Annotated in this window: 45 protein-coding genes and 1 tRNA gene (2 of these 46 cut by a window edge); 35 read left to right on the forward strand and 11 right to left on the reverse strand. The window is 44.1% G+C overall.

Translation table 11 applies throughout. From position 1 onward, the window contains the following. From C9I89_RS15965 to purF, 7 genes are all read left to right on the forward strand, one after another. Nucleotides 1-2899, forward strand: partial view of a FimV/HubP family polar landmark protein gene (locus tag C9I89_RS15965; protein ID WP_245905504.1) — the 3' portion only. Its footprint begins 1259 nt before the window's first position; the window shows 2899 of its 4158 coding nt (coding positions 1260-4158); the start codon falls outside the window, past its left edge; it ends in the stop codon at nucleotides 2897-2899. A 122-nt stretch (nucleotides 2900-3021) separates the two neighbouring features. Further along, complete coding sequence (gene truA / locus C9I89_RS15970; protein WP_107284316.1) at nucleotides 3022-3807, forward strand: tRNA pseudouridine(38-40) synthase TruA; 786 nt, start codon at nucleotides 3022-3024, stop codon at nucleotides 3805-3807. A 141-nt stretch (nucleotides 3808-3948) separates the two neighbouring features. Then, the gene (gene accD, locus C9I89_RS15975; RefSeq protein ID WP_107284317.1) at nucleotides 3949-4875 is read left to right on the forward strand and encodes an acetyl-CoA carboxylase, carboxyltransferase subunit beta; all 927 of its coding nucleotides are present in this window, start codon (nucleotides 3949-3951) and stop codon (nucleotides 4873-4875) included. Nucleotides 4876-5039: 164 nt separating this feature from the next. After that, nucleotides 5040-6311 carry a bifunctional tetrahydrofolate synthase/dihydrofolate synthase gene (folC, locus tag C9I89_RS15980; protein WP_107284318.1) on the forward strand — a complete coding sequence of 424 codons (1272 nt, stop codon included), beginning with the start codon at nucleotides 5040-5042 and terminating at the stop codon, nucleotides 6309-6311. A gap of 2 nt (nucleotides 6312-6313) precedes the next feature. Further along, nucleotides 6314-6892, forward strand: a complete 579-nt coding sequence (locus C9I89_RS15985) for an SPOR domain-containing protein (RefSeq protein WP_107284319.1) — start codon at nucleotides 6314-6316, stop codon at nucleotides 6890-6892. Between the two features lie 63 nt (nucleotides 6893-6955). Then, nucleotides 6956-7447: a colicin V production protein gene (gene cvpA, locus C9I89_RS15990; RefSeq protein WP_107284381.1), complete on the forward strand. Its 492-nt coding sequence runs from the start codon at nucleotides 6956-6958 to the stop codon at nucleotides 7445-7447. A gap of 86 nt (nucleotides 7448-7533) precedes the next feature. Continuing rightward, nucleotides 7534-9048 carry an amidophosphoribosyltransferase gene (gene purF / locus C9I89_RS15995; RefSeq protein ID WP_107284320.1) on the forward strand — a complete coding sequence of 505 codons (1515 nt, stop codon included), beginning with the start codon at nucleotides 7534-7536 and terminating at the stop codon, nucleotides 9046-9048. A gap of 60 nt (nucleotides 9049-9108) precedes the next feature. On the opposite strand, the gene C9I89_RS16000 is transcribed toward purF, so the two are convergent. After that, nucleotides 9109-9708, reverse strand: a complete 600-nt coding sequence (locus tag C9I89_RS16000; protein WP_107284321.1) for a Yip1 family protein — start codon at nucleotides 9706-9708, stop codon at nucleotides 9109-9111. A 542-nt stretch (nucleotides 9709-10250) separates the two neighbouring features. Next, on the reverse strand, nucleotides 10251-11129 hold the full coding sequence (locus C9I89_RS16005) for a LysR family transcriptional regulator (RefSeq protein ID WP_107284322.1): 879 nt from the start codon (nucleotides 11127-11129) through the stop codon (nucleotides 10251-10253). Between the two features lie 348 nt (nucleotides 11130-11477). Between C9I89_RS16005 and C9I89_RS16010 the strand changes: the two genes are divergently transcribed. Beyond that, nucleotides 11478-12530 carry a response regulator gene (locus tag C9I89_RS16010; RefSeq protein WP_107284323.1) on the forward strand — a complete coding sequence of 351 codons (1053 nt, stop codon included), beginning with the start codon at nucleotides 11478-11480 and terminating at the stop codon, nucleotides 12528-12530. 123 nt (nucleotides 12531-12653) lie between these two features. Here the strand turns inward: C9I89_RS16010 and C9I89_RS16015 are convergent, their stop codons facing one another. Beyond that, on the reverse strand, nucleotides 12654-14045 hold the full coding sequence (locus C9I89_RS16015; RefSeq protein WP_107284324.1) for a peptide MFS transporter: 1392 nt from the start codon (nucleotides 14043-14045) through the stop codon (nucleotides 12654-12656). Between the two features lie 423 nt (nucleotides 14046-14468). On the opposite strand from C9I89_RS16015, the gene rfaH reads away from it, so the two are divergent. After that, complete coding sequence (gene rfaH / locus C9I89_RS16020; RefSeq protein ID WP_107284325.1) at nucleotides 14469-14966, forward strand: transcription/translation regulatory transformer protein RfaH; 498 nt, start codon at nucleotides 14469-14471, stop codon at nucleotides 14964-14966. Between the two features lie 94 nt (nucleotides 14967-15060). Here rfaH and C9I89_RS16025 read toward each other — a convergent pair whose 3' ends face one another. Beyond that, entirely contained in the window at nucleotides 15061-16068 is a 1008-nt protein-coding gene (locus tag C9I89_RS16025; RefSeq protein ID WP_107284326.1) for an MraY family glycosyltransferase, read from the reverse strand. Nucleotides 16069-16073: 5 nt separating this feature from the next. Further along, complete coding sequence (locus tag C9I89_RS16030) at nucleotides 16074-17033, reverse strand: NAD-dependent epimerase/dehydratase family protein (RefSeq protein ID WP_211315269.1); 960 nt, start codon at nucleotides 17031-17033, stop codon at nucleotides 16074-16076. A gap of 260 nt (nucleotides 17034-17293) precedes the next feature. On the opposite strand from C9I89_RS16030, the gene rfbB reads away from it, so the two are divergent. From rfbB to C9I89_RS16090, 12 genes are all read left to right on the forward strand, one after another. Further along, nucleotides 17294-18358, forward strand: coding sequence for a dTDP-glucose 4,6-dehydratase (rfbB, locus tag C9I89_RS16035; RefSeq protein WP_107284327.1), 1065 nt, complete (start codon nucleotides 17294-17296; stop codon nucleotides 18356-18358). A gap of 31 nt (nucleotides 18359-18389) precedes the next feature. Beyond that, nucleotides 18390-19286 carry a glucose-1-phosphate thymidylyltransferase RfbA gene (gene rfbA, locus C9I89_RS16040; protein WP_107284328.1) on the forward strand — a complete coding sequence of 299 codons (897 nt, stop codon included), beginning with the start codon at nucleotides 18390-18392 and terminating at the stop codon, nucleotides 19284-19286. A gap of 1 nt (nucleotide 19287) precedes the next feature. Next, nucleotides 19288-20160, forward strand: coding sequence for a dTDP-4-dehydrorhamnose reductase (gene rfbD, locus C9I89_RS16045; protein WP_107284329.1), 873 nt, complete (start codon nucleotides 19288-19290; stop codon nucleotides 20158-20160). Between the two features lie 11 nt (nucleotides 20161-20171). Continuing rightward, nucleotides 20172-20723 (forward strand): dTDP-4-dehydrorhamnose 3,5-epimerase, encoded by a 552-nt coding sequence (gene rfbC / locus C9I89_RS16050; RefSeq protein WP_107284330.1) that lies wholly within the window; start codon nucleotides 20172-20174, stop codon nucleotides 20721-20723. 9 nt (nucleotides 20724-20732) lie between these two features. Then, nucleotides 20733-21554 carry an ABC transporter permease gene (locus C9I89_RS16055; protein WP_245905505.1) on the forward strand — a complete coding sequence of 274 codons (822 nt, stop codon included), beginning with the start codon at nucleotides 20733-20735 and terminating at the stop codon, nucleotides 21552-21554. Next, complete coding sequence (locus C9I89_RS16060; RefSeq protein WP_107284331.1) at nucleotides 21544-22881, forward strand: ABC transporter ATP-binding protein; 1338 nt, start codon at nucleotides 21544-21546, stop codon at nucleotides 22879-22881. Before C9I89_RS16055 ends, C9I89_RS16060 begins: the two co-directional genes overlap by 11 nt. Beyond that, nucleotides 22874-25144 (forward strand): class I SAM-dependent methyltransferase, encoded by a 2271-nt coding sequence (locus C9I89_RS16065; protein ID WP_107284332.1) that lies wholly within the window; start codon nucleotides 22874-22876, stop codon nucleotides 25142-25144. Before C9I89_RS16060 ends, C9I89_RS16065 begins: the two co-directional genes overlap by 8 nt. 204 nt (nucleotides 25145-25348) lie before the next feature. After that, nucleotides 25349-29029: a glycosyltransferase gene (locus C9I89_RS16070; RefSeq protein WP_107284333.1), complete on the forward strand. Its 3681-nt coding sequence runs from the start codon at nucleotides 25349-25351 to the stop codon at nucleotides 29027-29029. Nucleotides 29030-29072: 43 nt separating this feature from the next. After that, a complete protein-coding gene (locus tag C9I89_RS16075) occupies nucleotides 29073-30335 on the forward strand; it encodes a glycosyltransferase family protein (protein ID WP_146155076.1) in 1263 nt (420 codons plus the stop codon). 14 nt (nucleotides 30336-30349) lie between these two features. Further along, the gene (locus tag C9I89_RS16080; protein WP_107284335.1) at nucleotides 30350-31420 is read left to right on the forward strand and encodes a glycosyltransferase family protein; all 1071 of its coding nucleotides are present in this window, start codon (nucleotides 30350-30352) and stop codon (nucleotides 31418-31420) included. A gap of 70 nt (nucleotides 31421-31490) precedes the next feature. Next, entirely contained in the window at nucleotides 31491-32627 is a 1137-nt protein-coding gene (wecB, locus tag C9I89_RS16085) for a non-hydrolyzing UDP-N-acetylglucosamine 2-epimerase (protein ID WP_107284336.1), read from the forward strand. Nucleotides 32628-32779: 152 nt separating this feature from the next. Then, a complete protein-coding gene (locus C9I89_RS16090; protein ID WP_146155077.1) occupies nucleotides 32780-33592 on the forward strand; it encodes a glycosyltransferase in 813 nt (270 codons plus the stop codon). Nucleotides 33593-33647: 55 nt separating this feature from the next. Here C9I89_RS16090 and C9I89_RS16095 read toward each other — a convergent pair whose 3' ends face one another. Then, nucleotides 33648-35573, reverse strand: a complete 1926-nt coding sequence (locus tag C9I89_RS16095) for a polysaccharide biosynthesis protein (protein WP_107284338.1) — start codon at nucleotides 35571-35573, stop codon at nucleotides 33648-33650. Nucleotides 35574-35789: 216 nt separating this feature from the next. Between C9I89_RS16095 and galU the strand changes: the two genes are divergently transcribed. After that, on the forward strand, nucleotides 35790-36698 hold the full coding sequence (gene galU, locus C9I89_RS16100) for a UTP--glucose-1-phosphate uridylyltransferase GalU (RefSeq protein WP_107284339.1): 909 nt from the start codon (nucleotides 35790-35792) through the stop codon (nucleotides 36696-36698). Nucleotides 36699-36907: 209 nt separating this feature from the next. On the opposite strand, the gene folD is transcribed toward galU, so the two are convergent. Beyond that, a complete protein-coding gene (gene folD / locus C9I89_RS16105) occupies nucleotides 36908-37765 on the reverse strand; it encodes a bifunctional methylenetetrahydrofolate dehydrogenase/methenyltetrahydrofolate cyclohydrolase FolD (protein WP_107284340.1) in 858 nt (285 codons plus the stop codon). A 389-nt stretch (nucleotides 37766-38154) separates the two neighbouring features. Between folD and C9I89_RS16110 the strand changes: the two genes are divergently transcribed. From C9I89_RS16110 to C9I89_RS16145, 8 genes are all read left to right on the forward strand, one after another. Then, nucleotides 38155-38231 (forward strand) — tRNA-Arg (locus C9I89_RS16110). A 583-nt stretch (nucleotides 38232-38814) separates the two neighbouring features. Then, the gene (gene tig, locus C9I89_RS16115; RefSeq protein ID WP_107284341.1) at nucleotides 38815-40116 is read left to right on the forward strand and encodes a trigger factor; all 1302 of its coding nucleotides are present in this window, start codon (nucleotides 38815-38817) and stop codon (nucleotides 40114-40116) included. Nucleotides 40117-40221: 105 nt separating this feature from the next. Next, entirely contained in the window at nucleotides 40222-40845 is a 624-nt protein-coding gene (gene clpP / locus C9I89_RS16120) for an ATP-dependent Clp endopeptidase proteolytic subunit ClpP (protein ID WP_107284342.1), read from the forward strand. A 115-nt stretch (nucleotides 40846-40960) separates the two neighbouring features. Beyond that, on the forward strand, nucleotides 40961-42241 hold the full coding sequence (clpX, locus tag C9I89_RS16125; RefSeq protein WP_107284343.1) for an ATP-dependent protease ATP-binding subunit ClpX: 1281 nt from the start codon (nucleotides 40961-40963) through the stop codon (nucleotides 42239-42241). A 137-nt stretch (nucleotides 42242-42378) separates the two neighbouring features. Beyond that, nucleotides 42379-44751 carry an endopeptidase La gene (gene lon, locus C9I89_RS16130; RefSeq protein ID WP_107284344.1) on the forward strand — a complete coding sequence of 791 codons (2373 nt, stop codon included), beginning with the start codon at nucleotides 42379-42381 and terminating at the stop codon, nucleotides 44749-44751. 240 nt (nucleotides 44752-44991) lie between these two features. After that, nucleotides 44992-45264, forward strand: a complete 273-nt coding sequence (gene hupB / locus C9I89_RS16135; protein ID WP_107284345.1) for a nucleoid-associated protein HU-beta — start codon at nucleotides 44992-44994, stop codon at nucleotides 45262-45264. A gap of 269 nt (nucleotides 45265-45533) precedes the next feature. Then, a complete protein-coding gene (gene ppiD, locus C9I89_RS16140; protein WP_107284346.1) occupies nucleotides 45534-47426 on the forward strand; it encodes a peptidylprolyl isomerase in 1893 nt (630 codons plus the stop codon). A 135-nt stretch (nucleotides 47427-47561) separates the two neighbouring features. Further along, the gene (locus C9I89_RS16145) at nucleotides 47562-47852 is read left to right on the forward strand and encodes a ComEA family DNA-binding protein (protein WP_425440420.1); all 291 of its coding nucleotides are present in this window, start codon (nucleotides 47562-47564) and stop codon (nucleotides 47850-47852) included. A gap of 74 nt (nucleotides 47853-47926) precedes the next feature. Here C9I89_RS16145 and rrtA read toward each other — a convergent pair whose 3' ends face one another. Then, nucleotides 47927-48466, reverse strand: a complete 540-nt coding sequence (gene rrtA / locus C9I89_RS16150; RefSeq protein ID WP_245905506.1) for a rhombosortase — start codon at nucleotides 48464-48466, stop codon at nucleotides 47927-47929. A 10-nt stretch (nucleotides 48467-48476) separates the two neighbouring features. Here rrtA and C9I89_RS16155 point away from each other — a divergent pair, with 10 nt between their 5' ends. Continuing rightward, nucleotides 48477-49109 carry a tRNA-uridine aminocarboxypropyltransferase gene (locus C9I89_RS16155; RefSeq protein WP_107284349.1) on the forward strand — a complete coding sequence of 211 codons (633 nt, stop codon included), beginning with the start codon at nucleotides 48477-48479 and terminating at the stop codon, nucleotides 49107-49109. Between the two features lie 284 nt (nucleotides 49110-49393). On the opposite strand, the gene C9I89_RS16160 is transcribed toward C9I89_RS16155, so the two are convergent. The 3 genes from C9I89_RS16160 to C9I89_RS16170 all read right to left on the reverse strand — a co-directional run bounded on the left by C9I89_RS16160 (nucleotide 49394) and on the right by C9I89_RS16170 (nucleotide 52673). Then, nucleotides 49394-50761 (reverse strand): anti-phage deoxyguanosine triphosphatase, encoded by a 1368-nt coding sequence (locus tag C9I89_RS16160; protein ID WP_107284350.1) that lies wholly within the window; start codon nucleotides 50759-50761, stop codon nucleotides 49394-49396. Next, nucleotides 50761-51345 carry a 5'-deoxynucleotidase gene (gene yfbR / locus C9I89_RS16165; protein ID WP_107284351.1) on the reverse strand — a complete coding sequence of 195 codons (585 nt, stop codon included), beginning with the start codon at nucleotides 51343-51345 and terminating at the stop codon, nucleotides 50761-50763. Before yfbR ends, C9I89_RS16160 begins: the two co-directional genes overlap by 1 nt. A 113-nt stretch (nucleotides 51346-51458) precedes the next feature. After that, nucleotides 51459-52673: a pyridoxal phosphate-dependent aminotransferase gene (locus C9I89_RS16170; RefSeq protein ID WP_107284352.1), complete on the reverse strand. Its 1215-nt coding sequence runs from the start codon at nucleotides 52671-52673 to the stop codon at nucleotides 51459-51461. 265 nt (nucleotides 52674-52938) lie between these two features. Between C9I89_RS16170 and C9I89_RS16175 the strand changes: the two genes are divergently transcribed. The 4 genes in view from C9I89_RS16175 to menC are tightly spaced (at most 22 nt apart) and all read left to right on the forward strand, a layout consistent with a single transcriptional unit that may run on beyond the window. Then, nucleotides 52939-54291 carry an isochorismate synthase gene (locus C9I89_RS16175; protein WP_107284353.1) on the forward strand — a complete coding sequence of 451 codons (1353 nt, stop codon included), beginning with the start codon at nucleotides 52939-52941 and terminating at the stop codon, nucleotides 54289-54291. Further along, on the forward strand, nucleotides 54288-56036 hold the full coding sequence (gene menD / locus C9I89_RS16180) for a 2-succinyl-5-enolpyruvyl-6-hydroxy-3-cyclohexene-1-carboxylic-acid synthase (RefSeq protein WP_107284354.1): 1749 nt from the start codon (nucleotides 54288-54290) through the stop codon (nucleotides 56034-56036). Before C9I89_RS16175 ends, menD begins: the two co-directional genes overlap by 4 nt. Next, entirely contained in the window at nucleotides 56020-56820 is an 801-nt protein-coding gene (menH, locus tag C9I89_RS16185) for a 2-succinyl-6-hydroxy-2,4-cyclohexadiene-1-carboxylate synthase (RefSeq protein WP_107284355.1), read from the forward strand. Before menD ends, menH begins: the two co-directional genes overlap by 17 nt. Before the next feature lie 22 nt (nucleotides 56821-56842). Then, on the forward strand, nucleotides 56843-57671 hold the 5' portion of the coding sequence (gene menC, locus C9I89_RS16190; protein WP_107284356.1) for an o-succinylbenzoate synthase. The gene runs 146 nt beyond the window's last position; 829 of the gene's 975 nt are visible here — the first part of the coding sequence; its start codon is at nucleotides 56843-56845; its stop codon lies off the right edge, out of view.

Consider the following 57671-nt stretch of genomic DNA (forward strand, 5'->3'; position numbering starts at 1 on the left):
ATCGAGCAGTATCTCTGTCAAAGGTAATGAGGAAGCGATTGGCCTGCAAGATATGGAGCGGGCGTTAGATTTGATGGAGCAATCATCGGAGCAAAGCTCAGATGAAGCCTTGGCTGCCATGTGGGAGCAGTCGTTGCAAGAACAAGATGACAATGAGCAAAATTTTGATCTCTCTTCAGATGAAGCGAACAGTGCTTTTGATGATGAGCTCATGACCAGTGATGGTCTTGACGAGGGTCTGCTTGATCAGTCGATTCTTGATGATCTGTTGTCAGAAGTTGAAAATGAAGTCGCTGACCAAGATGAGCTTGATTCTTTGTTCGACTCGGTTAGCACAGAGTCGCCGGAGTTGATGGGGGCTGACTCTTTTGTCAAAGCGCCTGACAGCAGCGCACTTGATAGCGGTGTTCTTGATACCGCTGCTCTTGAAAACAGTACTCTTGAAGATACGAGTGCTGCTGACAATATCGCCGAACAGGCTGCGGTAGATCAAGCTCTTGCAGAAGCGGCCGAACTGGCAAATCCAACCGTAGTCGATGAAGCCGTTTATTTCGCTGAGCATTCAGATGCAGAGCCCCCGGAACAAGACGCTGTTTTTAAAGAAGGCAGTGTCGAATTACTTGATGAAATCATCGACGATGATGATGATGAGCTATCGAGTGACATAGATCTCGAAGAAAACAGTACGGCTTTGCTTGATGAGTTACTCGAAGGTGAAGATGATAGCATTCTAAACCCTGCTATATCGATAGATGAGAATAGCACGGCATTACTTGATGAGCTGCTTGATGAGGCGGACGATGACTTTGAAAATGAAGCGTCGGAGCTAAATGTTGCGACAGAGCTAGATGATGAGCTAAACAGTCTGGTTGATAATAGCTTAGACATTGATGATCTGGTTATTGAAGAAAACAGTACTGATTTGCTGGATGATATTCTTGAAGAGCACCTGATTTCGGATGTGCTCAGTTCTGCAGAATCAGACGGTGCTGAGTCTCGTGACATTGCTCCTGGCCTTGCGGAACAGATAGATCCTGAATTTGATCCTGTTGATAGCGGCAGTTCAGTCAATGGAATTGAAACTGTCGTTGATGAGAGAGGAAACGGTACCGATGAAATGGATGCTGATTTTCCTTCGCAAGAGGTTCCGGCGGCAGCTTTCGACGCTATTCTCAATGAAGCGCTAGAGACTCAACTTCATGATGAGTTGACACCGAAGCCACAAAACATAGAACCAACGGATGTCGATGAACCTGCTTTGCAATCGGCAAATCTTGCTGAAGAGGAAGCCGTTTTAGAGCCTGAATCGGATTCAATACCGGCCCCTGAGTCTGGCTTAATGTCAGAAGAACAAGACAGTATCGATTCTCTGGTTGCTGATGTTGAAAGCTTGTTTGATGAGCCTGAGAGCGATGATATTCAGGATTTAGAGCGCAGTGTTGATGAGCTGCTTGAAACCGTGAATAACCCGGCCTTCGATAAGCCCGTTGTCGATCCTGCCATCGAGCAGCCAGTTATTGATTCAGATGAGTTCCCGGTCTTCGATGAAGAAGCGGCTCTGGCAGAAGTAGAATCTGATGCAAATCAGTTCCAGGGTTTACCGCCTATAGGCTCTGAGGTTGGGGAGTCTCTGTCTTTAGATGACCTTCCAGAGTTTGATGAAGAAGCGGCGTTCAATGATCCTGAGGCTGATGCCGTAGAAGAAGCATTATCTCCGCTTTCTGAAGATGAAGAGCAAGCGGCTCTAGACAATATGATTAAGCAGCTGCAGCAAGCGGTTGAGGCTGCCGATAAGCCTCAGCAAGCGAATGAGCTTACTGAAGATGCACTGCTGGCTCCATCGGTACAACCTGAAGAGTTCAGTGCTGCGGAATTTGAGTTTGCAGCAATCGATCCTGCAACCTTGCCTGAGTTCAGTGAAGATGAAGCGCTGCAAGCATCCTTTGAAGAGCAACATGAACTGGAACAATATGAGCTTGAACAAGGGCTGAAAGAGCGGTACTCCGCCCAACCGCTGCCCGCTCAACCACAGCCCGTGTCCGCTGACGTGTTCGATGAAAACCTGATTGAGTCCGCGGGACTGGACATGGCGGCGTTGCTTACTGAACCTGATTCAATGTTTGAATTTGAAGCAGAGCCTGAAACCCCAGCAGAGCCAGAGCCAGCGCAGAATAAGACGTCGGTATCAGAGCTGCCAAGTTCAGCTGCGCAACCTGATTTAGACGAACAATTTGACTTAGACGAGCAAGTTGAGGCAACAGAAGCGCAAGTATCGAAGCCCGGCGTGAAAGCGGACTTACGTCTGCCCGATGAGCAAGGTTTAGACGTTGACGAACGTGAGCGTTTATTGTTTGAAGAGCCTACTGATTATAATGACGATACCGATATTGTTATGTCAGAAGAAGATGCGGCAATTTGGGCAACGTCAATACCTGAACCGGAACTTGAAAGTGAAAATTGGTCTGAACAGCCGTATATGCAGGTTGAAGATGTCGATGCGTTTGATCCTGAAGCACTGCTTGCAGAAGCAGAAGAATCGTCTTTACTGCTCGATGAAGGTGCCAGTGAATTACTGGAAGAAGAGGAGTCAGCTAGCTCTCCCTATATCAGTATTGAAGAGCTGATGAAGGACGACGAGCTGAATAATCCGCTCGATTTGGATAGCGAACCATTGAACTTAGAGGTCGGCTTAGACGAGTTTCCGGATGTACTGGCTGATATTGAATCTTTTGATGTTGATGACCAAGGTGAATTCGCCAGCAAGTTAGATTTAGCCAAGGCTTATTTAGAGATGAATGATGCTGATGGTGCGATTGCTCTGCTGGAAGATGTCGCTGCCAGTGGCGATGCAGGCAGCCAACGTGAAGCGAAGAGCTTACTGACGCAATACCACAGATAAGCCCATGAATATCCCCTTAGACGGCGTATCAAGCGTCTAGGGGGGTTCTTTTCCCACACTCTATTCCTTATAATCCCCCCTTTTGATATTGGCCATGTGCCGCTCTGAGAACGAATTAAATTATGCGAATAGCTTTAGGTATTGAGTACGACGGTGCAAAGTACTGTGGTTGGCAACGTCAACGTGATGTAGATAGTGTTCAGGAACGCTTGGAAAAGGCGTTGTCACATGTGGCTAATCAGCCTATTGCCGTGTTTTGTGCTGGCCGTACAGATACTGGGGTTCACGGAACAGGTCAAGTTGTGCATTTTGACGTTGATGTTGAACGTAAAATGGTTGCGTGGACAATTGGTGTCAACGCGCACCTGCCAAAAGATATCGCAGTACGTTGGGCAACAGAAGTGAGTGATGATTTTCATGCCCGTTTTAGTGCCACAGCACGTCGCTATCGCTACATCATTTATAATAATCCATTACGTCCGGCTATATTTGGTATTGGTGTTAGCCATTATCATGGCCACCTAGACGAGAAAAAAATGCATGAAGCAGCGCAATATTTAGTTGGAGAGCATGACTTTTCGTCAGTGCGTGCGACTCAATGTCAATCACGAAGCCCATGGCGTGATATGAAGCATGTAAATGTGAGCCGTCAGGGGGATTTTGTGATCATCGATATCAAAGCTAATGCGTTTGTACACCACATGGTACGCAATATTGCGGGTAGTCTGATCCGGGTAGGTCGCGGCCAGGAAACCCCGGAGTGGATGAAGTGGGTACTTGAGCAAAAAGATCGTCGCGTTGCAGGTGAAACCGCAAAAGCCGCGGGACTATACTTAGTCGCGGTCGATTACCCTGAAGAATTTGGTTTACCAACAGCACCGCTGGGACCTCTTTTCCTTGCGGATTGAGGTAACTGGCGTATAAACCATAAGGTACAACCAGTTTTTTATCTACAGATTGACAACTTTGTGCTTTAATTCACCTCCGATAGTTAACGAATTTGCATCCTCGGCTTAAATGAGCGGGGGAATATAGACTAAAGGTCATTCATGAGCTGGCTTGAAAAGATCCTAACCAAAAGCAATATTGTCTCTTCTCGAAAAGTGTCGATCCCTGAAGGGGTCTGGACAAAATGTACGTCATGTGAACAAGTGCTTTATCACGCCGATCTGGAACGTAACCTCGAAGTGTGTCCAAAGTGTGACCATCACATGCGTATGAAGGCGCGCCGTCGTCTTGAGACTTTTCTTGATACAGAAAGCCCGGTTGAACTGGCTGCTGATATGGAACCGAAAGATAAACTGAAGTTCCGTGATTCAAAGAAATATAAAGACCGTCTTTCAGCTGCCCAAAAAAACAGTGGCGAAAAAGACGCGCTAGTCGTGATGAAGGGTACTCTGCTGGAGCAAACAATTGTTGCCTGTGCGTTTGAGTTTTCTTTCATGGGCGGTTCAATGGGCTCTGTTGTCGGCGCTAAATTTGTTCGTGCTGTTGACGAAGCCATTGCCAGCAATTGTGCACTGGTTTGTTTCTCTGCCAGTGGCGGAGCGCGCATGCAGGAGGCACTGATGTCTCTGATGCAGATGGCAAAAACCAGTGCGGCATTAGAACGTCTGTCGGCTAAAGGGCTGCCATTTATTTCCGTACTGACTGATCCAACGATGGGCGGTGTTTCGGCAAGTCTGGCTATGCTGGGTGATATTAACATTGGTGAGCCAAAAGCACTGATCGGTTTTGCGGGTCAGCGTGTTATTGAGCAGACAGTACGTGAAAAACTCCCTGAAGGTTTCCAGCGTAGTGAATTCCTGCTTGAGCACGGTGCGATTGATATGATCGTTGATCGTCGCGAAATGCGTCAGCGTATTGGCGGCCTGGTGGCTAAAATGACGAACCATACATCACCTTTAGTCGTGCCGGTTGATCAACCTCAGCAAGCGCAGACAGAAGCTGAAACAGAAAATAACGAAGAGGCATAAGCCTTTTTGATGTAGCCACTGAATCGGGTATTGAGTCATAGAGACAAGAAAAAAACCACATAGCGGGTGCTAAGTAGAATTTCTTTCTTGTTTGCATGAACTCAGGCTCGGTTCAGTGTTAAATTAGTACCTTCGATGGGTATTAATAAGTGAATACATCACCAATGTCTGGATTGACCGCTCCACAAGCCACAGCCTCCCTTTCCTCCTGGCTGACCTATTTAGAAAAACTTCATACCAGCGCCATTGATCTTGGTTTAGATCGCGTGCTTGCCGTCGCACAACATGCTCAGCTAACCAAACCCGCAGAGCGGGTGATCACCGTCGCGGGAACCAATGGTAAAGGCTCTACCTGTGCCATTCTTGAAGCTATTTTGCTAGATGCAGGATATAGCGTGGGTGTCTATAGCTCTCCTCATCTGGTTCGTTATAACGAACGTGTTCGCATTAACGGCCAGGAGCTGGCTGATCATGAACATAGCCAGGCTTTTGCTTATATAGATCAGTGCCGGGGAGAAACTAGTTTAAGCCTATTTGAATTTGGCACATTGGCAGCGCTGCACCTGTTTAAGCAGCATCAGGTGGATGTGGCGATTCTGGAAGTCGGGCTGGGCGGGCGTCTGGATGCGACGAACATTGTCGAACATGATGTCGCGGTGATCACCAGCCTTGCCGTCGATCACGTTGATTGGTTAGGTGATGATATTGAAGTCATTGGGTACGAGAAGGCCGGTATCTTCCGTTCCGATAAGCCGGCAATTTGTGGCCAGCCTAATCCGCCTTCCACCGTACCGGCGCATGCCGACGATATCGGTGCGCACTTATACCAGGTTGGTTATCAGTTCAGTTATGAACACCACGGCGATAGCTGGAGCTGGCACTGCGGCGCGTTTGACTTACAGCAGCTCCCGCTGCCGTCGTTGCCTTTGCCTAATGCCGCTACCGCCTTGATGGCGTTAGGCACGGCAGAGCTGAATATCAGCGACGAAAACATTGCTGCGGGCTTGGCTAAGGCTTCACTGCCCGGCAGAATGGAGCGGGTGGCTGAAACACCGTTAGTGATTATGGACGTTGCGCATAACCCTCATTCTGCCAATTATTTTGCCACTCAGATGGAGCTGCTGAAAAAGCGGGAAAACAAAGCCCGTATTCACGCGGTTGTCGCTATGTTGCATGATAAAGATATCGCATCGACGATTGCAGAGATGAAAGGAATTGTTGATGTATGGTATCCAGCGTCCTTAAAAGGCCCGCGAGCGGCCAAAGCAGAAGAGATCATTGAACATTTACCTCATGCTACGGCCGGGTTTTCAACACCGGAGCAAGCTTTTGACGCAGCGCTAACACAGGCAGAAGAGGACGATGTGGTAATCGTCTTTGGCTCGTTTTACACTGTCGGTCAGATTTCCAGCCATCTTGTAACAACACAGGAGTAAATGTGGCGAGTAAATTCCAAAGCCGTCTGGTCGGTACTATTATTCTGGTCGCAATCGGAGTGATCTTTCTGCCTGATTTATTTGATGGTAAGAAACAACATTACCAGGAGCAGTTTGCCAGCATTCCGTTACAACCGGAAGTGAGTGTTCAGGAAGGGTTTACGACGATTCCTGAACCTGAATTTGCAGAGATCGAGCTGCCACAAGAGCCGGTTACCGCTGTTATCGATGAGAATGGATATGAGATATCCGGCGATTCAGACATTGCCAAAGAAGAGGAACCATTAGCCATCGCTCCCCAAACCGTTAAACCGCCGAAAGCCGGTTATCAAGAGAGTGGCTGGGTAGTGCAACTGGGTGTTTTCCGGAATTTTGACAATGCACATCAGCTAGTGGCGAAGATCCGTAAGGCTGGTTTTCAGGCTCATGTTTTTCCGAAACAACCTAAACCGGGCGATTTGGCTCGAGTGGTGGTTGGACCGGATGTCGCGAAAGATAAACTTGCCAGCCAGATTAAAGACTTGGAAAAATTAACGGGGTTAAAAGGTCAATTGCTCAGATTTAACCCACTAAACCCTTAGGTAAACGTTTGCGTTCTCATTTTTTCTGTTAGAATACGCATCAACAAGACGAAACTATAAATGATGATCTGGATAGATTACGTAATTTTAGGCGTGATTGGCTTCTCTGCATTGGTCAGTTTAATCCGCGGATTTGTTAAAGAAGCTCTGTCACTCGTGATTTGGTTTGCTGCTTTTTTTATCGCAAGTCAGTTTTACCCTCAGCTGGCAGCTTACTTTACCAATATTCAAGATGAGACGTTACGTAATGGTGGCGCCATCGCTGTCTTGTTCATTTCAACGCTGATAGTCGGCGCGGTGGTGAACTATGTTATTGGACAATTAGTTCAGAAAACCGGTTTGTCTGGGACAGATCGGGTACTCGGAGTTGTTTTTGGTGGTGTGAGGGGCGTGCTAATCGTCTCTGCGGTATTGTTCTTTATTGATGCCTTTACTGGATTTTCGAGTGCGGACTGGTGGAAACAGTCGCAGTTGATCCCTCAGTTCGGGGTGGTTATCGAATGGTTCTTCTCATACCTGAAAAATACTTCAAGCTTTTTACCCGGCGCGCTCTAGCGTCGGCCTTATAGCAACGATGGTGAGTAACAGAGTGTGCTGTTACTCCATCCATTGGTATTTTTTGCGTGACGAGGATTTAGGATATGTGTGGTATCGTCGGAATCGTGGGCTCAACCCCGGTAAACCAGTCTATCTATGATGCACTGACCGTGCTACAGCATCGCGGCCAGGATGCTGCCGGTATTGTTACCCTGGAAAGCAATCGTTTCCGTCTGCGTAAAGCAAATGGGCTTGTTCGAGATGTGTTTGAAGCTAAGCACATGCAACGTCTTCAAGGAAATGTGGGAATTGGCCATGTTCGTTACCCAACAGCAGGCAGTTCAAGTGCTTCTGAAGCTCAACCATTTTATGTGAATTCTCCTTATGGTATTTCTCTGGCACACAATGGTAACCTAACCAATGCCTCAGAGATCAGGGAGTCATTGTTTAAGCAAGCCCGGCGCCATGTTAATACAACCTCTGATTCTGAAATCCTGTTGAATGTATTAGCTAACCAGCTTGAAGTTTCCCAATCTTACCCGCTGACTCCTTCCGATTTTTTTACTGCCGTTCGCGAAGTACATCGCACTGTTAAAGGTGCTTATGCCGTGGTTGCCATGGTGATTGGCCACGGTTTGATTGCTTTTCGTGACCCGCACGGTATTCGTCCGCTATGCCTGGGCAGGCGTGAAGTTGAAGGCCAAATCGAATATATGGTGGCGTCAGAGTCGGTTGCACTTGATGCCGTCGGCTTTGACTTTGTGCGTGATGTAGCGCCCGGTGAAGCGATTTATATTACGTTCGAGGGGCAGCTGTTCACTGAGCAGTGTGCTGATAATCCTCAACTGAACCCATGTATCTTTGAGTTTGTTTACTTCGCTCGTCCTGATTCCTTCATTGATAAAATCTCGGTGTATGCGGCGCGCGTTTGCATGGGGCAGAAGCTGGGTGAAAAAATCAAACGTGAATGGGACGATCTGGATATTGATGTTGTTATCCCTATACCGGAAACCTCTTGTGACAGTGCGTTAGAAATAGCCCGCACGCTTGATAAGCCATACCGCCAGGGCTTTGTGAAAAACCGTTATGTTGGCCGTACTTTTATTATGCCCGGGCAACAAATGCGTCGTAAGTCTGTTCGTCGTAAGCTCAATGCAATTCGCTCTGAATTTAAAGATAAGAACGTACTGTTAATCGATGATTCGATTGTACGCGGTACCACATCAGAGCAGATCATTGAGATGGCTCGTGAGGCCGGAGCGCGTAAAGTGTACCTGGCCTCCGCAGCTCCTGAAGTTCGCTTCCCGAATGTGTATGGCATCGATATGCCAAGCGCTAATGAGTTAATCGCTCATGGTCGTGAAGTCGATCAAATTTGTAAGATGATTGGTGCTGATGGCTTGATTTTCCAGGATCTGGAAGACTTGGTTTCAGCGGTTGCTGAAGGTAACCCGAATATCCAGCTGTTTGAAACGTCAGTGTTTAACGGTAGTTATGTGACAGGGGATATCAACCAGCAATATCTGGATTTTCTCGACTTGTTACGTAATGAAGACTCTAAGACCAAACGCGAAATCCAGCAGGATATTGCCAATCTGGAAATTCATAACGAAGGGTAAAAGGGCGAACCGAAAATAACAAAGAGCGAGGTCATTCTCGCTCTTTTTGATCTGCTTCAATTAACTCATAAACTCTGGCCCTAATCCAAGATTCCACAAAATAACCGATCCCGCCAAAATCAATACCAGCAGCACTAAGCCGGAGGTGACGATTGAGCTGGCATAGATGAATCCGCGTTCTTCCGGTATATGCATCAGGATCGGGACCCCGGTATACAGCAGGTAAACGGAGTAGGCTACCCCGATCAATCCGGCAATCATCAGAAACCAAATATGCGGATAGAGGGCGGCAATACTGCTCATAAAGAGTGGTGTCGCGGTATAAGCTGCCAGTTCAAGGGCTTGTGTGTAGGTCGGGGTTGAGCCAAAGGTCTGACTCATCCAGTAGGAGACATAAGCAAGGGCAAAGACGCCACCAACCAGAGCAAAATACATAGCAATTGACATCCCGAGGGCACTGGATTGAGTGAGGTAGATAGGATCCCCCGCTCCAATTTTCCAGCCCAGAAATACACTGGAAATAAATGCGAAAATAGGTGGCAGCATAGCAATTAACAGGATGTGACTGAGACTGCTGTTCACTCCATCATGTTCCTTATCAATGGTGCGCCACTCTTGTTTAGGGTGAGTGTATATTCCAAATAAATGTCCCAGAATCATAACGTTTCCTCGTCTAGAAATGCCAAGTAGCAGCACGTGACTGATGTTAGATTTCAAAATTTTAAAATCGTGAAGTGCGTTTACATACTAATAACATGTAGTCGGGGTTCGGGACGTTGGCAAGAAATGGCTTTGGCTAGAGCGCAGGGTGATGGGAGGGGGAGGGTAGTAAACAAAGCGACTACTGAGCACAATGAAGATGATTGATTGAAACGGTCAAAGTCCGTCATCCCTGGCTGACCCAATACTGACATCTAGATATAGAACTAACATGAGATGATCAATTTATTGGCCCACAGAAGGTAATAGACCAGGGATCCATTCTGCACGGAATTATCCAGCCATGATGAATCTGAGTGGTATGTAAGCCCTTTAAACTTCACCGTAAATGGATCCCTGATAACCGCCAGATAAGTATTGAGTAAGTTGGTAAGTCTACTGTCTGGCGGTTTCTGGGATGACGACTGTTTGGCTTCATCGATAAGGAACTAATCTGCTCAATCATTATTAATGAGTCAAGCTCTTAGCTTAATTCAAAGCTATTAGTTTAACTCAAAGTATTGGCTGGCGAACTCAATGAATAACCGTAACTTTTCTGGCTGGTAGTCTCTGTGGTTATACAGTAAATAGACTTCGCGCGGGTTTGCTGACCAGTTTTCAAGAATACGGACTAACTCACCCGAAGTGATGTACTTTTCCAGCATAACATCAGGCATCAGGGTGATCCCCAGCCCGGCAGTGCATGCTTTTCTCACCACATTTAACTGATTGGCTTCAAACCGGCCTCGTTCATTGAGCGTAACGGTTTCTCCGTTGCTGTCAGTTAAGCGCCAGCGAAGTAGCGGGTTGCCCTTTAGTAACGTGTGATTGTGCAGCTCCTGAGCGTGTTTTGGCTCTGGATGGTTTTTTAAGTAATCAGGGCTGGCGACAAGAATATCTTTAACCGCACTGATACGGCGAGCGATGAGTGTCGAATCTCGCTGGGGACCTACTCGAAACATGACATCCCAATCGGTTGGATCGAGTTGCTCCGGCTCACTGCTCATATGTAGTGCGATATCGATGGCTGGATGCTGCAGCATAAATGCACTCAGCATCGGTTGAAGCATGACTTTAGTCAGGTTAGAAGGGGCGGCAATTTTTAGCTTACCGGCAGCTCCCTTACATTCTTCACTGATATGCACCGTCTTATCGACTAATTGCTGTAGTAGGGGGGCGCAATCATCGTAAAATTTCTGTCCGGCTTCCGTAAGCGATAATTTACGGGCATGACGATTTAACAGGCGAATATTTAGGCATTCTTCCAAAGCTTGAATTCTGCGAGTCAGTGTTGCTACTGGCACTTGGGTTTTGCGGGAGGCTCCGGTATAGCTGCCACTTTCAACAACCATTCGGAACAAGTTTAGATCGTCAAGTTTCATAAAAAGTCATTACTGAAAACTCATAATGGGGAATTGTATAATAAAATGGCTCAAAGTATGTCTTTAACATAACAACTATTGCTATAAATCAATAATTGCCCTTTTTAAGCATGCGTTATCATATCCATTAAAGCGATAAAAAGTTCATTTATTTGAAGTGGATAGCATTAAACACTTAATTTCCTCCGCTAATAGTTTGTCAGCCCTGACGAATGACGATTTTACACCTATGCTTTTGATAGGTTGATTAACTATTAGGTTTTCATGCGTAGTAATAGAGAAAATAATATCAACTCCCCCGTCAAAAATCAGGGTGTCGCAAACCATAACTCATGGAGAACACAATCGTTGCTAGAGGGTAAAGATATTCTCGTGGTCGAGGACGATCCTGTTTTTCGTCGGATGATATGTGGCTTTTTGCAAAGCCAGGGGTGTGTTGTGCGAGAAGCTGATAATGGACTGCAAGGATTGCAAGCATTGAGAAATGCTATCCCTGATGTATTACTGTGTGATTTGGCAATGCCGGTGCTATCGGGGATGGAATTTGTCGAAGAGATATCCGTTCAGTACCCGATGGTTCCTGTCATCGTGATTTCGGGTACCGGTGATATGGCTGACGTAGCAACAGCGTTGCGTCACGGGGTTAAAGATTTTCTTATCAAGCCGCTGGATAATATAATGGTGCTGCAGTCTGCGATTTTATCGGTATTAAAGTCTCAGGACTCTTCCACCGAAGGGCGTGACTTTTCCAGCCAGTGGTTTGGTGTAGGCGAAGACAACAGCGTTGTTGATGAAGAGCTGGAATGGCATATTCAGGAATTACAGTCTAATCCAAAAGCTGCTCGGGAATTGCTGGTCGGCTTAATGCCGGATACAGAATCGAAGCAGGGGGACTGGCAACTGAATTACTGCGTCTTGCAATCTGCCGATGTACCGCCTGTTCTACTGGATTATACCTGGTTGATGGATGGTCGACTGGCATTTTATCTGGTTGATTCTGCCGCTGGTGGGAACAATGGCGCAACAACGACATTGCTGCTTCGTGCCTTTTTTAATGATTACCTGCGTACCCGCATGGCGGAAGAAAATGACCTGATGCATTTAATCAGCTTAATTGAAAAGGGGATGCAACATTCAGGGTATGCATCACCCATTAAAGGATTGTTTGGTATTTTTGACGCGTGTGACCGAAGCCTGACTGTCCTTTCCGCCGGGCTGGGGGCTGTTTTACAAACCAGTGAAGGGATGCATTCTGTCATGGCGCAATCGTGGCTTGGAGATCGCGCCCAGCGCAATGACATTATTCAATTGCAGTTATCAGAGTCGGGGGGACGTTTGTCATTAAGTGAAATTGGTTCGGCCAGTTTTAGTGTGACGTTAAAGAGACTTGAGTCGGAGTGATAAGATGCGAGAACGTGATAAAAAAAGATCCGGTGGAAAGAAAAAAGAGCCTGCTGATATAAAAAAATAGCCAGCAGCGAATGATCTCGCTGCTGGCTACCCTATCTTTGAATCTTAGTTAGATTAAGCTTCTACTGCGTTACCTTCGATCACTTCGTCTTCAATAACTTGACCTTCTGCACCGTGCATCCAGCGAATTAACTGGTTTGAGCAAAGTAGCAGTAGCACACCGGCAACCGTCGCAGCGATAGCAATACCACTGAAAATAGCCATCGGACCTGCTTCACCTACGTGTGCCCCGATAATGCCGGCAACATAGTTAGCAACCGCATTGAAACCGAACCATGCACCCATCATCAGTGAAGCTAAGCGAAGCGGTGCCAGTTTGGTGACCATAGACAGGCCGATAGGAGACAGACACAGCTCGCCCAAAGTGTGGAAGAAGTATGCACCAACCAGCCAGAACATTGAGGTTTTCACCGTGATATCACCACCTTGCTGCGTTACCGCACCGATCATGCAAAGGAAGCCGATGGCAAGGAAGAACAGACCCATGGCAAATTTAGCCGGAGAGCTTGGCTCTTTAGGGCCCATTTTTACCCACAATGCAGCAATTACAGGTGCAAGCGTGATGACAAAGAACGGGTTAAGCGACTGGAACCAGGCTGCAGGTACTTCAAAACTGCCAATCATACGATCAGTGTAGTGCTGAGAGAAGATATTCATCAGACCGCCGGCTTGCTCGAAGCCTGCCCAGAAGATAACCACGAACAGACCCATGATCATGATAACTTTCAGACGATCGCGTTCTTGTGCGGTCAGTGGCTCTTTTTTACCTGATTTATTCATTGCCGCAGCACGTTTCGCTGCAGGTTCTTTACCGATATCGCCCAGTAGGCGTTCGGCAAAAATAAATTGCATCACCAGGCTGAGCAACATACCGATACCGGCAGTCAGGAAGCCTGCTTTCCAGCCGTATGCGGTAGATGCTGAGCCAGCAATGATCCCCGCCATTAGGGCACCAAGGTTAATACCCATATAGAAAATGGTAAAGGCACCGTCACGGCGGTTATCACCATCTTTATAAAGGTCACCGACCATGGTTGAAATATTAGGCTTGAACAGACCATTACCGATGATAAGCAGGCCAAGACCCGCATAAAATGCGGTGACGGCATGCGGATCAATAAAACTGTTAGGTAGGGCAAGTGTAAATTGACCTAAGGCCATGAACACACCGCCGATAATAATTGAGCGGCGCTGGCCTAAGAAGTTGTCGGCAATCCATCCACCAATTAAAGGGGTAATATAAACAAGGCCGGTGTAGATGCCGTAAAGACCCAGTGCGTCTTGAGTGGACCAGCCGAGGCCGCCATTGATTGTCTTATCTGTCAGATAAAGAACCAGAATCGCACGCATAGCGTAATAGGAGAAGCGTTCCCACAGTTCGGTACCAAACAGTAAGAACAAACCTTTCGGGTGGCCCAATAAGGTACCACTACTTTGATTGCTCATGATTATTCTCTATGTAATATTATTTGTGTGTTTGCAAATGCTGGGCATTTTATAATCCACAAAATATTACTCTGCAAGTTTTTACAGGCGCAGAACAAATCGCTAACATCATAAGTTATTGAATTATAAGCACGTGTGCATATTGTAAGCAAAAATGGAAAATTACTTTTCGTTGTGAGTTTTGGTTAGATATGCCTTATTTTTCGATTTTATTGGTTGTAAATTCTGTTTATTTCTTTCGGCCCGGTATCAACTGTCGATATTTTTCATTTTTAATGGTTATTACAAATGTAACATGATGAAAAGGGCATCGGCGAGGAAGAGAGCAAAATTTGAAAGGCAATGAATTTTATAAGTTGTTCTTTATTTACGAGTACTTATAATTTAATCCAATTGATGTATTGCTTGTTGTTCGGGAATGTTATGAAAGATTGGTACCTTCTTTATTGTAAACGTAGTGAACAAGAGCGTGCGGTGCTTAATCTTGATCGTCAAGGGGTTGAATGCTACTACCCGCAAGTTACTGTGCAAAAAATGGTGCGTGGTAAACGGGTGGAAGCACCGGAACCTCTGTTCCCTAGTTATATTTTTGTCTTTTTTGATCCAGAAACCCTGAGCTTTACCACAGTGCGTTCGACCCGAGGTGTCGCGGACTTTATTCGCCAAGGGGCAAAACCGCAGCGAGTGCAACAAGAAATTGTTTATGGGTTGATGATGAATGAGGACAGTGATGCACATCAGAAGCAGCTTTCGAGTTTCCCTAAACCGGGAGAAACGCTTAAGTTGGAGCAAGGACAGTTCAAAGGGATTGAAGCTATTTACCAGGAAGCGGATGGTGAAAAGCGCTCATTTATGCTGATCAATTTGCTGGGTAAGCCTGTTAAAGTGAGCGTCGAAAATAAAGATATCGTGAAAAAATAGACGTGAATGGGCGATTGAATTGTTGTTCTTTCAGAATAGAGGAAAAGACCAAGGTCGTGGGAAATGAAATTGGTCTTTTTTTGTGAGCTAATGGTTAATCGTTGTTTAATCCAGCTTTTAACCGCTTCGCAATTAATGTCAGTGGCAGGTATGCAATAGCGGTAATTAGCACTCCCCACTGAGGTTGCAGATAACTCATATAGCTTAATGGTAGTAACCAGAGAGAGTTTACGGTGATTAGGCTAAGGGTCACTCTAAGATGGCTGTTCCAGCGACGGGATAAAATTTGATAACTATGACTGCGGTGCGGCTGAGAAAAGCGTTGCCCAGTTAGCATTCGAGTCAACAATGTGTAAGTTGCATCGGTGATAAATGCAGCCATCAAAATAAGCCAGCACCATAAGTTAATGTCTGTTGTTGCTGCAAGATAGAGCCCGACACCACAGATGAAAATCCCTAGAAACCCACTGCAGGCATCACCCATGAAAATTTTTGCTTTAGGCCAGTTCCAGATCAAAAAACCGATGATTGGGGCAGAAAGTAAAATAAGCTGAATTGCGGTGTCAGTATTACCTGAAACGTTGAGCAGTAAAGCAAGGCTAACTAAGACAGAAATGGCTTGAGAACTAGCAAAGCCATCTATGCCATCCATGAAGTTATAAAGATTAATTAGCCATGCAATGCTGATGATAAAAATAGGGATGAGCACCCATGAAGCATTAAGTGTGAAGAGGCCAAAGTCAATCGCTGGAAGCGGAAGAGCGATGACTGTAAAAAGGGCTGCAATCAAGTGGACAGAAAACCGTATCGATGCCGGAAGAGGACGATGGTCATCGATGAAACCCACGATGGCAACCATGGTTAAACCGACGATAAACAAGAACAGTTCCTGTTGACGGATCGTAGCCCAAGACAGCATCGCAATAATCATTATGACGACAGCTATCCCCCCACCCCGGGGCGTTGGTACTGAGTGAGATGAACGATGATTAGGGTGATCAAGGATATCTCTATGAATAGCATATTGACGCACTAGCGCGGTAAGACACCAAGTAATAAATGCTATTGGAAGTAATAAAAAAATTGGATTGTCAGTCATCATTTCAATTATAAAAAGGCCTTGGGAAGCAATTTCTCTGTTGTGTCTATGGGCTGCCAGTCTAGCAGTTCTTTATTCTTCGTTATATCAACTTCAAGATCGCCGATTAATCGGCTTACTGCTGCTGTTTTACCGGTCAGTTTACTTGCAAATTTTAACAGAGCAACAGGTATTGGTAGTCCAATAAGCCTTGTGTTTTTCCCTTGTGCAATGAGCTCGCAAAGCTGGCTTGTTGAAATGGTTTGGTCATCACTTACCAAGAAAATTTCCCCCGCGGCATTTGGGTGCACGAGACAGGCTTCGATCAGATCACACAGGTTATCAAGTGCAACCAGGTTCCTTTTGTTATCTTTGATACCTGTGAGTGGTAAGGGGATTCTTTTTTCTATAGCTTTAGATAGTGTTGCAAGGTTACCTTTTACATCTGGACCATAGATAAGAGGGGGCCGAATAATGACCACTTCAATCTTTCCTTGCTCATGAAGCTCAAGTAGCGCTTGTTCGGCGAGTAACTTCGTTTTACCGTAGTCGTCTTGCGGGTTGGGTCTGTCATCTGCGGTGAAAGGGGTACCAAAGGTCCCCTCACCGTTCACCTTGATTGAGCTGATGTAGATAAAACGTTTTACGCCAGCACTTACGGCGGCTTCTGCAAGCAGCTTAGTATAAGTAACATTCGCCTCTAAGTATGCTTGGTAAGGGTTATCCCCGGAGTCTTTCATTATGTGGGCGCGGCCGGCAAGATGGATACATGCTTCAGTCTCATGTAATAGAGCGTGTAAGAGTTGCTCAGGAGTACCGCTTGCATTATTCATAATCTGTTTATGTTTAAGCTGTACGATAGAATGTTGTGCTAATTTTTGCAGAAGGTGAGTTCCCACAAATCCGGATGTACCTGTTATTGCTAACCGCATATGAATAACAATGCCATAGATGAAGTGATGGCGCATTTTATCATGAAATGTTTGCATCTGCAGCGTGGGGGCTTGTGGGTAAATTGTTCAAATTATATGGGCAATCCCCACTCTAATTTACTGGGAATGACAATATTCAGGGGATCTGACTGAGATTGAAGGGATTATGTACGATGCGCGTGGCGGAATAATTGTTTACCTTGATGCCCCCCCCCATACCGCATTATAATTCCGAACTCTTTTACGATACTAACATGGTTCACTTGGCTTTTGGGGCTGTTACCCAAGGGCGGTAGCGTGTCCGGATAAGGGGTTTCATGAAAATTTTAGTTACCGGTGGAGCTGGTTTCATTGGTTCCGCTGTAATTCGTCATATCGTTAATAATACAAAGGACAGTGTTGTTATCCTTGATAAACTGACTTATGCGGGAAATCTAGAGTCATTGCAAGAAGTCGCTGACAGTGACCGTTATGCCTTTGAGCAGGTAGATATTTGCGACCGCCAGGCTTTGGATAACGTTTATGTTGAACATCAGCCTGATCTCGTGATGCACTTGGCTGCTGAAAGTCACGTTGACCGCTCTATCGATGGGCCTGCTGCATTCATTGAAACCAACATTGTTGGCACTTATACCATTTTAGAAGCGACGCGCGCTTACTGGAACTCTCTTGACGGTGATAAAAAATCGGGCTTCCGTTTTCATCATATCTCTACCGATGAAGTATATGGTGATCTAGAAGGAACTGATGACCTGTTCACCGAAACCACATCATATGAGCCAAGTAGCCCATACTCTGCATCTAAGGCATCAAGCGACCATTTAGTTCGAGCGTGGTACCGTACCTATGGCCTTCCTGTTATCGTAACAAATTGCTCTAACAATTATGGACCTTACCATTTCCCGGAAAAATTGATCCCGTTAATGATCCTGAATGCTTTAGAAGGCAAAGCTTTGCCTGTTTATGGCAATGGAATGCAGATCCGAGATTGGTTGTATGTTGAGGATCATGCTTCGGCACTTTATACCGTTGTAACGAAAGGTGCTGTTGGTGAAACTTACAATATCGGCGGTCATAATGAAAAAGCAAATATAGACGTTGTAAAAACAATCTGTTCACTGTTAGAAGAGCTTGTGCCGAACAAACCTGATGGTGTGGCGGTTTATGAAGATCTTATTACATATGTCACAGATCGCCCTGGCCATGATGTTCGTTACGCGATTGATGCATCAAAAATTGACCGCGAGTTAGGCTGGAAGCCTGCTGAAACCTTCGAGTCCGGTCTGCGTAAAACCGTTGAATGGTACCTAAACAACAAGGATTGGTGGAGTCGCGTGCTAGATGGTTCATACAGCCGAGAACGCTTGGGTACTGAAGGTTAATTGCTAGGTTAAAACAGGAAAAACATAATAAATGAAAGGTATAATTTTAGCGGGCGGCTCAGGTACGCGTCTATATCCCATCACTCGTGGTGTATCGAAACAACTATTACCTGTTTATGATAAACCAATGGTTTTCTATCCGATGTCAACCCTGATGCTGGCGGGTATTCAAGACATCCTTATCATTACCACTCCAGAAGATAACGAGAGTTTTAAACGTCTGCTTGGTGACGGTAGTGATTTCGGTATTAACTTAGAATATGCAATCCAAGAAAGCCCGGACGGGCTGGCACAAGCGTTTATTATTGGTGAAGAATTTATTGGTAATGATTCTTGCTGTTTAGTTCTGGGTGATAATATTTTCTATGGTCAGTCTTTCTCAAATACGCTGAAAAATGCGGCTAGCCGTGATTCTGGTGCAACGGTATTTGGTTATCATGTAAAAGATCCGGAACGCTTCGGTGTTGTTGATTTTGATGGCGATATGAAAGCATTGTCGATAGAAGAAAAACCGGCTCAGCCAAAATCAAATTGGGCAGTAACCGGTTTATATTTCTACGATAACCGTGTGATTGATTTCGCCAAGCAAGTGAAACCATCAGAGCGAGGGGAGTTGGAAATAACCAGTATTAATCAGATGTATCTGGAAGATGGTTCGTTGAATGTCGAACTGCTAGGTCGTGGTTTTGCATGGCTAGATACGGGTACGCATGAAAGCCTGCATGAAGCCTCAGCATTTGTTCAAACCATTGAAAATGTTCAAGGCTTGAAAGTTGCTTGCCTTGAAGAGATAGCATGGCGAAATGGCTGGCTTACCGATGAAAAACTACAAGCTGTCGCACAACCGATGCAAAAAAATGGTTATGGTCGTTACTTAAGTTCTTTGCTTGATGAAAACAATAAAAAACAACTTTATAAGGCTGTATGAGATGAAAGTACTGATTACAGGCAGCCATGGGCAAGTCGGTCATTGTCTTGCCGAGCAGTTGAAAAATAAAGCTGAAATCTTTGCTGTAGATCGAGATGAGCTGGATATCACAAATGAATCCGCGGTGAATGATGTTGTTTCTCAATTTCAGCCGGATATCATCATTAATGCAGCCGCACACACAGCCGTAGATAAAGCCGAGCAAGAAGAAGCACTGTCATACCAAATCAATTGTGATGGCCCATTGAACTTAGCAAAAGCTGCACAGAATATAGGTGCTGCGATTCTTCATATCTCTACTGACTATGTTTTCTCTGGTGACAAAGACGATATTTATAATGAAGAAGATGAGACAAATCCTCAGGGTGTTTATGGTGCAAGTAAACTTGCCGGCGAAAAAGCAGTAGCAGACGCATGTCCAAAGCACATTATACTGCGTACCGCTTGGGTATTTGGTGAGCATGGTAATAACTTTGTCAAAACAATGATTCGCTTAGGACGAGATCGTGATCAGTTAGGAATTGTTGGGGATCAGTTCGGTGGTCCGACTTTTGCGGGTGATATTGCCGCTGCTTTAATCACCATCGCAGAGCAAATTCATGCAAAAAATGAGATTTGTTGGGGTCTTTACCATTTCTCCGGTACTCCTCATGTAAGTTGGCACCAGTTTGCACAAGCAATTTTTGAACAAGCGAAAAGCCAGAGTGTATTAAATGAAAGACCTCAATTAGTCAGCCTTGCGACGGAAGAATATCCAACACCAGCAAAGCGTCCTGCTAATTCAAAACTCAATTGCAATAAGATCGAGCAGCAATTTGGTATTAAACCAAGTGACTGGCAAAACGCATTAAAACGAATTCAGCACTACGCATAATAGGCGCTTAAATGAAAGTTATAGATACAAAAATCCCTGATGTGAAGATCATCGAGCCAGAGGTGTTTGGTGATGAGCGTGGCTTCTTCATGGAAACATGGAATCAGGCCAAATTTGAAGAATTAGTGACGGGAAAACCAACACCATTTGTACAAGATAATCATTCAAAATCCAAACAAGGTATTCTGCGTGGCTTACATTACCAAACTGAAAACACGCAAGGTAAGTTAGTTCGTGTTGTTTCGGGTGAAGTTTTTGATGTTGCAGTAGATATTCGCCAAGACTCAGCAACATTTGGTCAATGGATCGGTGTGTATTTATCAGCTGAAAATAAACGTCAGTTATGGGTGCCAGAAGGTTTTGCTCACGGATTTTATGTAACGAGTGAAGAAGCCGAGTTTGTTTACAAGTGTACAGATTACTATAACCCTCAATCTGAACATTCTATCTTGTGGAATGATCCAGAAATTGGGATTGAATGGCCGATAAAAAACGGAAATGTTATTCTTTCGCAGAAAGATACGAATGGATTGTCATTTAGTAAAACTGAAAAATTCAAATAAAGGTTAACTGTGAAAGCAATAAATATCTTCATAAAACCATTTGTTATTTTGGTTGAAAATTGGGAATTAACGAAACAGCTTACTCTTCGATCAATCTCTGAAAAGTATAAAGGTTCACTGTTAGGCAGTATCTGGTCAATTATTACGCCTTTATTGATGCTATCAGTTTATACGTTTTTCTTTAGTGTTGTATTTAAAGCTAGATGGGGAGGTGAAGGTGTTAGTGACTCAAAAGCAGAATTTGCCATTATTCTATTTTGTGGATTGATGATCTTTAATTTTTTTGCTGAATGTATAAATAAAGCCCCTTTTTTAGTTATTGGTAATACTAATTATGTTAAAAAGATTGTTTTCCCCTTAGAAATTTTAGCGTGGGTAAATGTATTAAGTGCTTTTTTTAATTTTGTAATTGGCTTTATCGTGTGGTTCCTGTTTTATCTTCTGGTGTTCGGGGTGCCTCATATGACATTTTTGATGTTTCCGATAGTAATGCTTCCATTATTTTTGTTGTTGATTGGCCTTTCTTGGCTACTTTCATCTATAAGTGTTTATATTCGTGATGTTAGTCAATTGATACCACCACTTACATCGGTTCTCTTATTTATGTCCCCTATCTTTTATGCTCTTAAAGCAATCCCAGAAAGTTATCGTTTCATTTTTATGGCTAACCCGATTACTCCTGTAGTTGAGGAAGCAAGGAATGTCTTAATTTATGGAAAAAACCTTGATTTGAGCACATGGGGTTTATCTATGGGGTTCAGTCTTTTTGTTTTTGCCGTTGGATTTTCTTGCTTCAACAAAATTAAGAATGGATTTGCTGATGTACTCTAAAGAAATAGCGATAAAAGTTGACAACCTTGGAAAATGTTTTCAAACATACGACAATCCAAAAGACAGGTTGAAGCAATTTCTTGTTCCGCCGGTTAAGAAGTTTCTTAATAAAAAGCCGCATCAATATTATTCAGAGTTCTGGGCATTGAAAGACCTATCTTTCGAAATTAAGAAAGGGGAATCTTTTGGTGTCGTAGGGCGAAATGGATCAGGAAAAAGTACGCTACTGCAAATCATTACTGGTACCTTATTTCAAACTGAAGGTGAGCTCAGTGTAAATGGTCGCATTGCTGCTTTATTAGAGCTTGGTTCAGGTTTCAATCCCGAATTTACAGGTAGAGAAAATGTCTACTTGAATGGGATGTTAGTCGGACTTTCCAAAAGCGAGATTGATGATAGATTTGATGATATTGCATCATTTGCAGATATAGGTGATCACCTAGAACAACCAGTAAAAACTTATTCAAGCGGGATGTTAGTCAGGCTTGCGTTTGCTGTTCAAGTTCAATTGACTCCGGATATTCTTATTGTCGATGAAGCACTAGCGGTTGGTGATGCTTTGTTTCAAAAGCGTTGTTATCAGCGAATGGAGCAATTAAAAAATGACGGCGTTACACTTTTATTTGTATCACATGACCAAGAGTCAGTAAGAACATTAACAGAAAAAAGTATTCTGCTTAATAATGGCAAGATTGTAGATCATGGGTCATCATCTGATGTATTGATTTCATACCGTAAGTTACTGCATGAGCAAGAGCAAGAATATTACAAAAATGCAGTGAATAACATTGCCTTAAAGAAAAACGATAAATTTGATTTTGATAATAAATCTTTTGGAAGTGGCCAAGCAGAAATAATAAAAGTATCAACTTTTAATGATCAAGGTATTGCAAGCAATGTATTTTCTGTTGGTGATAAAATTAGAATAAAAGCAGAATGTAAGAGTCATACTGATAGTGATAAATTGAATGTTGGACTGAGAATCAGAAATAAGCAGGGAATTAAAATCAATTCATGGGGCACATTGAACCAGGATATTGACTTGATGGGGACTGCTGAACCTGATGATATATTTTGGAATCGTAAGCTAAATAAAGATGAAGCATTCGATGTTTGGTTTGAGTTTGATTGTATATTAGGTGCAAATTTATATGAGATTCAAGCATCAATAACGCATGAAGAAAAACCTGATTACACCATGCAAACACAATTGCATTGGATTGATGAGGCAGCATTTTTTCAAATAGTCAATCATGAAAGTAAAGCTTTTTTCGGTGGCTTAGTCGATCTTAATATAAAGGCGAAGTGGGAAGATATAAATGATTAACACAAATCAAGATGATTATAATAATGCACACAATGAATATTGGTCATCACCCGATCGAATTGGTGAAGCTAGCGGCGACTTGAAAAAGATTTCAAATCAAATTATTGAAACATGTGGGTATGGTAAAGTTCTTGATATCGGTTGTGGTGAAGGGAAATTAGTTGCTGAGTTAGTTAATTCAGGGGTTGATGCTTTCGGACTGGATATATCCGAAGTGGTAATTGAACGTGCAAATAATCTTTTAAATGGAAGATTTGAGCAAGGCTCAATTTTAGAACTACCATATAAAGATAACCATTTTGATACTGTCGTTTCAACTGATTGTATGGATCATCTAACTCCTGAGGATGTTCCTGCGGCATTAAAAGAAATTTGTCGAGTTACAGCTAAATATGTATTTATTCAAATTTCCACGACAAAAGATAGAGATGATCATAGGCATTTAACCGTTGAAGGTCGTGACTGGTGGGAAACAAAGTGTTTAGACGCAGGGTTTCGTAAACACCCAGGCTATTATAGATTGAATGCTTATGAAGCGTTAAATCAAGAACCATTGAAAATATATGTGCTGTTAGAGAAAATCCCTCAGCTAGCTATAAGTAAATATTCTATGGAAGAGTTGAATAAACAACGAATATTGCATATGGATATGTTGCGTGAAGTAGGCCGTAGAGGTGATGCGCATTGTATTCGATATCACAAAGCCTCTGAGTATGTTCGACCAGGCGATACTGTATTAGATTTAGCATGTGGTCTCGGCTATGGAAGTCATATTATTTACCATAATAGTCATGCGAAGCGTGTGATAGGCATGGATTTAAGCGAATCAGGTATTGAATATGCGCAACAAAATTATCAGTTAGAGGGACGAGTTGAATTTTCTCTAGCAGATGCGCAGAACATCGAGAATCTACCTGATAATTCAATCGATTTTATTACAACGTTTGAAACGATTGAGCATCTACCTGAGCCTAAAAAATATTTAGCTGAGTTAGAACGAGTGCTTAAACCATCCGGAAGAATGCTCATTTGTGCACCAAATAACTGGGCTGATGAAACTGGTGAAGATCCAAACCCTCATCATTTTCATGTATATACCTGGGATCGATTAAAAGAAGAGTGCGGTACTCATTTTATTTTAGAGAAAGGCTTTGTCCAAACGGCCGGTGGGGCGATGAAATGCCATCATTCGCCTCGCGCTTGGTATGAAGTCTCTGTTGAGGGGTTTGATCGTGAAGCTGAATGGATTATTTTGCTTTGTATGAAAGATCCGATGAAAGGTCAATCTTTACCATATACTGAGACTCAATGGGAATTGCCTGAATCAGAGGATTTCAATGTAGTTTCATTTTCCAGAGATTACCAGAACCCATGGATAGTCCGCGGTACGGTGACAAGAGGCCAGCGCTTATTAAATCAGAGATTACTTGTTTCCAAGCAACTTGAAATATTATCAACCAGCGCGCCTGGTTCAGTTGATTATGCCGCTTCATTATGCGGCTATATATATTCTGTCATCGAAAATGAAGAATATGTTAAGAATAGTGTCGTTGATAGTATTTCGAAACAAATTGATGAATACTTAGATTTGCAGCAAAAGACTCCGCATCATATCCGCTGGAGTGTTTCAATCACGTTTGCAGCAGGCGTTTTGTATAAGCACCTAGGTGATATTAATAAATCACTCGAGTTCTTCAAAAAAGCGACACAATTTGATGTAACAAAGTTTAGCCCTTTACTTGGAAACAAAACTTTAGATGCCTACTTCGAGATGGCAAAGCTTCATCTTAGCTTGAATGAAAAAGATAAGGCTAAGTCATATTTAGAAGCAACTGTTCAAGAGGCAATCCGTCTTTCCAAATCTGATTGGTTGAATATTATTGGAAACACTGTTAACCCATGTCCGTTTGGCTTTCCTGAAATGGCACAGTTGCTTGATAAGGGGGCTAGAGCTGCTTATATGCTCAATAATTTTGATAGTATTGATGCCCGTCCTGAGCTTATTGCAACAGAAGCCAAAGGCTACTTTGAACGTATCATAGCGAATAACGAAACAATAATTTCGGAACAAACGGCTGGTTTAAAAAACTTATATGCTGAAGTTGAAAGGTTGAATAAAGATAACAAAGTGTATATTGCAGAAATGCATCGTTTAAATGAAGAAATTAATAATATGGAAAAAATTGATAATGGAGTACGTCAGTCGTTTTTTTACCGAGGACTTCGATATGTTTATCGAAGAGCTAAAGTTATCTTAAAATAACCACGAAGGCATTTAAAATGACTAAAATGCGTTAGTATCAGTCAAATTAGATGCCTCTTTAGCTACATAGCATACAAAATTAATAGTGATTAGATGATTCTAAATAACTAGATTGGGCTTATAACTCATATGCTTAATATTATTTTTTTATAACTAATATTGATAGCTATGTCTTTGGGTAAATAAATAATTGAAGCAAAGTATATGATTAATAATAAAGTTGGAATAGTCATTGTTTCCTATAATGCGCACAAAGCCGTTGAGCTTACATTGAGCAGCTTGAGCCGTGCATATAATGAAACAGAATATAAAGTAATATTAATTGATAATGCATCTAAACTAGAGCAACGAGAGCTTATAAAGCAATCATTTAATAGATATTGCGATGGCGCAAATTCTAATTGGCTTTATATCCAAGAAGAAAAAAATTCAGGTTTTTCTGGCGGCAACAATGTTGGCATAAAAAAGTTATTAGATGATCATGAAGTTGATCAGATCTGCCTATTGAACAGCGATGTTATTGTTACGGATCATTGGCTGGATAGGTTGATTGAAAAAAATGAGGCTGTTGTTAGCGCGGTTACTAATAAAGCAGATAGCGAGCAATGCGTGCCTTGTGATTATGATTTCTCGTTACAAGAGGCTTTGAATTCAGATGAGCAAGGCGTAAAAGAAAGCGTTTATCAAACAATCAATGATTATTCTAACAAGCGCTATAGTGATTTTAGAGATAGCACTGTAACGTCCGATGTTACTTTTTTTTGTGTGCTACTCAAAAAAGAGGTAATACAGCAAGTTGGTTTGCTTGATGAAACTTTCTTTCCTGGCGGCTATGAGGATGATGATTATTGCCTTAGGTTAAAAGCAAAAGGAATTGAACCTAAGTTATGTCGGGATGTATTCATACATCATTGGGGTTCGGCATCATTTGGCCAGCTTCAGCATTCTTATTTCCAGGAAAATGCTAATAAGAATCGCAGCTATCTAGAAGAAAAGCACAACATTACTTGGGCATACAGAGCTGAAAGACCGTTTTTGTCGTATTTTCAAGACATTAGCTACTGTCTTGAAAATAGAGAGAGCATTGGAATGTTCTCTTTTTATGACCAACGGTTTGTTGAAGAGCTAGACCATTTAGTCTCAAACTATGTCAGCGAAAGTAAAGCGATATCGAAGCTTATTGATATTGCAGTTAATAAACATAATGTGCAATATCACGGCGACGCTAATGATTTTGACTCTATTCAAGTTGATTGGGAATATATCAAGGAGCATAAGAATAGCTCACTGAAAATTGAACCTTCTGAATCAGAAAAAGCTAACTTGAATAAAAAGTGTGAAGGTTTTTTAAATGATATAAATGCTTGTCAACTTCAGACAATTAATGATTACAAGTTTTTATGTGAAAATGCTCCAGAATTGGTTTCAGGTCAAAGTATTAATGAGCTGAAAATTGGCTTTTGGGGTAAAATCAAAAAAGCAATAAAAACAATTGTTAATTTTAAGGGAATTGTATTCTTTGGTGGATATCCGTCCGAAGAGAAATTAAATGATGGTTACTTCCAACGCATCAATGCCATTGATGAGCAAGTCCAGGACCGTTGGCGTGTCTATGTAGACCATAATCAAGAAGGACATTGGTGGTCTTTACCGGCGAAGCAAGTGATTGCAATTAATGTCGCTGGCACAAGAAAAAATAAGCTAATGGCAAGATTATTGACCGTTCTGTTAGCCATCAGATGCGGTAAGATTTACTATCACAGTGTCTTGAGAATGCATGATAGCCGTTTCGGATTGCTGATGTACATGCCAGTTATCAAAAAGATCATCGATATTCATGGCGTTGTGCCTGAAGAATTCAGATATCATAATGATTATTATAGCGCGTGTTTGTATGAAAAATACGAAAAGCTAGCAGTAAAAAAAGCTGATCTTGTATTAACTGTCACAGATGCTATGAAGCAGTATTTGGCAGATAAGTACAGGGTCGATCTTACTAAAAAAGGGATCACGCTACCGATTTTCCAAAATGCAGAAATTGGCGAATGCGTGAAATCTAAAAATGGTGAGCAGGCTAAAGCTATTTATGCTGGTGGCTTACATAAATGGCAGCAGGTAGATAAGATGTTGTCAGCAATTGAGGCTAAAAGAGAAGATTTCCGTTTCTATTTCTTTACCCCGTCACCAGATATCATCCACGGAAAATTGTCGGCTAATGCGTTATCAAGTGGTAATATTGAGATTGGCTGTAAAACAAGCGATGAGTTAAAAGCTTATTATCAAGGTGCTGATTATGGATTTATTCTGAGAGAAGATATTATTGTTAATAATGTTTCTTGTCCGACAAAGCTAATCGAATACCTAGAATACGATATTATCCCTGTTATTGATTCACCTAAAATTGGTGACTTTTCAACTCATGGAATGAGATACGTTCTTCTTCATGATTTTATCAACGGTAATCTTCCAACGGCTGCAGATCGTCTTGAGATGATAGCTAGGAACCGTGAGGTTATTAATAAGCTTCATGGTTATAGAAATAAGGGGAACCAATTATTACTTCGTTACTTTAATAATGAAGTGATTGAAAAACCTGCACTTAGTATCAAACTAGCTACCAAAATCAAAAGAAGAATTAATCTAGATTCACCGTTGGGTAAATGGGCTTCTGTACTTTGGGCTAAATATAAGTCTGCTACGGGTACTAAACTTATCGAACAAAGTGATTTCAACCTCGATGACATTCTTTCAGAAGATGAAAAGTTTGATGTTATTATTCAGGTAGATAATTTTGTTGCAGGTGGTTTAGAAAATGTCGTAATAGATATCAATAGTGAGTTCCAAAAAGCGAATCTGAAATGTTGTCTTGTTGTCTTTGGGACTGTGGGATCCGCAGTTGAGAAAGCCAGACAATTCGGCTTGACAGTATTTGAAATGCCATATGGAGATGAGTTGTATAAAAAGCTACTTAAGCGAGTTGAACCGAAAGTTGTAATGACTCATTATTCTTTGCAAGGTCTTGATATATGTAAAGAGTATGGAATTTATACAATTCAAGTCATTCATAACATGTATATGTGGTTTTCGAGCGCTGAAAAAATGGCATTTAAGCAGGCTGCTGAAAGTACGGACTGTTATGTTTCAGTGTCTCAAATGGCTCAGGATTATGCGATTTCAAAGTTAGGGTTACCCAAAGAAAAATGTACAGTTATTCCTAATGGTATCGATATCGCAAAATTTAATGCATTACCAGACGTTGACGAGTGTGACTCACTGCGTAGAACATTGGGTATCTCTGACGACGATTTTGTCTATTTATCTGTAGGTTCGATAAATCATCAGAAAAATCCAGCATCGATAGTTAGAGCGTTTGCAAAAATTGCTAATCAGGAAGTCAGTAGTAAACTGATCATGGTAGGCCCTATCTACGAGCAAGATATCTATCAAGATGTATTAGAAGAAATTAAGGCTCATGGGTTAGAAGAACGAGTGATACATGTTGACCATGACAATAATATTAAAAAATATTATTCGATTGCTGATGTTTTTGTTCATTCGCCATTCTTTGAGGGCGGGATGCCACCATTAGTTATCTTGGAAGCGATTGCTTCGAATCTACCAGTCATCACTATTGATACACTGATTCCATCTGACTTAAATGCTAATCCTGCTATCTACACCGTACAGCCACATGTTGATCTTTTTGAATTTGATAAAAGGATAACTGACTTACGTTCTTCACCTGATGTTGAAGAAAAGTTCGCTGAATGCATGATGAAGAGCTTTAAGCAGTATGAAAGGCCGAATGCGGAGATTGAGTTGGCTAACTATGATAAGCCGCGCATGTTTAAAAAGTACATTGATCTGGTAAATTCAAACATGTAACTTGCTTATATTCAGTGCAGCTTATGCTGCACTGAATATTCTGATGTTCTATCAAGAAGATAATAAAAGTATTATGTATGAGAAAACTTATTCACTTATTAAAAAGTGTTATTGGTCATTGCCATCACCAATTCGCTCCATGCTTAATGATCTTCGCTATACAATTGTAAGAAGACTAAGATCAAAGTTATTAGGTGCTAAGACGACTGAAAATGCTAGCGATATAAATGTTCACGATTTTGAGGGAATCTTATCAACACATAAAAATATTTATGTATTTGAACTTGCTGTTGACTGGGGAATTGATTTATATCAGAGGCCACAGCATTTAGCGACTGCATTAGGTCATGATGATTCTTTCGTTATTTATAAGACCCAAGGTGATGGCGTTAACGGTTTCAGAAATATTGCCCACAATGTATGGCTTACGAATGAGTTAGTGTATGTAGACTCTTTAGATGACGTTAAGAGAGTGTATTTCTCTACATCAATTTTTAATACCTGTGAGCATATGATTGCGATGAGAGAGAAGGGGCGGATCTTCTATGAATATATCGATCATATTTCAGAAGAAATTTCGGGTGGTAAAACAGAGATTAGGATCCTTAATGAAGTTAAAGCGTTTGCTTTTGAAGGGGGAGTTGATCATGTTGTTGCAACTGCAGATGAATTGCATACTGAGTCATTACGGTACCTTGAGCCTAAGAATGTGAGTTTGATACCAAATGGTGTCAATGTTGAGCACTATCAGAACATTGATGTGAATAGTTTATTAGACCCGTGTTTTTCTGATTTTACAGCTAAGTATGACATCATTGTCGGTTATTTCGGTGCAATTGCCCCATGGTTATGGTATGAACTGATTGATGGAATTGTTGCGAAGAACCCAAATCTAGGCTTTGTCATGCTAGGTCCAGATTATGGCGGCTGCCAGAGCAAATTACCCAAATACGACAACTTTTTATGGCTAGGGCCTGTTAGTTATACTGAGTTACCGTGTTATGCGAATGAATTTGATGCTTGCTGGATCCCATTTAGCCCTGGAGACATAGCAAAAACAACATCACCGTTGAAATTATTTGAATACTTTGCACTAGGAAGACCTGTTACCGTTACATCGGATATGCGCGAATGCACTAAGTATAATGAAGTATTTCACGGCGACTCTTTATCAAGCTTTAACGATGCATTGAACCAATCATTTCATAAGATAGGAAACTCTGATTATCAGCAAAAAACATTAGAGCTGGCAAAGCTCAACAGTTGGAATAAACGTGCTCAATGTTATAACTCAATTCGTTTCTAAGTGATAGACAATATATGGATTTGATTTATTTTTCTCCAGTTCCTTGGAATAGTATTGCTCAGCGGCCCCACTTTTTTATCAAAGAAGCGATCAAGCAAGGGTTCGATAACATCATATGGGTTAATCCGACTCCGTCTCGGTTTCCAGAATTGTATGATCTTCGCAGGGTGTTATCACCCTTTGAAGCTAGCAGCTTCGATATTCCACCACAGGTGAAAGTCATTTCGCCGAGGCTAATACCTATCGAGCCATTTAACTCTGGCTACAAACTACTGAATAAGAGCAAGCTTGATATTATCGTTGCGGAAATTAAATCAGAAATCAAACATGAATCCCGACATATAGTTGTCGGTAAGCCGTGCTTGCTGGCAGAAAAAGTTTTGGCAGAGATTGATTTTACAAGTACTGCCCTTGATATGATGGATGATTTTCCTTGCTTCTTTTCTGGCCTTTCAAGGGTAAGTGTTGGTAAAACCCTCGAGAGAATGATTCAACAAGTTGATTTGTGTATTTATTCATCGACTAGTCTTGGTGAAAAATATTCTCTGACGAATTTGAATTCAATGCTGGTTTTAAATGCGTGTGACGAGCACTTTCTGCAAAAGGCACAAAGTCGAAAACGAAACCCTAGGACCGAGAAGTTAATTTTCGGTTATGTTGGCACAGTTGCGACTTGGTTTGATTGGGATGTAGTATTAAAGCTTTCGTCTCAGTACCCTGAGTCTGAAATTCATATAGTTGGGCCAAATTATTCATCGACACCAAGCGCACTACCTACAAATGTTACGCTATTCCCTGCAATTGAGCACTCTAAAGTTTCTGAGGTTATCGCGACCTTTGATTATGGCTTAATTCCGTTTAAGCAAAATGAATTGACCGAATCGGTTGACCCTGTAAAGTATTACGAATATCTAGCACATCAAATCCCAGTAATAAGCACGCCTTTTGGGCAAATGAAGTATCGGATAGAGAACAACAATGTTCATGATTTTTCTGTTTTTTCCGTAAACTATCAAATAGAACCGGAATCAACCGTTACGTGGCATAATAGATTTCGACCTTTTTTTAATTTACTTAAACAGTAAAGAATAGACAAAATAGATGACGTTGCCACTTACAAAGTAGTAATTGGCTTATGCATTCTTAGGAAAAAATATGACTACGATAAAAGTATTATCTGTTTTTGGTACACGACCAGAAGCAATTAAAATGGCGCCTGTGGTTGATGGGCTTAAAAATGATCCACGTTTTGATAGTAAAGTCTGTGTCACGGCTCAGCACCGTGAAATGCTTGATCAAGTGTTAGGTTTATTTGAAATTGTGCCTGATTATGATTTGAACATTATGAAATCAGGTCAGGATCTCACCGATGTTACCACATCGATTTTGACAGGACTTCGCTCTGTTCTGCAAGAATATAAACCTGACTATGTTCTTGTTCATGGCGATACTGCAACCACATTGTCTGCGACACTTGCAAGTTACTATCAGCAGATTAAGGTTGGTCATGTCGAAGCAGGTCTGCGCACAAATAATATTTATTCACCTTGGCCTGAAGAAGGGAATCGTAAGCTGACAGGTGCTTTAGCTAACCTTCATTTTGCGCCGACTCAGATATCATTGGAAAACTTGTTAGCTGAAAATATTTCTGAAGTAGCTATTTCGGTAACAGGGAACACCGTAATAGATGCATTACTAATGGTTCAGGCTAAATTAACTAATGATACGGCTTTGTCTGAATGTTTATCTTCTAAATTTGACTTCCTTGACGCCAAGCGCCGTTTGGTTTTGATTACTGGCCATCGCCGTGAAAGCTTTGGTGGTGGATTTGAACGTATTTGCCAAGCAATATCAACACTAGCTAAATCTTTTCCAGATGTTGATTTTGTTTATCCGGTGCATCTGAACCCTAATGTTCGAGAGCCAGTAAACCGGTTGCTTGTAGATAAATCCAATGTTCATTTGATTGAGCCTCAAGATTATCTTCCTTTTGTATTTTTAATGACTAAATCAAGTATTATTTTGACAGATTCCGGTGGTATACAAGAGGAGGCTCCATCTTTAGGTAAGCCTGTTCTTGTTATGAGAGAAACAACGGAGAGGCCAGAGGCTGTAGATGCTGGTACGGTTAAACTTGTTGGTACAAATGTAGATCAAATAATTCTTGAAGTTAGTCGCCTTCTAACAGATTCTGTTGAGTATGAAAGGATGAGTGTTGCTCATAATCCATATGGGGACGGAACTGCGAGTAAGCATATACTTGATGCAATTTCGAACGCTCACGAAAAATAAATATTTGTTAGATCCACCACAATGAAATGATACGCATTATGATGGAACGGAAATATTGTACTTAATTGCGTTACCCCTTTATTTCAAATGCTAACCGGCAAGAGGAATAGCTGTATAGAGTTGTATGAAGTTATTATACGTTGAGGTGGGATTTGTTTAAGTTAGCAGTTAGCATCGTAACTTATAAACACAATGTTGATGAAATTGTTACAGTGGTTAATAAGTTGGCTGATGCGGTTTATAATAGTGAAAACACATGTTGTCAAGTTAATATTGTTGATAACCATGGCAGCTTCAACGGAGCTGACTTTATTAAAAAAGTTAGCCATTTTGATGAAACTATAATTTCTTTTGATTATATTGCAAATCCTGACAATAATGGATATGGGTTTGGAAATAATTTAGCATTAGAAAAGTCTAAAGAGAGTGATTATTTTCTTGTGCTAAATCCTGATGCTTTTTTAAATGTTGATGCTTTACATAAAGCAATCAGCTATATGGAAGCTAATGATGAGTGTGTTTTGCTTGCTCCTAAAATACTGTCGAAAATCGGAGTTCAAGAGTCTGGAGTGAAGGAGTATCCATCAATTCTAGTGTTGTTAGCTAGGCTTATAAATTTAAAACCATTAAATGCACTGTGTCATAAGTCGTTGGAAAACTATGAGGCTAGAAGTGTGTTTCGAGCTGTTGAACCAATAGATGTGAATATAATATCGGGTTGTTTTATGTTATTTAAAACAACTTCGTTGAAATGTTTAGGCGGGTTTGATACTCGGTTCTTCATGTATTTTGAAGATTTTGATTTATCTTTACGTGCTCAAAATATTGGACGAGTAATTTACCATCCCGATGTGATCATAACTCACTTAGGTGGTGGCGCTGGCAGAAAAGGTCTAAATCACGTCAGATTTTTTATACAGTCAATGGTTAAGTTTTTCCATAAACACGGATGGAAGATTATTTAGCCTAAAATAAAGGCGGCTTTATATGCCGCCTCTTAAAGTTATTATGTGGCTTTCTTTAATGTGTAATCTTTGTGTTTGAAGCGAGCGCAATATTTTCACGATAAAGCCAATCTTTGATTTCACTGTTTGGCTGATATCCCGTTGGCACATCTAACAAAATATTCCTAACCATCTCAATGTCAAAATCATGACAAGCGATATCTAGTCTTTTTAGAATAGAACTCATAGCCTCCCAAGTTAGCTTAGCTTCAGCTGCGGTCATGATTTTCGAGTGTGTCGTTCCTTCTACATTCTCACCAATTAACAGCTCTTCGAAGAGCTTCTCTCCTGGTCGAAGTCCGGTATAAATGATTTCAATATCTCCATCTGGGTTTGAATCATTTTTTTCACTGTATCCCATAAGATGGATAATTTTTTTTGCCAACTCTGAAATTTTCACCTGTTCACCCATGTCGAGAACGAAAACTTGTCCGCTATTGCCCATCGCACCCGCTTGGATAACTAGCTGCGCCGCTTCTGGGATTAACATAAAGTAACGGATGATGTCGGGGTGGGTTACTGTTACGGGGCCGCCATCTTTTATTTGTTTCCTAAATAAGGGGACGACAGAGCCTGATGAGCCAAGTACATTACCAAATCTGACCATGGTGAAGTTTGTTTTTAGTTGCCGTTCAGCAAGGGCTTGCAGCACAAGTTCAGCCATGCGCTTGCTCGCGCCCATGACATTGGTTGGGCGAACCGCTTTATCGGTTGAAATAAGGACAAAATTCTTCACGTTACATTTGATCGCAGCTTCAGCCGTAAACCAGGTACCAAATATGTTATTTCGGATACCTTCAACCATATTATGTTCGACCATCGGCACATGTTTATATGCAGCTGCATGATAAACAGTGTCAACTTGAAAGCCGGTCATTATTTTCTCTAAACGATTTTGGCGTTGAACTGAACCTAAGGCTGCTATAATTTCAACCTTATGGTCAGTATTGTTATTTAATTTAACTAGCTCTTGTTCAACGGAATAAAGGTTGAATTCATTCAGTTCAAATAGTACCAGTGTTCTCGGCTTTTGTTTGATGATTTGCCTGCAAAGCTCTGAGCCAATAGAGCCTCCAGCTCCTGTGACCATAACGGATTTGCCGTTGATGTTTTTTGACATCAGTTCTGGTTCTGGAGGAATGGGGTCTCGGCCAAGTAAGTCGTTTAGGTCGAGATCTTTAAGTTGATCAATATTGGCCTTTCCACATGCAATATCTTCAACTGACGGAACAGATTGGATTTGAATTGGCAACTGTTCTAGTTTTTTTACCAGTCGAAGTCGATCACCTTTACCTATATTGTTAATAGCAAGCAATAGTTTAACGGGTTCATATAAGTTTAGCAGGTGGTTGAAATCATCTTCGCGATGGACCCGCAGCCCATAAATAATGCTATTTTGTTTTGCCGGATCATCATCAATAAAGGCTATGGGATGGTATTGGTTACCTTGTAATAGGGCATTCGCAAGGTCACGCCCTGTTGCCCCAGCACCATAGATAACAACATTAGGTTTGTTTTTCTTATAGTTTTGGGAGAAGTAAACCCTGATCAGTATTCTCGGACCGCCTAGCATAATAATGGCAAGGCCTGAATATATAGCAGGAACACTTCGCGGGATAAATGAGTGGGTAAGAAAGCTGGCAATGGCTAAGCCGAATGCTGAAATTGCAACAGCGATAAAAATGTTTCCTAAAGCTGGCATCATCATATATCGCAGTACCGCGCGGTACATGCCAAGTTTGGTGAAGCTGATAATGGTCAAAATGACGGTCGCGGCAATGGTGACTATTTCATCAATTCCGACTTGAAATAACCATGTATTCAGCCTGAGTGCTATAGCTGCATAAAGTGCAAATGTTGTAGCTATGACATCATAACTAAGCGTGATGATCCGCTTGTGATGTCGAGGTGCTGATAAAAACGGAGAAATGACTTCTAGCATAATGACTCATAAGTTATTAATGTGTAGGTATGTAGCAATTTCAAAAGCAAAATATCGCGCAATTATAGATCACTTGGCCTGCTTTTAGATACAAAAAGCTCGCTGTTAATCCATTTAATCTGGAGTATTTAGTGATAATATTGAAAATTGTGTGGAGGGTAACTTTTCTTAAGTTTACTATGAAATGTCGCTGTAAATATCAAATATGGATTAAAAATGTCGAATACTTCCCCGGTTCGTAAAGCCGTTATTCCTGTCGCTGGCCTTGGAACCCGTATGCTTCCGGCAACAAAAGCAATTCCTAAGGAAATGTTGCCAATCGTCGATAAGCCATTGATTCAGTATGTGGTTAACGAGTGCGTTGCGGCTGGTATCAAAGAGATTGTACTGGTCACGCATTCATCAAAGAATTCTATTGAGAACCATTTTGATACCTCGTTTGAATTGGAAGCAACATTAGAGAAGCGTGTTAAACGTCAGCTGCTTGATGAAGTGAAGAGTATCTGCCCGAAAGATGTGACGATTATGCATGTGCGACAAGGCCAGGCTAAAGGTCTTGGTCATGCTGTCCTCTCTGCCCGTCCATTAGTTGGAGATGCGCCTTTTGCGGTTGTGCTTCCGGATGTCATTCTTGATGATGTGGCCAGTGATCTGCGCAAAGAAAATATGGCAGCCATGATTAATGCTTTTAACGCCACCAAGATCAGTCAGGTACTTGTGGAGCCTGTCTCGATGGCAGAGGTTGCCAATTACGGTGTGGCAGACATCAATGGCGCTGAACTCAAGCCGGGTGAAACGACGGCGATGACGAAAGTGGTAGAAAAACCCGCGGTTGAAGAGGCACCGTCAAATCTTGCTATTGTGGGCCGATATATATTAACCGCTGATATTTGGGATCTACTGGCGAGAACACCTGTTGGTGCCGGTGATGAAATTCAGCTGACTGATGCGATTGATATGCTGATGGAATCACAGCAAGTGAATGCGTTCCATATGTCAGGTAAAAGCCATGACTGTGGTAGCAAGTTGGGTTATATGCAGGCCTTCGTGGAATACGGCATACGTCACAACAGCTTGGGTGATGATTTTAAAGCGTACCTGAAAGAGATTGTTAAAACGCTGTAAGGTGTAGACTGGCCCTGTGGTTCTGAGGCCCTATGGAAAGAGCGGTACTCGATTCGAGTACTTAGTTCCTAGTGGCGAGGAAGAGCAGGTGCTAGGTAATAGCATTGAAATAAAGAAGATGTGACGGATGCTGTTTTTAGAACCATAGAACTAAAAAGGGAAGCATAAGCTTCCCTTCTTTAATCTCGTACCTCGAAACTCGCCTCTAATCACTCTGAATGATACTGCTCGCAAGCCAGTAGGGTATTTTCAATCAGGGTCGCGACCGTCATCGGGCCAACGCCGCCAGGGACTGGCGTGATGTATTTCGCCCTCTCACGAGCAATATCATACTCAACATCTCCAACAAGCTTGCCGTTGTCTAATCGGTTGATACCAACATCAATAATAGCGGCGCCTTCCTTGATCCAATCACCAGGAATAAAGTTAGGTTTACCGACCGCAATGATCAGAATATCGGCCTGGCGAACGTAGTGCTCAAGATCCTGAGTAAAGCGATGGCAGGTAGTCGTTGTCGCGCCACCTAACAAAAGCTCTAACGTCATTGGACGACCGACAATATTTGAGGCGCCAACAATAACCGCGTGCTGACCACGAACCGGGATATTATAGCGCTCTAATAGCGTCATTATGCCTTTTGGGGTGCATGAGCGTAATTTAGGAATGCGCTGACATAAACGGCCAACATTATATGGATGAAATCCGTCAACGTCTTTTTCCGGGTCAATCTGCTCAAGTATTTTTGTCGTATCAATGCCCGCAGGTAGTGGCAACTGAACCAAGATGCCGTCAATATTCTTATCTGCATTCAGTTCATCGATTAACGCTAGAAGCTCCGTTTCTTTGGTTGTTGCCGGAAGATCGAAGGATTGTGAAACAAACCCAACTTCTTCACACGCTTTACGTTTACTTCCGACATAAATCTGCGAGGCCGGATCTTGCCCTACCAGTATCACGGCTAAACCTGGAGCTCGTAATCCTGCTTCAACTCGCGCCTTTACTCGCGCAGCAACTTCTTGTCGAACCGTCTGGGAAATAAGTTTTCCATCAATAATTTGAGCGGTCATGATTTTCCTTTTGGGTAATTCCGGGCTAATTCGTAAACTAGGGCTTCTTAAAATGTCATTAATTGCTTGAGCGTAAACCAGTTGTCGAAAAGGCTGAAAGCGCACTTCGAATATGGCTATATAGCGATTATTAGAGTCAGGCATTGTCGCAGATAATGTGATTAAGATCTACCGGGCAAACGTTTGCCCGGTTGGTGTTTGTTATCTGTTTTGAATGTTATGACGCGGGGTGCGAATAAAACAGCAGCGTTAACTGCTTAAATTAAAGGTGGTTTGTAGGAAGTTTGAGCGGTCGGCGTTTAAGTTGAAGGAAATGGACTAAAAATCGTTGACGTTAAGATTGAGCTACGTATAATTTTGCCCCGTAGCACAGTGTTACGTTAAATGATGCGCCCTTAGCTCAGCTGGATAGAGCACGTCCCTTCTAAGGATGTGGTCGCAGGTTCGAATCCTGCAGGGCGTACCATCTTCCTTTTATACACCTATTCTGCTTAACTAAGCTCCCCATTCCGATGAATCCGTCACTCTATAACCGTTAGCTATTTGTTTGATCCCGTACTTTATTTACGTAAATCGCTTTAGTACCTGTTCAGGTTCTTGGGTATATGACGATGTCTGTTACTCGAACGGCATGCCAGAAAGCGCTAGGCTGTGTTGCCTGATAATTGTTCAATGAGTCAATTGCTTCAACATAACTCAGTGATTGGTCATGGCGCGATTCGATGGTTTTTCGGGCTATTGATGAAAAAAATCATGATTGAGTCGTTTATTTTCACTTTTTACCCTTGAAAATGGTTTTTTTGCCCCTATGTTGTGGAACAGTTGTATTTTGATAGCTGTTTAAGGCTTCTGTCTCGACGACAGGTGAACAGGTCGCTATAATGGCGCGTTTGATTGCTAGCCCTGTGGTTTTTTCCAGAAGTGCTAGAAATTATCAGAATTTAAGGCGTTATGGTTTTTTGCCGTAACACGAAAAGATGCCACCGTCAGTAAATGACTGATCGGCAACATCACTCAGAAAAACTGAGTAAGATTTGAGGTTAAATAAAATGCAAGTTACCGTTGAAACCACTGAAGGCCTAGAGCGCCATCTAACAATCACAGTTCCTGCCGCTAACATTGAAGACGCAGTAACTGCAGAGCTGAAAAAAATTGCAAAAAATCGTCGTTTTGATGGTTTCCGTCCGGGTAAAGCCCCGATGAAAATGGTTGCTCGTATGTTTGGCGCATCTGTTCGCCAGGACATTCTTGGTGAAGTGATGCAGCGTCATTTTATCGAAGCAATCGTTAAAGAGAAAATCAATCCTGCAGGCGCGCCGACTTTCACTCCAGTTGAGATTGCCGAAGGTAAAGATCTTGTATTTAAAGCATCTTTCGAAGTATATCCTGAGATCGAACTAGCGGGTCTTGAGAAGATCGCTGTTGAAAAACCAGCAGTTGAAGTAAAAGACGAAGATGTCGCGAACATGCTTGATACGCTACGTAAGCAGCAAGCAACGTGGTCTGAAGTTGAAGCACCAGCGGCTGCAGACAGCCGTGTAACTATCGATTTCACAGGTTCTATTGATGGTGAAGAATTCGAAGGTGGTAAAGCTGAAGGTTTCGCACTAGCAATGGGCCAAAACCGCATGATCCCTGGTTTTGAAGATGGCATCGTTGGTAAGAAAGCGGGTGAAGAGTTTACTCTGGAAGTGACTTTCCCTGAAGATTACCACGCTGAAAACCTAAAAGGTAAAGCAGCATCTTTTGCAATCAAACTGCATAAAGTTGAAGCGCAAGAGCTACCAGAACTAACTGAAGAGTTCGTTGCTAAATTCGGTGTTGTAGATGGTTCTGTTGACGGCCTTAAAGCTGAAGTTCGCAAGAACATGGAACGTGAACTGAAGCAAGCCGTTAAAGGCCGCATCAAAGAGCAGGTTCTTAACGGTCTGGTTGAGCAGAACAATATCTCGGTGCCATCAGCGCTGATTGATCAGGAAATCAATGCACTTCGTCAACAAGCTGCACAGCGTTTCGGTGGCGATGCGAAGAACACCCCTGAACTACCACGTGAGCTATTTGAAGAGCAAGCTCAGCGTCGCGTTGTTGTTGGCCTGCTAATCGGTGAAGTGATTAAGGCTGAAGGACTGAAAGCTGACGACGAGCGTGTTAAAGCGCTAATCGCAGAAATGGCTTCTGCTTATGAAGACCCAACTGAAGTTGTTGCTTACTATGAGCAAAACGAGCAGCTAATGAACAACATGCGCAATGTTGCTCTTGAAGAGCAGGCGATTGACGCACTACTAGCAAAAGCTCAGGTTACTGAAAAAGAAGTTGGCTTCAACGATCTTATGAACCAGCCAGCGGCTTAATTTGCTGAAATTACTGTAGAGATTTGACTTTGTTTTAAATCTTCTGCTAACAATGGTCCGTGTGAGTCTTTTCATTCGGGCCATTTATTTTAGGGAAATAACGTTATGAGCTACCAAGAAAACAACGCCATGTCGCCAATTATGAATGCGCTGGTACCTATGGTGGTCGAGCAGACTTCTCGTGGTGAGCGTTCCTACGACATTTATTCCCGACTACTGAAAGAGCGTGTGATTTTCCTGACCGGTCCGGTTGAAGATCATATGGCTAACCTAGTAGTTGCACAGCTTCTATTCCTTGAGTCTGAAAATCCAGATAAAGATATCTTCCTTTACATCAACTCACCGGGAGGTTCTGTAACGGCTGGTATGTCTATTTATGACACCATGCAGTTTATAAAACCAAACGTCAGTACAGTATGTATGGGACAAGCGTGTTCTATGGGCGCATTTCTGCTGGCGGGCGGCGCAGCGGGTAAGCGTTACTGCCTGCCGAGCGCTCGGGTTATGATCCACCAGCCGTTAGGTGGTTTCCAGGGACAGGCATCGGATATTCAGATCCATGCCCAAGAAATTTTGACTATCAAACATAAACTTAACACCTTGCTTGCTAATCACACGGGTCAACCTCTTGAAGTTGTCGAGAGAGATACTGACCGTGATAACTTTATGTCTGCAGAGCAGGCTGTTGAGTATGGCTTGGTAGATGCTGTTTTGACGCAACGTGACTAATTCTGAAATTTTCTCGGTGGCGCGACTTTAACCGTGTGACGGAGCAAAATAGCAAGAGTTGTTATACACTCAAAACAAGGCAATGATGGGTTTAAACCCGAAAAGAGGTTAGCGAATGACAGATAAGCGAAAAGAGAATGGTAGTGGAAAACTGCTGTATTGCTCTTTCTGCGGCAAAAGCCAACATGAAGTTCGTAAGCTGATTGCTGGCCCTTCTGTGTATATTTGCGATGAATGTGTCGATCTTTGTAACGACATTATTCGCGAAGAAATTAAAGAAGTGATGCCTAAGCGCGACGGCAATGAGCTTCCGACTCCGCAAGAAATTCGTTCAAACCTGGATGATTACGTTATTGGTCAGCCGCATGCTAAGAAAGTGTTGGCAGTAGCGGTTTATAACCATTACAAACGTCTTCGTAATGGCGACACCACAAGTGAGGGTGTTGAGCTGGGCAAAAGTAATATTCTGCTGATCGGTCCGACAGGTAGCGGTAAAACGCTGCTGGCTGAAACACTGGCACGTATGCTGGATGTACCATTTACGATGGCTGATGCAACCACGCTGACTGAAGCGGGTTATGTTGGTGAAGATGTTGAAAATATCATCCAGAAGCTGCTGCAGAAGTGTGATTACGACGTAGCGAAAGCTGAGCGCGGAATTGTTTACATCGATGAAATCGATAAGATTTCACGTAAGTCTGATAACCCGTCGATTACGCGTGACGTATCGGGTGAGGGTGTTCAGCAAGCACTACTGAAACTGATTGAAGGTACTGTTGCTTCGGTACCACCTCAAGGTGGCCGTAAGCATCCGCAACAGGAATTCTTGCAAGTCGATACGTCTAAGATCCTATTTATCTGTGGCGGTGCGTTTGCCGGCCTGGATAAAGTGGTTGAACAGCGCATATCAACGGGTACCGGCATTGGTTTTGGTGCAGACGTTCGTTCAAAAGACGAAAAGAGCACTCTGAGCGATCTGTTTGCGCAAGTGGAGCCACAGGATCTGGTTAAATACGGCTTGATCCCTGAATTTATCGGTCGTCTGCCAGTAACCGCAACGCTGAACGAGCTTGATGAAGCGGCGTTGGTTCAGATCCTGCGTGAACCGAAGAATGCGTTGACTAAGCAGTACGCGGCATTGCTTGAACTTGAAAACGTTGAGCTTGAATTCCGTGATGATGCGCTGGTTGCCATTGCTCGCAAAGCGATGGAGCGCAAAGCCGGTGCCCGTGGTTTGCGTTCAATTGTTGAAGCGGTTCTGCTCGATACTATGTACGAATTGCCATCAGCGGAAGGCGTCAGTAAAGTTGTGATTGACGAGTCAGTGATTAACGGTGAGTCAGATCCATTGTTGATCTACGAAAATACCGGAAATCAAGCAGCTGGCGCAGAGTAATTGTTTAATAACTACTCAAATATCTAAAAAAAAGGAGGCTTTTGCCTCCTTTTTTATTTTCTGTTGCATCTCCCGTTGAATCTTGATGCTTTACCCCCATATACTCAATAAAGAGTTTAAAAGGAAGAGAGAATAATATGAACCTGGAGCGTTCTGAACGCCTTGAAATCCCGGTTCTGCCACTGCGTGATGTGGTGGTATACCCTCATATGGTGATTCCATTGTTTGTGGGCCGGGAAAAATCAATTCGTTGCCTTGAATCGGCAATGGATAATAATAAACAAGTTCTGCTGGTCGCTCAGAAAGAAGCGGCCACTGATGAGCCTTCGATTGAAGAATTGTACGATGTCGGTACTGTCGCGACGATCCTTCAGCTGCTGAAGCTGCCTGATGGCACGGTGAAAGTACTGGTTGAAGGTCAACAGCGAGCAAAAGTTGAACACTTAACCGATGATGAATTCTTCAGTGCTGAAGCTGTGTTTCAGATCACACCGGAAATGGACGAGCGCGAGCAGGAAGTTTTGGTTCGCACTGCTATTAACCAGTTTGAAGGCTTCATCAAGCTCAATAAAAAAATTCCGCCAGAAGTATTAACTTCCCTAAATGGTATCGACGAAGCGGCACGCCTGGCTGATACCATTGCTGCGCATATGCCTCTGAAACTGGCAGACAAGCAGAAAGTACTCGAAATTATTGATATTACAGAACGTTTAGAGTTCTTAATGGCAATGATGGAATCTGAAATCGATCTGCTTCAGGTCGAAAAGCGCATTCGCGGTCGCGTTAAAAAGCAGATGGAAAAAAGCCAGCGCGAGTACTATTTAAACGAACAGATGAAAGCTATCCAGAAAGAACTGGGTGAGCTTGATGATGCACCAGACGAATTCGAATCTCTCAAGACGAAAATCGAAGAATCGAAAATGCCTGCAGAGGCTCGTACAAAGACAGAACAAGAGCTGCAGAAGCTTAAGATGATGTCACCGATGTCGGCAGAAGCGACCGTTGTACGTGGCTATATCGACTGGATGCTCAGTGTTCCTTGGTACAAGCGTTCAAAGGTGAAGAGAAACCTGGCAAAAGCCGAGGAAGTTCTCAACGCAGACCATTATGGTCTGGAGCGCGTAAAAGAACGTATTCTGGAATATCTGGCGGTACAGACCCGGATCAATAAGCTAAAAGGCCCGATCCTTTGTCTTGTCGGTCCTCCTGGCGTAGGTAAGACCTCGCTGGGTCAGTCGATTGCAGCCGCGACGGGCCGTCAATATGTAAGAATGGCGCTGGGCGGCGTGCGTGATGAAGCTGAAATCCGCGGCCACCGCCGTACCTATATCGGTTCTATGCCGGGCAAGCTCATCCAGAAGATGGCTAAGGTGGCGGTGAAAAACCCACTGTTCCTGTTAGATGAGATCGATAAGATGTCGTCTGATATGCGTGGTGATCCGGCTTCAGCATTGCTTGAAGTGCTTGATCCCGAGCAAAACAATGCCTTTAACGATCACTACCTGGAAGTGGATTACGACCTGTCTGATGTGATGTTCGTGGCGACCTCGAACTCAATGAACATTCCAGGCCCACTGCTTGACCGTATGGAAGTGATCCGTCTGTCGGGTTATACCGAAGATGAAAAACTGAACATTGCCAAGCGTCACTTGCTGAATAAGCAAATCAAGCGTAATGGGTTGAAAGACGGTGAAATCGAAGTCGAAGACTCTGCGCTGATTGGGATTATCCGTTACTATACGCGTGAAGCGGGCGTGCGTAATCTTGAGCGTGAAATTTCAAAACTATGCCGTAAAGCGGTTAAAGAAATTCTGCTGAACAAAGATGTCAAGAAAGTGTCTATTAGCCAGGATAACCTGAAGGATTATTTGGGTGTCCAGCGTTGCGACTATGGCAAAGCCGATGAAAGTAATCGGATTGGTCAGGTCACAGGACTGGCATGGACAGAAGTCGGCGGCGATTTACTGACCATCGAGACGGAATCGATGCCTGGTAAAGGTAAGCTTACTTATACCGGCTCATTGGGTGACGTGATGCAGGAGTCGATTCAGGCGGCGATGACCGTTGTCCGCTCTCGTGCTGAGCGGTTAGGGGTTAATCCCGACTTCTACGAGAAGCGTGACATCCACGTTCACGTTCCAGAAGGCGCTACGCCGAAAGACGGCCCAAGTGCAGGTATTGCGATGTGTACGGCGCTGGTTTCGAGCCTGACCGGTAATCCGGTACGTGCTGATGTTGCGATGACCGGTGAGATCACCCTGCGAGGTGAGGTACTGCCGATTGGTGGCTTGAAAGAAAAACTACTGGCAGCACACCGCGGCGGCATTAAAACGGTACTTATTCCAAAAGAAAACGAACGTGATTTGGAAGAGATCCCAGATAACGTGATCGCTGATTTGGAAGTTTGTCCGGTTCGTTGGATTGATGAAGTGCTGACAATAGCATTGCAGAACAATCCCACCGGTATCGAGCTGGTAAACGCGCAAAACAGTGACATGCAGCAAAGTTAAGTAAAGAAAAAACGCTTTCAGGTACAAAAAGCCTTGTCAGCGTTTTTTTGTGTCGCTATAAGTTAGGTCTAATTTTCTGTAAGCTCAATAATATCAAGGCTTACACGCTTCATTGGTGTCGCGTGCTGGTATTATTAGAGCCTGATTCAAATTTAATTGTTCGTGGCAAGACCTCGTTCTTGCAGGCATTTTTCGTCGATAATGTCTCTTACGGACAATATTCATTGAGGGGATGAAATTGTGAATAAAACTCAGTTAGTGGATAAAATTGCTGAAAGTGCTGATATCTCTAAAGCGTCTGCTGGTCGTGCTTTGGATGCATTTATTGACGCTGTTTCTGACACGTTGAAAACCGGTGATCAGGTTGCGCTTGTTGGTTTTGGTACTTTCTCAGTACGTGAGCGTGCCGCACGTACGGGCCGTAATCCGCAAACCGGTGAAGAAATCCAAATTGCTGCCGCTAAAGTTCCAGGTTTTAAACCAGGCAAAGCGCTTAAAGACTCTGTAAACTAAATTCTGTAAACAGGATCTTGTAAACACCGGATTTTGTAAACAATAGGGGTATAGCCCTGTGTTTGCGCTGTGATTCATACAGTTCAAATATCAATGCTGGTTGTTTTTCATAGCTAAGCAGAACTGATGAGGGCGCATCAAGGTGATGCGCTTTTTTTCTTTTACTTGTATTTTTTTGTATCAAGGTGACATTTCGGTGGCCATTACCGCCAGCCGGAGACATCTTCATACTACCATGCCAGCTCGAACAGTAGGAGATACGGCAAATCATGATGGAGCGATTGCGCGAAGGCGCTAACAGCATTTGGGTTAAGATTATTCTTAGCTTGATTATTTTATCTTTTGTCTTTGCTGGCGTCGGCAGCTACCTTGCCGGTGGCAGCCAACAAGCTGCAGCAAAGATTGATGGTCAGGAAATCAGCCAAAGCCAATTTGAACAGGCTTATCAGAACGAGCGAAATCGTATGCAGTCACAGTTAGGTGACTATTTTGCGACGCTTCTGGGCGATCCTGAATACGTTAAACAATTCCGTCAAAGCGTGCTTGACCGCATGGTCAATGACGTTTTAATTGAGCAGCGTGCGAATGAATTAGGTTTACGCATCAGCGACGAGCAAATTCGTAACGCGATTGTTTCAATGCCTGAATTCCAGCGTGATGGTCAGTTTGATAACGACATGTACACGACGCTACTGCGTCGTTCGGGTTTTTCACCGGAGCAATTCGCTGAATACATTCGTACTGATATGCTTCGTCAGCAGTTCCTTACGGCGATTCAGGGCAGCGACTTTGCACTGAGCAACGAATTGACGGCTTTGCGTAAGCTAGAAGCACAGCAGCGTGTTATTCGTAGCCTGACATTGGATCTTGCTGAGTTCACGAAAAATGCAGACATTTCTGAACAAGAAGTCATTGCATTTTATGAGCAGAACCCACAGATGTTCACCCGCCCAGAGCAAGTAAAGGTGGCATACATTGAGCTTTCTGGTGATGGTCTGAAAGACAGCATTGAAGTATCAGATGATGATGCTAAAGCTGACTACGCTGATCATAAAGAAAAGTACAGCACAGCTGAACAACGCCAGGTAAGTCACATTCTGATACAGGGTGACAGCAGCGAAGCGAAAGCGAAGGCTGATGATGTAATGGCTCAGCTGAAAGCCGGTGCTGATTTCACTCAGCTGGCGCAATCTTCTTCTGATGATACTTTCAGTGCGAAAGACGGCGGTAAGCTGGATTGGTTTGAACGTGGAGTGATGGATCCTGCGTTTGAAGATGCAGCATTTGCATTGATCAATGAAGGCGATCTTTCTGAAGTCGTGAAATCATCCTTTGGTTACCACATCATCAAATTAGATGCGGTAAAAGCGTCGGTTGTGAAGCCATTTAGCGATGTTCGTGATGAAATCCTTATGACGCTGCGCGAACAGCGTGCTGCTGAATATTTCTATGATATGCAGACTAAGCTCGCAGAGACTGCATTTGAAATGCCGGACTCTCTGGATGATGCTGCAGCAGCGGTGAATGTGGCAGTTCAGCATACTGAATTCTTCTCTCAGCATGATGGGGAAGGTGTACTGGCTACCCCGGCTGTATTGCAGGCGATATTTAGTGCTGAAGTTCGTGAAGATGGCCTGAATTCAGATGTTATCGAAATTGGTCCTGAGCATGTAGTGGTTGTACGTGTTGACGATTCACGCGAAGAAGCTGTACTGCCGTTTGCAGAGGTTTCTGCTGCCGTGAAAGCTCAGTTGGCCAGCCAGAAAGGCGAGGTCAATGCGCAAGCGAAAGCGGATGAAATCATCGCTGCACTTCGCGCGGGCAATGACACGATTCTTGAAACTGAAGGTTTACGTTTCGCTGAAGAGCAAACCATTAGCCGCTCAGGTCCAGACCGTATGGTGTCTCAGGTTGTATTTGGTTTATCTAAACCGGCAGAAGGTCAACCTGTTTATGGTATGACGCGTGATACGTCTGGTAATGTGATGATCATTGCACTTGATAGCGTGATTAACTCTGATGTCGAGCCGGTAGCTGTGGATAGCCAGTTTGCCACGCAGATAGAGCAGATGAACGCTCAGCAAGATACAATGGCAACACTGCAAGTGCTTCGCGCTACTGCAGAGGTTAGTTACCCATTACTGGAAACACCTGCCAACTAATTGAAATTTATATTTCTGTTAACGGGCCGCCTTTGTGCGGCCCGTCTTTTTTCTGATAATTAATGTCATTTTGTACTTTTCCATTATCTTTCTATCGTTATGCTGCATTTATTACATAAGTGTATTAAGAGGAAGATGATGAAAAACATAGTGAAAGCGGTAGTGTTTTGCGCGGCAGTCGTGTTTGCCCCCATGGGGTCGGCTGCAGGTGGTGAGCACGAAGGTATTGAGATTACTGTTAATATTAATCAGGCGAATGCCGAAGAGCTAGATAAATTGCTGATAGGCATCGGGCCGGAAAAAGCGGATAATATTATAGCTTACCGTGAGGCCAATGGTAATTTTGAAACCGCAGATGATTTGCAACTGGTCAAAGGAATTGGTGCCTCGACCGTTGAAAAAAACCGTCAGCGTATCAAGCTGTAGTAGGCAATACTAATAAGTGGTATAAGCATGAAGGAGCGTAGTTTGAGGTACTCCTTCAGTTACCCCGATTGGTATTACTTATGGCGCTGAGTATAGCCTGCAATCAGACCCGAAACCGCCCCAATCAAATGGGCTTCAATTGCCACTCGCGCGCCGATTAATGCCGCTGAGCTAGTCGACCCTCCATAGTATTGCTCCCAGCCTATTTTTAGAACCAGACCAGCTAATAACAGCCAGCCTCCTTTGGTTTGAGTACGGATATCTCTTACCGCTCCCCATGCAAATAAGCCATGAAGGACGCCTGACAAACCGGCATACCATTGGATGTCAGTAGCCAATATTCCGACACCAATAACGACAGAAAGGAAAAGAATAAGGGCGGTATAACCCCTTGCAGTGAAATGGCTGCGGAAGATGAAAGTGATAATAATCAGCGCCAAGCAGTTCATTAACATGTGTGGCCAATTGGTATGGGTGAGATTTCCTGTTAGGATCCGCCATATTTCGCCGTGTGCAATGGCCTCACGATCCCAGGCTATCCAAGACTGGGTAACCGGCCATTGTGTTAGAAAGCAGAGACTGATGGCGATAACTAAATAAGTACGAATAGACAAGGCAACCTCAATGAGCCGATATTGTGAACAGTGCGGAAAGGCGAAAAAAGCCTGCATCTGTCGCTGGATCCAAGTTATTGATGCTAAAACTGAACTGTGGATTTTACAACACCCTTCTGAACTTAATCGGGCGATTGGTACTGCGCGGATATTAACCCTGTCATTACCCAATGCCCGGTTATGGGTCGGTGAAGACTTTTCTCTGCATGATGAGTTAAATATGTTGCTTGCAGAATCTGGTCGAGAAATCTTTCTGGTTTACCCCGGCGAAAGCTCGGTACCGATTTCCAGCCTAGCTTCGACTAACATAGCTTCGACGAGCCCGGTAAAAGGGATAACCCGAACGCTGATCCTGCTGGATGGTACCTGGAAGAAGGCCTATAAAATGTGGCAGCTTTCAACGAACTTGCATCATTTGCCAACGGTAAACCTGGATAATGTAGAAAGCGGTAATTACCGGATACGTAAATCTCCGAAAGAACAAGGGGTATCAACAGTTGAAGCCGGCTACCTGGCATTGACGGCATTAGAGAGCCACCCTGAGACGTTCGCGCCGCTGCTTGATGTCTTTAATCAGATGATTGATTTTCAAATCCAGCAGATGCCTGCGGGGATCTACGAGAAGCACTACGGTGAAAAGTAGGGGGAGGGTTCGAGTTTCGAGTTCCTAGAAGCGAGTGGCTAGGAAGAGCGGGAAATGCAGGCCTATGTTCTAATGGTTCTACTATTGCGTCATTCCGTAAAATGAGGAACGAATTTATACGGAATCTAAGGATCACACGGCTAGAACTGGATCCCGGATATCTCGTACCTCGATTCCGGGATAACGTTGTAGTTGAGTTCTAAACTTCGTTGTTTCGAGGTCAAATTCAAACTCTGGGGACAGCTTTTCCTCGTTTCTAGTCATCTAGATACTCGTACCTGCGGTTAAAACCCATGCCCCTCGTTTCCTAGCGAAACCGCAGTGGTCGGCTGGAAAAGGGTGCTGTATAGCCGCTGGGAAAAGCCGTCTGTCATGCCGGAAATGTAGTCGGCAATGATCCGGTGCTCGTTATTTCCCTGATTCACAGCTTGCAGCCAGCGCTCGCGGGTATTGGCAGGCAGCAGCCGTTCCGGATCGGAGGCAAAGGCTTCGAACAATTCCATCACTAATTGCTGGCCCTTGTATTCCAATAGCTGGATTTCAGGCTTCTTCACTACGTATTCGCTGACAAAGTGTTTCAATACTGCGAGTACGCGCTCCATCGGTTCAGTTAAATAGGCATTCCATTTCAGCAGGGGCTCTTCAAAACTATGGAGACCGTCTTGAATGGTCGGGCCGATCTGAATCGATGTCAGCAGGGCGTTCACCATCGCACCGATTGCATCCTTTCGTTGATAATGGGTGCCAAACAACTGTTGACTGAGTTCAGTGGTTCGTTCTTCAAGCCAGGGTTCACCGCAGTCAGCGAGTTTACTTGCAACGGCATCGTGCCACTGTTCACGATTGACAATGCCCATCACAATGGCATCTTCCAGATCGTGCACCCCATAGGCGATGTCGTCTGCCAGCTCCATGATCGAACAATCCAGCGATTTAAAGCGTGTTTTCTGGTGTTCTCCGGGGGAGGTTCGCTCACTGCGCATCTGACCGAATAGGGCTTTGTCCTGCGCGGATAATGGTGCTAAAACCCAGTTGAACACGTCACGGTCATCGTTATAAACCCCTTTGGCCGGGTGCCAGTCTTTGGCCTTAAGATGGCGGAAGTTACTGACTTCGGTAGGCAGTTCTATGGCTCGGGTCTGGCTGATAAAGGCCGGGTACTTGAGTAAACCGAGCAGGCTGCGGCGCGCGAGGTTCATACCAAAGTGTTCGGTATAAGGTTCCAGTAAGGCCACAATACGGAATGTCTGGGCATTGCCTTCAAACCCACCGTGATGGCGCATCATGTAATTCAGGGCGACTTCGCCACCATGACCAAAAGGCGGATGGCCGATGTCATGGGCCAGGCACAGGCTTTCCATTAAGCTGCTCGTCGGCAGCAAACCCCGAAACTGCGGCTGTTTAATTTTGAGTTGGGCAACAATGCCAGTGCCGATTTGTGACGCTTCCAGTGAATGGGTCAGCCGGGTACGGTAAAAGTCATGATGGCCGGCCCCGTGCACTTGTGTTTTTGCCTGCAGACGTCGAAAGGCTGCGGAGTGAAGAATGCGAGCCCGATCCCGCTGATATACAGAGCGGTGATCATTGCGACGCATTTTCTGCTCATTACTTTTTCGCTGTTCCCAGTCGGGGGTCAGGGCAAATTTTGTCATTAACTGATGTCATCCAGTGTTAGATTAAAACTATCGACAAAAGTCGTTAGAAAGTATTCCATCTCAGGGCTAGAGCGGTCGGCTAACGTTTTTTCTAACCGTTTTTTCGCTTGGGTAAACTCATGGTTACCCGCATTGAGCTCTTCGAGGCATTTCAGGTAAGCACACAGTGAATCTGCCTGTTTGACGATAGCATAGTCACCCTGATCGATAGCCTGGCTGTCTAATAGCGGGGCATAATCCTCGCGGAACTCTTCTGGTAGCATCGAGACCAGCTTCTGCTCTGCGGCAAGTTCTATCTTTTTGTACTCTTCAGCAATGGCCGGGTTGTAGTATTTAATCGGGGTCGGCATATCGCCAGTTAAGACCTCACTGGTATCGTGAAACATGCCGAGCAGAGCAATACGCTCAGGGTTAACATGACCGCCGAACTTACGGTTTTTAATCAAAGCCAGGGCGTGAGCGACAAATGCAACCTGCAGGCTATGCTCAGAAATATTTTCGGTAGAGACACAACGCATCAACGGCCAGCGTTGAATGAGGTTCATGCGAGCGAGGTGAGCAAAAAAATGACTTTTTTCCATAACGATACTTCTTCGCAGCTAGGGGCAAGATTGATTTAAAGGTAACAGAAATAGCGATGAGGTAAACAAAAGCCCCAATAAAACTGAGGCTTGAGTTGGAAGCTTGGCGGTAATTACTGACGGTAGCTGTGTAAGAAGCGCTCCAGGCGGCCAATGGCAATCTCAAGATCATCAACACGTGGCAGCGTGACAATGCGGAAATGGTCCGGTTTTTTCCAGTTAAAACCCGTACCGTGAACGATTAATACTTTCTCCTGCTGCAGAAAATCCAGCGCCATACGCTCGTCGTTCACAATATTGAATTTCTTAGAATCAAGCTTAGGAAAAAGGTATAAGGCTCCCTTGGGTTTGACACATGAAACCCCCGGGATCTGAGTGATCATCTCATAGGCTTTGTTTCGTTGTTCAAGCAGACGGCCGCCGGGCAGGATCAGCTCGTTAATACTTTGATAGCCCCCAAGCGCGGTCTGGATTGCATGCTGCATCGGAACATTGGCGCATAAACGCATGGATGCGAGCATATCCAGCCCGTCAATATAATCCTTAGCGAGATGCTTAGGGCCAGACAGCACCATCCAGCCTGCGCGGAAGCCACAGACGCGATATGACTTTGACAGCCCGTTAAAGGTGACGCAGAACACATCTTCTGCCAGCGGGGCAATAGAGGTATGTTGTGCCCCTTCATATAAGATTTTGTCGTAGATCTCATCGGCGAAAATAATCAAATTATGCTTGCGGGCAATTTCTACCACTTCAAGCAGAAAATCACGACTATAAACGGCACCGGTTGGGTTGTTCGGATTGATCAATACTATTCCGCGGGTATTGGGGGTGATTTTCTTTTTAATATCGTCGAGATCTGGATACCAATCCGACGACTCATCACAAATGTAATGAACCGCGTTGCCGCCTGACAGAGATACCGCCGCGGTCCACAGCGGGTAGTCGGGGGAGGGGATGAGGATTTCATCGTTGTTATCTAACAGTGCTTGCATTGTCATCACAATCAGCTCTGAAACGCCGTTACCGATATAGACATCCTCTACATCGATATCAAGCAGCCCGCGTTTTTGATAATGCTGCACAATGGCTTTACGAGCAGGATAAATGCCTTTTGAGTCACAATAGCCTTGTGAGGTCGGTAGGTTTCGGATCACATCGACCAGGATCTCATCGGGTGCATCAAAGCCGAACGGGGCAGGATTACCGATATTTAGCTTTAAAATTTTATGACCTTCTTCTTCCATGCGCTTGGCATGTTTAAGAACGGGGCCACGTATGTCATAACAAACATTATTCAGCTTGGAGGACATCCCGATATTGTGCATTTGGTTAACCTGCGAATTATTATGTAATACCAACAAATTACACTATAAAACTGTGGAAAAGGAAGCCCCTGCAGTAAAAAATCAGGTGAAACGATATTTTGTGTAATTAAATGCTTTTTTAGGGAGTGTGATCTGCTACAGAACAGTTTTCCATGCGGGTAATAAGTAGGGTAGAATAGTCGATTCACTATGTGGTTATGCTACTTAACTAACATGAAGGTAGAACTGCGTGCCCAGAGATCGGCACATCTACAATCAGCCAGGGATGAGCCTTTATGGTGCTATAGAGCTGAGTGAGGTTACCGTGATTGCGCTACAAACTGCCGTTGAAGTTTTAATCGATAAAGTTCAACAAGCTCCAGATACAACCCAACGTTTGATGGTACCACTGGATTTACCAGCAAATACCGACCTGATTGATTGGATGGAATCCCAGCCCCTCTTCCCGAAATTCTACTGGCAGTCTCGTGATAGCCGTGAAGAGGTTGTTGCATTAGGTCAGATCAAAACGTTTACCGACCCGATGGTCGCCGAGAAAGTGCTCTCAGACGATCAGCGAATTTGGGGGGGGCGTTCTTTTGATGGACGAACCAGTCGAAATCGCCGTTGCCTGTCCTCTTTTTTCTTCCTGCCCCTGCTTGAAGTTATCCGTATGGATGGTAGCTGGCAGCTGGCTGTTAACCTGTCTGCTGATAAAGAGAAATTGTTGCTGGCCTTAGCGCAAGTTACTGCCACCGCGAAAGAGGTCGCGGGTATCCGCAGCACGATTATTGGCCGTACCTACACGCCTGACTTTTCCGGCTGGTCGACGATGATCAGTCAGGCGCTTGATGCCATCTCGCAAAAAGTCTTCGAAAAAGTGGTACTGGCCCGTCGTACGACACTTAAGCTGGACACGCCTGTCGCACCAGCACAATTATTGAAAGCCAGCCGAGCCAGCAATAGCAAGAGTTTCCACTTCATGATGGCGCTGGATGAGAAACACAGTTTTATCGGTTCGACGCCGGAGCGTTTGTTTTTACGTCATGAGCGCGAACTAAAAACAGAGGCTTTGGCGGGAACGGTTGGTCGAGGCCTGGATGCGCGGGAAGATAACCAGTTAGCCCAGTGGCTGATGGCCGATACGAAGAACCGTTACGAGAACCGCTTAGTTGTGGACGACATTGTCAGCCGTCTGGTTCCTTGCTGCGCATCCATGGAGGTCGCGCAAACACCAGAGTTGGTGCAGTTACGTAAAGTGCAGCACTTAAAACGCGGTATTGAGGCGCAATTAAATGACCACGTCTACAGTGCCGATTTACTCGATAACCTGCAGCCTACGGCGGCGATTGCCGGATTGCCTCGTGAACAGGCGCTGAGTTTCATTACCGAGCATGAACCGTTTGCACGCGGCTGGTATAGCGGTGCAGTGGGGTTTCTCAGTCGTCAACGGAGTGAGTTCTGTGTAGCCATTCGCAGTGCGTTGATCATGGGCGAAGAGGTTCACGTCTTTGCCGGTGCCGGTATTGTTCCGGGTTCAACCGCTGATAGCGAGTGGATGGAACTTGATCGTAAAAAAGCCACATTATGCAGCTTGCTCGAATCGGATGAGCCGGAGCTGGAGCGAGTATCTGCATGACCAAAGGGCTATCGACCTCGCACGCTTTGACCTTGGATGTGAAAAGCCAGCAAGCGGCACTGAATAAGCTGTGGGCAGGCTTGATGTTAGAAGAGTTGGCACGTCTGGGCGTTAAACATATCTGTATCGCCCCCGGTTCTCGCTCGACGCCGTTGACGTTGGCGGCGGCAGATAACCGCAAGCTGACGATTCATACCCATTTTGACGAACGTGGACTTGGCTTTCTGGCTTTAGGCTTAGCCAAAGCGACCCAGGAACCGGTCGCAGTTGTGGTGACATCGGGAACGGCCGTCGCAAATTTACTGCCCGCCGTCGCTGAAGCCGGGTTGACCGGTGAAAAACTGGTATTGCTGACATCTGACCGACCATTGGAATTAATCCAGTGCGGGGCTAATCAGGCGATCCGCCAGTCAGGCATTTTTTCACAGCATGTGACCGCCTTTCATGATATCCCATCGCCCACATTAGCGGTGTCTCCAGCCTGGCTATTAACGACCATTGATGAAGCGATGCAGCAACAAAAGCTGCAGGGCAGTGCTGTCCACTTTAACTGTCACTATCCTGAACCCCTCTATGGTGAGGTCGCTGATTTTGCTGAATATCTTAGCCCGTTAGCAACCTGGCAGGGGGATACTCAGCCTTATACTATACACAGTCAGGCCGCAGGTAATCACATTTCGATTGATGCGCATAAATGGCAGCCGCTGACCGATCGCAAAGGCATTGTGATTGCGGGCCGGCTAGAGCCCGAAGCGTTACCTGCCGTTAAAGCATTGGCAGAAAGATTGGGCTGGCCATTATTGGTTGATCCTCAAGGTGGTGGCAGCAGCGACTGGGCCGGTTTTGATGTCTGGTTACAAAATTCTGAATGTCAGAATTTTCTTAAACAAGCCGACACCATCGTGCAATTTGGTGCCCGCCTGGTTTCTAAGCGCCTGCTGCAGTTAATCGACAATCATGATCTGCAACAATATTGGCTGGTGGATCCGTTAGCCGGGCGGTTAGACCCAACCCATCGTCGTAGTGTTCGCATTCAGGCAAAGATCAAACCATGGGCAATGTTAGCGGCTGAACTGACGTTAGCCAGTGCTCATTTTGGTTGGGCTGCTCCGCTACAGTTCGCTTCCAGCCGATACATCGACATGCTATCGGGGCACTCTTCAGAGCTAACCGAGCTCACTCTTGCGGCGAATTTGGCCCGGTGGCTACCGGACACTACCGAATTATTTCTCGGCAACAGCCTGATTGTTCGCCTGCTTGATATGTGTGGGAAACTGCCGCAGACAGCGACATTTGCCAACCGCGGCGCATCGGGTATTGATGGTTTGATTGCGACCGCTGCGGGTGTCTACAAAGCCAGACAAGCGCCGTTGCTGTGCCTGCTGGGCGATACGTCACTCTTGTATGATCTGAATTCATTGGCACTACTTCGCGAGGTCTCGCACCCTGTTGTGGTTCTGGTGACGAATAACGATGGTGGCGGGATCTTTGATTTGCTGCCGGTACCGGAGCAGCAGCGGGAAGATCTCTACCGAATGCCCCATGGGCTGGAATTTAGTCATGCAGCGGCGATGTTCGGGTTCAATTATCATTGTCCAGATTCGCTGGAACAGGCAGAGCAAATGTGTCGTCAGGCATTGAGCCACAGCGGTACGACCCTGATTGAAGTTAAGACCCCTTCGGGTCAGGCCGGGCGACGGTTAAAAAGGTTATTCGGCGAGGTCAGAGATGCCGCTTTACTCTGAAAGCTATGGTGTCAGGCATGATCTTAGCCGGCAGCGACCAACCCTGGTGTTTCTGCACGGTTTACTTGGATCTGGACGGGACTGGCGTCATGCCGTCAATGTGCTGTCTCAGCACTATTTCTGCCTGACCATTGATTTACCCGGACACGGTAACAGCCAGATGCTCTCGGCTGCTGATTTTGTTCAGGTTAATCAGCTGATCCACCAAACGCTGGCTCACCGCCATATTACCTCTTATGTCTTAATTGGCTATTCAATGGGGGCACGGCTGGCCATGTATCATGCGGCTTTTCCAAACTCTGAAAGTCAATCCAGATTAGAAGGAATTGTACTGGAAGGTGGTCATTTCGGTCTGCCACCAATAGAATGTGCCGCAAGATTTGCAAATGATGAAAAATGGGCGCATCGTTTTGCCTGTGAATCACTTGGCAAGGTTTTACCTGATTGGTATCAACAACCTGTTTTTTCGTCATTGAATCATGACCAAAGACAAAGCTTGGTATTGAAACGGAGTAATAATCTTGGTCCCGGTGTTGCGCGTATGCTGCTCGCTACGTCCTTAGCAAAGCAGCCCCCGATGCAAGAAAAAGTAGAGGCATTATTACTGCCCGCCCTTTATATTTGTGGCGAGCAGGACAGCAAATTCAGGCGCTTGATCGAGGGCTCCGCATTAGATTCTCTGGTGATCCCGTCGGCGGGACATAATGTGCATGTTGAACGGCCTCATGAGTTCAGCATGGCAATTATTAATTTTGTAAAACAGATTGGAATAAAACATGGTTAGAACTGTAAGGCAGGCTGAGACTATGCGAAGCGCTAAGTTATACCAATACCAGTTACCAATGGATTCAGGCGTTATCTTGCGCAATCAGCGCTTAGTGACGCGTGAAGGCTGGGTTGTGGAATTACGTGATGGCGAAGCGGTAGGTTATGGTGAGATAGCCCCATTGCCTGAGTTTAGCCGGGAAACAACTCAGCAAGCCGGAGAACAGGCTCAGCAGCTGCTGGAAGCGTGGAGCCAGGGCGACAACCTTGATCTATCTCAGGCATTACCTTCTGTTGCGTTTGGGCTGAGCATGGCGCAACTTGAACTTGCTGGCGGATTGCCTGCTGATGGCAACTATCAGGTGGCCCCTCTGTGTTCTGGCGATCCCGATGATCTGATTGTTCGACTGGATGAGATGCCCGGCGAGAAAGTGGCAAAAATAAAAGTGGGTATGTATGAAGCGGTTCGTGATGGTATCGTGACTAACATGTTCATTGAAGCCATCCCGGAAATCAGATTGCGCTTAGATGCAAATCGTCAGTGGACGCCGATTAAGGCTCAGCAGTTTGCTAAGTACGTGAAACCTGAGCATCGTGCAGGTATTGCCTTTCTGGAAGAACCTTGTAAGACCCCAGCTGACAGCCTGGCTTTTGCTCAGGAAACGGGCATTAACATCGCATGGGATGAAACCGTACGTGATGAAGGCTTTGAGGTAAAAGCTGAACCCGGCGTGGTGGCAATTATTATAAAGCCGACGCTGGTGGGCTCTGTACAACGCTGTATTGAGCTGGTCAACCAGGCACATGCCGCAGGCTTAACCGCGGTGATCAGTTCAAGCATAGAGTCCAGCCTTGGTTTAAACCAGCTGG

The organism is Photobacterium lipolyticum (assembly GCF_003026475.1).
GTDB classification, from domain to species: Bacteria; Pseudomonadota; Gammaproteobacteria; order Enterobacterales; family Vibrionaceae; genus Photobacterium; species Photobacterium lipolyticum.

Excerpts from the sequence above, each read along its gene's own strand:
- rfbC (WP_107284330.1), top strand. The coding sequence starts at position 20,172 with ATGAAAGTTATAGATACAAAAATCCCTGATGTGAAGATCATCGAGCCA.
- folC (WP_107284318.1), top strand. The coding sequence starts at position 5,040 with ATGTCTGGATTGACCGCTCCACAAGCCACAGCCTCCCTTTCCTCCTGG.
- C9I89_RS16155 (WP_107284349.1), top strand. The coding sequence starts at position 48,477 with ATGAGCCGATATTGTGAACAGTGCGGAAAGGCGAAAAAAGCCTGCATC.
- menH (WP_107284355.1), top strand. The coding sequence starts at position 56,020 with ATGCCGCTTTACTCTGAAAGCTATGGTGTCAGGCATGATCTTAGCCGG.
- accD (WP_107284317.1), top strand. The coding sequence starts at position 3,949 with ATGAGCTGGCTTGAAAAGATCCTAACCAAAAGCAATATTGTCTCTTCT.
- cvpA (WP_107284381.1), top strand. The coding sequence starts at position 6,956 with ATGATCTGGATAGATTACGTAATTTTAGGCGTGATTGGCTTCTCTGCA.
- ppiD (WP_107284346.1), top strand. The coding sequence starts at position 45,534 with ATGATGGAGCGATTGCGCGAAGGCGCTAACAGCATTTGGGTTAAGATT.
- C9I89_RS16030 (WP_211315269.1), bottom strand. The coding sequence starts at position 17,033 with ATGCAAACATTTCATGATAAAATGCGCCATCACTTCATCTATGGCATT.
- folD (WP_107284340.1), bottom strand. The coding sequence starts at position 37,765 with ATGACCGCTCAAATTATTGATGGAAAACTTATTTCCCAGACGGTTCGA.
- C9I89_RS16080 (WP_107284335.1), top strand. The coding sequence starts at position 30,350 with ATGGATTTGATTTATTTTTCTCCAGTTCCTTGGAATAGTATTGCTCAG.
- C9I89_RS16175 (WP_107284353.1), top strand. The coding sequence starts at position 52,939 with ATGAGCCTTTATGGTGCTATAGAGCTGAGTGAGGTTACCGTGATTGCG.
- C9I89_RS16015 (WP_107284324.1), bottom strand. The coding sequence starts at position 14,045 with ATGAGCAATCAAAGTAGTGGTACCTTATTGGGCCACCCGAAAGGTTTG.
- C9I89_RS16145 (WP_425440420.1), top strand. The coding sequence starts at position 47,562 with ATGATGAAAAACATAGTGAAAGCGGTAGTGTTTTGCGCGGCAGTCGTG.
- menD (WP_107284354.1), top strand. The coding sequence starts at position 54,288 with ATGACCAAAGGGCTATCGACCTCGCACGCTTTGACCTTGGATGTGAAA.
- rfaH (WP_107284325.1), top strand. The coding sequence starts at position 14,469 with ATGAAAGATTGGTACCTTCTTTATTGTAAACGTAGTGAACAAGAGCGT.
- C9I89_RS16005 (WP_107284322.1), bottom strand. The coding sequence starts at position 11,129 with ATGAAACTTGACGATCTAAACTTGTTCCGAATGGTTGTTGAAAGTGGC.
- C9I89_RS16075 (WP_146155076.1), top strand. The coding sequence starts at position 29,073 with ATGTTCTATCAAGAAGATAATAAAAGTATTATGTATGAGAAAACTTAT.
- rfbB (WP_107284327.1), top strand. The coding sequence starts at position 17,294 with ATGAAAATTTTAGTTACCGGTGGAGCTGGTTTCATTGGTTCCGCTGTA.
- galU (WP_107284339.1), top strand. The coding sequence starts at position 35,790 with ATGTCGAATACTTCCCCGGTTCGTAAAGCCGTTATTCCTGTCGCTGGC.
- C9I89_RS16095 (WP_107284338.1), bottom strand. The coding sequence starts at position 35,573 with ATGCTAGAAGTCATTTCTCCGTTTTTATCAGCACCTCGACATCACAAG.
- C9I89_RS16000 (WP_107284321.1), bottom strand. The coding sequence starts at position 9,708 with ATGATTCTGGGACATTTATTTGGAATATACACTCACCCTAAACAAGAG.
- clpX (WP_107284343.1), top strand. The coding sequence starts at position 40,961 with ATGACAGATAAGCGAAAAGAGAATGGTAGTGGAAAACTGCTGTATTGC.
- wecB (WP_107284336.1), top strand. The coding sequence starts at position 31,491 with ATGACTACGATAAAAGTATTATCTGTTTTTGGTACACGACCAGAAGCA.
- rfbA (WP_107284328.1), top strand. The coding sequence starts at position 18,390 with ATGAAAGGTATAATTTTAGCGGGCGGCTCAGGTACGCGTCTATATCCC.
- C9I89_RS16065 (WP_107284332.1), top strand. The coding sequence starts at position 22,874 with ATGATTAACACAAATCAAGATGATTATAATAATGCACACAATGAATAT.
- purF (WP_107284320.1), top strand. The coding sequence starts at position 7,534 with ATGTGTGGTATCGTCGGAATCGTGGGCTCAACCCCGGTAAACCAGTCT.
- truA (WP_107284316.1), top strand. The coding sequence starts at position 3,022 with ATGCGAATAGCTTTAGGTATTGAGTACGACGGTGCAAAGTACTGTGGT.
- rfbD (WP_107284329.1), top strand. The coding sequence starts at position 19,288 with ATGAAAGTACTGATTACAGGCAGCCATGGGCAAGTCGGTCATTGTCTT.
- yfbR (WP_107284351.1), bottom strand. The coding sequence starts at position 51,345 with ATGGAAAAAAGTCATTTTTTTGCTCACCTCGCTCGCATGAACCTCATT.
- C9I89_RS16170 (WP_107284352.1), bottom strand. The coding sequence starts at position 52,673 with ATGCACAATATCGGGATGTCCTCCAAGCTGAATAATGTTTGTTATGAC.
- clpP (WP_107284342.1), top strand. The coding sequence starts at position 40,222 with ATGAGCTACCAAGAAAACAACGCCATGTCGCCAATTATGAATGCGCTG.
- C9I89_RS16060 (WP_107284331.1), top strand. The coding sequence starts at position 21,544 with ATGTACTCTAAAGAAATAGCGATAAAAGTTGACAACCTTGGAAAATGT.
- C9I89_RS16070 (WP_107284333.1), top strand. The coding sequence starts at position 25,349 with ATGATTAATAATAAAGTTGGAATAGTCATTGTTTCCTATAATGCGCAC.
- lon (WP_107284344.1), top strand. The coding sequence starts at position 42,379 with ATGAACCTGGAGCGTTCTGAACGCCTTGAAATCCCGGTTCTGCCACTG.
- tig (WP_107284341.1), top strand. The coding sequence starts at position 38,815 with ATGCAAGTTACCGTTGAAACCACTGAAGGCCTAGAGCGCCATCTAACA.
- C9I89_RS16025 (WP_107284326.1), bottom strand. The coding sequence starts at position 16,068 with ATGATGACTGACAATCCAATTTTTTTATTACTTCCAATAGCATTTATT.
- C9I89_RS16160 (WP_107284350.1), bottom strand. The coding sequence starts at position 50,761 with ATGACAAAATTTGCCCTGACCCCCGACTGGGAACAGCGAAAAAGTAAT.